Annotated in this window: 50 protein-coding genes and 1 pseudogene (2 of these 51 only partly in view); 24 read left to right on the top strand and 27 right to left on the bottom strand. The window is 60.6% G+C overall.

Annotated features, from left to right (window positions below):
* Together HU762_RS10390 and HU762_RS10385 are read right to left on the bottom strand one after the other, a co-directional pair.
* Positions 1 to 44, bottom strand: partial view of a PaaI family thioesterase gene (locus HU762_RS10390; protein WP_186636202.1) — the start only. It extends 418 nt beyond the left edge of the window; only the first 44 of its 462 coding nucleotides appear in the window; its start codon is at positions 42 to 44; its stop codon lies off the left edge, out of view.
* The gene (locus HU762_RS10385) at positions 41 to 517 is read right to left on the bottom strand and encodes a PaaI family thioesterase (protein ID WP_186636201.1); all 477 of its coding nucleotides are present in this window, start codon (positions 515 to 517) and stop codon (positions 41 to 43) included. Before HU762_RS10385 ends, HU762_RS10390 begins: the two co-directional genes overlap by 4 nt.
* A gap of 158 nt (positions 518 to 675) precedes the next feature.
* On the opposite strand from HU762_RS10385, the gene HU762_RS10380 reads away from it, so the two are divergent.
* The gene (locus HU762_RS10380; protein ID WP_030138335.1) at positions 676 to 927 is read left to right on the top strand and encodes a hypothetical protein; all 252 of its coding nucleotides are present in this window, start codon (positions 676 to 678) and stop codon (positions 925 to 927) included.
* Between the two features lie 77 nt (positions 928 to 1004).
* Here the strand turns inward: HU762_RS10380 and HU762_RS10375 are convergent, their stop codons facing one another.
* The 11 genes from HU762_RS10375 to sdhC form a co-directional block, all read right to left on the bottom strand.
* Complete coding sequence (locus HU762_RS10375; RefSeq protein WP_186636199.1) at positions 1005 to 1742, bottom strand: DUF599 family protein; 738 nt, start codon at positions 1740 to 1742, stop codon at positions 1005 to 1007.
* A gap of 165 nt (positions 1743 to 1907) precedes the next feature.
* Positions 1908 to 3221, bottom strand: coding sequence for a branched-chain amino acid transport system II carrier protein (brnQ, locus tag HU762_RS10370; protein WP_186636197.1), 1314 nt, complete (start codon positions 3219 to 3221; stop codon positions 1908 to 1910).
* Between the two features lie 341 nt (positions 3222 to 3562).
* Positions 3563 to 4447 carry a succinate--CoA ligase subunit alpha gene (sucD, locus tag HU762_RS10365; RefSeq protein ID WP_003179236.1) on the bottom strand — a complete coding sequence of 295 codons (885 nt, stop codon included), beginning with the start codon at positions 4445 to 4447 and terminating at the stop codon, positions 3563 to 3565.
* Positions 4447 to 5613 carry an ADP-forming succinate--CoA ligase subunit beta gene (sucC, locus tag HU762_RS10360; protein WP_007919879.1) on the bottom strand — a complete coding sequence of 389 codons (1167 nt, stop codon included), beginning with the start codon at positions 5611 to 5613 and terminating at the stop codon, positions 4447 to 4449. Before sucC ends, sucD begins: the two co-directional genes overlap by 1 nt.
* Before the next feature lie 196 nt (positions 5614 to 5809).
* Entirely contained in the window at positions 5810 to 7246 is a 1437-nt protein-coding gene (gene lpdA / locus HU762_RS10355) for a dihydrolipoyl dehydrogenase (protein WP_186636194.1), read from the bottom strand.
* 111 nt (positions 7247 to 7357) lie between these two features.
* Entirely contained in the window at positions 7358 to 8578 is a 1221-nt protein-coding gene (odhB, locus tag HU762_RS10350) for a 2-oxoglutarate dehydrogenase complex dihydrolipoyllysine-residue succinyltransferase (RefSeq protein WP_186636192.1), read from the bottom strand.
* 43 nt (positions 8579 to 8621) lie between these two features.
* The gene (locus HU762_RS10345; RefSeq protein WP_186636189.1) at positions 8622 to 11453 is read right to left on the bottom strand and encodes a 2-oxoglutarate dehydrogenase E1 component; all 2832 of its coding nucleotides are present in this window, start codon (positions 11451 to 11453) and stop codon (positions 8622 to 8624) included.
* 262 nt (positions 11454 to 11715) lie between these two features.
* On the bottom strand, positions 11716 to 12420 hold the full coding sequence (locus HU762_RS10340; RefSeq protein WP_039594133.1) for a succinate dehydrogenase iron-sulfur subunit: 705 nt from the start codon (positions 12418 to 12420) through the stop codon (positions 11716 to 11718).
* 11 nt (positions 12421 to 12431) lie between these two features.
* The gene (gene sdhA, locus HU762_RS10335; protein ID WP_186611588.1) at positions 12432 to 14204 is read right to left on the bottom strand and encodes a succinate dehydrogenase flavoprotein subunit; all 1773 of its coding nucleotides are present in this window, start codon (positions 14202 to 14204) and stop codon (positions 12432 to 12434) included.
* Positions 14205 to 14207: 3 nt separating this feature from the next.
* A complete protein-coding gene (gene sdhD / locus HU762_RS10330; RefSeq protein ID WP_003179222.1) occupies positions 14208 to 14576 on the bottom strand; it encodes a succinate dehydrogenase, hydrophobic membrane anchor protein in 369 nt (122 codons plus the stop codon).
* A complete protein-coding gene (gene sdhC / locus HU762_RS10325) occupies positions 14570 to 14944 on the bottom strand; it encodes a succinate dehydrogenase, cytochrome b556 subunit (protein WP_024780620.1) in 375 nt (124 codons plus the stop codon). The genes sdhD and sdhC overlap by 7 nt, the downstream gene beginning before the upstream one ends.
* Positions 14945 to 15309: 365 nt before the next feature.
* On the opposite strand from sdhC, the gene gltA reads away from it, so the two are divergent.
* The gene (gltA, locus tag HU762_RS10320; RefSeq protein ID WP_186636186.1) at positions 15310 to 16599 is read left to right on the top strand and encodes a citrate synthase; all 1290 of its coding nucleotides are present in this window, start codon (positions 15310 to 15312) and stop codon (positions 16597 to 16599) included.
* A 194-nt stretch (positions 16600 to 16793) separates the two neighbouring features.
* On the opposite strand, the gene HU762_RS10315 is transcribed toward gltA, so the two are convergent.
* The 3 genes from HU762_RS10315 to HU762_RS10305 form a co-directional block, all read right to left on the bottom strand.
* Positions 16794 to 18452 carry a cation acetate symporter gene (locus HU762_RS10315; RefSeq protein WP_186636183.1) on the bottom strand — a complete coding sequence of 553 codons (1659 nt, stop codon included), beginning with the start codon at positions 18450 to 18452 and terminating at the stop codon, positions 16794 to 16796.
* Positions 18449 to 18760 (bottom strand): DUF485 domain-containing protein, encoded by a 312-nt coding sequence (locus HU762_RS10310; RefSeq protein WP_186636180.1) that lies wholly within the window; start codon positions 18758 to 18760, stop codon positions 18449 to 18451. The genes HU762_RS10315 and HU762_RS10310 overlap by 4 nt, the downstream gene beginning before the upstream one ends.
* Positions 18761 to 18954: 194 nt before the next feature.
* On the bottom strand, positions 18955 to 19809 hold the full coding sequence (locus HU762_RS10305; protein WP_186611592.1) for a glycine betaine ABC transporter substrate-binding protein: 855 nt from the start codon (positions 19807 to 19809) through the stop codon (positions 18955 to 18957).
* 427 nt (positions 19810 to 20236) lie between these two features.
* On the opposite strand from HU762_RS10305, the gene HU762_RS10300 reads away from it, so the two are divergent.
* Both HU762_RS10300 and HU762_RS10295 read left to right on the top strand, forming a co-directional pair.
* A complete protein-coding gene (locus tag HU762_RS10300; protein WP_186636179.1) occupies positions 20237 to 21535 on the top strand; it encodes a serine/threonine protein kinase in 1299 nt (432 codons plus the stop codon).
* Positions 21528 to 22316 carry a VacJ family lipoprotein gene (locus HU762_RS10295; protein ID WP_186636176.1) on the top strand — a complete coding sequence of 263 codons (789 nt, stop codon included), beginning with the start codon at positions 21528 to 21530 and terminating at the stop codon, positions 22314 to 22316. The genes HU762_RS10300 and HU762_RS10295 overlap by 8 nt, the downstream gene beginning before the upstream one ends.
* A gap of 63 nt (positions 22317 to 22379) precedes the next feature.
* On the opposite strand, the gene HU762_RS10290 is transcribed toward HU762_RS10295, so the two are convergent.
* Positions 22380 to 23294, bottom strand: a complete 915-nt coding sequence (locus HU762_RS10290) for a DUF808 domain-containing protein (protein ID WP_186636173.1) — start codon at positions 23292 to 23294, stop codon at positions 22380 to 22382.
* A gap of 131 nt (positions 23295 to 23425) precedes the next feature.
* On the opposite strand from HU762_RS10290, the gene HU762_RS10285 reads away from it, so the two are divergent.
* From HU762_RS10285 to HU762_RS10275, 3 genes are all read left to right on the top strand, one after another.
* Complete coding sequence (locus HU762_RS10285; RefSeq protein ID WP_186636170.1) at positions 23426 to 24031, top strand: TetR/AcrR family transcriptional regulator; 606 nt, start codon at positions 23426 to 23428, stop codon at positions 24029 to 24031.
* Positions 24032 to 24198: 167 nt separating this feature from the next.
* Positions 24199 to 24786 (top strand): YecA family protein, encoded by a 588-nt coding sequence (locus HU762_RS10280; protein ID WP_186611597.1) that lies wholly within the window; start codon positions 24199 to 24201, stop codon positions 24784 to 24786.
* A gap of 8 nt (positions 24787 to 24794) precedes the next feature.
* Positions 24795 to 25190 (top strand): YbaN family protein, encoded by a 396-nt coding sequence (locus HU762_RS10275; RefSeq protein ID WP_186636166.1) that lies wholly within the window; start codon positions 24795 to 24797, stop codon positions 25188 to 25190.
* Positions 25191 to 25266: 76 nt separating this feature from the next.
* Here HU762_RS10275 and HU762_RS10270 read toward each other — a convergent pair whose 3' ends face one another.
* Complete coding sequence (locus HU762_RS10270; protein ID WP_186636164.1) at positions 25267 to 31641, bottom strand: retention module-containing protein; 6375 nt, start codon at positions 31639 to 31641, stop codon at positions 25267 to 25269.
* 451 nt (positions 31642 to 32092) lie between these two features.
* Between HU762_RS10270 and HU762_RS10265 the strand changes: the two genes are divergently transcribed.
* The 3 genes from HU762_RS10265 (at position 32093) to HU762_RS10255 (ending at position 37068) form a co-directional block, all read left to right on the top strand.
* The gene (locus HU762_RS10265; RefSeq protein WP_186636161.1) at positions 32093 to 33451 is read left to right on the top strand and encodes a TolC family outer membrane protein; all 1359 of its coding nucleotides are present in this window, start codon (positions 32093 to 32095) and stop codon (positions 33449 to 33451) included.
* 19 nt (positions 33452 to 33470) lie between these two features.
* Positions 33471 to 35630: a type I secretion system permease/ATPase gene (locus tag HU762_RS10260; protein WP_186614012.1), complete on the top strand. Its 2160-nt coding sequence runs from the start codon at positions 33471 to 33473 to the stop codon at positions 35628 to 35630.
* A 73-nt stretch (positions 35631 to 35703) separates the two neighbouring features.
* On the top strand, positions 35704 to 37068 hold the full coding sequence (locus HU762_RS10255; RefSeq protein WP_186636158.1) for an HlyD family type I secretion periplasmic adaptor subunit: 1365 nt from the start codon (positions 35704 to 35706) through the stop codon (positions 37066 to 37068).
* 125 nt (positions 37069 to 37193) lie between these two features.
* Here the strand turns inward: HU762_RS10255 and HU762_RS10250 are convergent, their stop codons facing one another.
* Positions 37194 to 37790, bottom strand: a complete 597-nt coding sequence (locus tag HU762_RS10250) for a DTW domain-containing protein (protein ID WP_186636155.1) — start codon at positions 37788 to 37790, stop codon at positions 37194 to 37196.
* A gap of 2 nt (positions 37791 to 37792) precedes the next feature.
* Positions 37793 to 38686, bottom strand: a complete 894-nt coding sequence (locus tag HU762_RS10245; protein WP_186636153.1) for a LysR family transcriptional regulator — start codon at positions 38684 to 38686, stop codon at positions 37793 to 37795.
* A gap of 189 nt (positions 38687 to 38875) precedes the next feature.
* Here HU762_RS10245 and speB point away from each other — a divergent pair, with 189 nt between their 5' ends.
* The 4 genes from speB (at position 38876) to HU762_RS10225 (ending at position 43380) form a co-directional block, all read left to right on the top strand.
* Complete coding sequence (speB, locus tag HU762_RS10240; RefSeq protein ID WP_058545244.1) at positions 38876 to 39826, top strand: agmatinase; 951 nt, start codon at positions 38876 to 38878, stop codon at positions 39824 to 39826.
* A 9-nt stretch (positions 39827 to 39835) separates the two neighbouring features.
* Positions 39836 to 40243, top strand: a complete 408-nt coding sequence (locus HU762_RS10235) for a nuclear transport factor 2 family protein (protein ID WP_186636150.1) — start codon at positions 39836 to 39838, stop codon at positions 40241 to 40243.
* A 51-nt stretch (positions 40244 to 40294) separates the two neighbouring features.
* Complete coding sequence (locus HU762_RS10230; protein WP_186636285.1) at positions 40295 to 41809, top strand: cytosine permease; 1515 nt, start codon at positions 40295 to 40297, stop codon at positions 41807 to 41809.
* 182 nt (positions 41810 to 41991) lie between these two features.
* Positions 41992 to 43380, top strand: coding sequence for a sodium:solute symporter (locus HU762_RS10225; RefSeq protein ID WP_186614022.1), 1389 nt, complete (start codon positions 41992 to 41994; stop codon positions 43378 to 43380).
* A gap of 156 nt (positions 43381 to 43536) precedes the next feature.
* On the opposite strand, the gene HU762_RS26900 is transcribed toward HU762_RS10225, so the two are convergent.
* Both HU762_RS26900 and HU762_RS10220 read right to left on the bottom strand, forming a co-directional pair.
* A complete protein-coding gene (locus HU762_RS26900; protein WP_256222727.1) occupies positions 43537 to 43665 on the bottom strand; it encodes a PA1414 family protein in 129 nt (42 codons plus the stop codon).
* 139 nt (positions 43666 to 43804) lie between these two features.
* Positions 43805 to 44698 carry a LysR substrate-binding domain-containing protein gene (locus HU762_RS10220; protein ID WP_186636147.1) on the bottom strand — a complete coding sequence of 298 codons (894 nt, stop codon included), beginning with the start codon at positions 44696 to 44698 and terminating at the stop codon, positions 43805 to 43807.
* Positions 44699 to 44801: 103 nt separating this feature from the next.
* Between HU762_RS10220 and HU762_RS10215 the strand changes: the two genes are divergently transcribed.
* Positions 44802 to 45974, top strand: a complete 1173-nt coding sequence (locus tag HU762_RS10215; protein ID WP_186636144.1) for an MFS transporter — start codon at positions 44802 to 44804, stop codon at positions 45972 to 45974.
* Here the strand turns inward: HU762_RS10215 and HU762_RS10210 are convergent, their stop codons facing one another.
* Both HU762_RS10210 and HU762_RS10205 read right to left on the bottom strand, forming a co-directional pair.
* Positions 45975 to 47429, bottom strand: a complete 1455-nt coding sequence (locus HU762_RS10210; RefSeq protein WP_186636141.1) for an NCS1 family nucleobase:cation symporter-1 — start codon at positions 47427 to 47429, stop codon at positions 45975 to 45977.
* A gap of 279 nt (positions 47430 to 47708) precedes the next feature.
* Positions 47709 to 48545 (bottom strand): S1-like domain-containing RNA-binding protein, encoded by an 837-nt coding sequence (locus HU762_RS10205; protein WP_186636138.1) that lies wholly within the window; start codon positions 48543 to 48545, stop codon positions 47709 to 47711.
* A gap of 328 nt (positions 48546 to 48873) precedes the next feature.
* On the opposite strand from HU762_RS10205, the gene HU762_RS10200 reads away from it, so the two are divergent.
* The 3 genes from HU762_RS10200 to HU762_RS10190 all read left to right on the top strand — a co-directional run bounded on the left by HU762_RS10200 (position 48874) and on the right by HU762_RS10190 (position 50917).
* On the top strand, positions 48874 to 49062 hold the full coding sequence (locus HU762_RS10200; RefSeq protein ID WP_172436054.1) for a hypothetical protein: 189 nt from the start codon (positions 48874 to 48876) through the stop codon (positions 49060 to 49062).
* A 196-nt stretch (positions 49063 to 49258) separates the two neighbouring features.
* Positions 49259 to 49969 (top strand): TorF family putative porin, encoded by a 711-nt coding sequence (locus tag HU762_RS10195; RefSeq protein WP_186636135.1) that lies wholly within the window; start codon positions 49259 to 49261, stop codon positions 49967 to 49969.
* 81 nt (positions 49970 to 50050) lie between these two features.
* The gene (locus HU762_RS10190; protein WP_186636132.1) at positions 50051 to 50917 is read left to right on the top strand and encodes a DUF6279 family lipoprotein; all 867 of its coding nucleotides are present in this window, start codon (positions 50051 to 50053) and stop codon (positions 50915 to 50917) included.
* A 56-nt stretch (positions 50918 to 50973) separates the two neighbouring features.
* Here the strand turns inward: HU762_RS10190 and HU762_RS10185 are convergent, their stop codons facing one another.
* Entirely contained in the window at positions 50974 to 51366 is a 393-nt protein-coding gene (locus tag HU762_RS10185; RefSeq protein ID WP_186614036.1) for a transcriptional regulator, read from the bottom strand.
* Positions 51367 to 51547: 181 nt separating this feature from the next.
* Here HU762_RS10185 and HU762_RS10180 point away from each other — a divergent pair, with 181 nt between their 5' ends.
* The 5 genes and pseudogenes from HU762_RS10180 to HU762_RS10160 all read left to right on the top strand — a co-directional run bounded on the left by HU762_RS10180 (position 51548) and on the right by HU762_RS10160 (position 54088).
* A complete protein-coding gene (locus HU762_RS10180) occupies positions 51548 to 52279 on the top strand; it encodes a thioredoxin family protein (protein ID WP_186636129.1) in 732 nt (243 codons plus the stop codon).
* A gap of 241 nt (positions 52280 to 52520) precedes the next feature.
* Complete coding sequence (locus HU762_RS10175; protein WP_186636126.1) at positions 52521 to 52793, top strand: hypothetical protein; 273 nt, start codon at positions 52521 to 52523, stop codon at positions 52791 to 52793.
* Between the two features lie 115 nt (positions 52794 to 52908).
* A pseudogene (locus HU762_RS10170) lies at positions 52909 to 53209 on the top strand (type II toxin-antitoxin system RelE/ParE family toxin).
* Positions 53202 to 53501, top strand: coding sequence for an addiction module antidote protein (locus HU762_RS10165; protein WP_186636124.1), 300 nt, complete (start codon positions 53202 to 53204; stop codon positions 53499 to 53501). Before HU762_RS10170 ends, HU762_RS10165 begins: the two are co-directional and overlap by 8 nt.
* Before the next feature lie 311 nt (positions 53502 to 53812).
* Positions 53813 to 54088: a hypothetical protein gene (locus HU762_RS10160; protein ID WP_186636121.1), complete on the top strand. Its 276-nt coding sequence runs from the start codon at positions 53813 to 53815 to the stop codon at positions 54086 to 54088.
* 236 nt (positions 54089 to 54324) lie between these two features.
* Here HU762_RS10160 and HU762_RS10155 read toward each other — a convergent pair whose 3' ends face one another.
* Positions 54325 to 55671, bottom strand: a complete 1347-nt coding sequence (locus HU762_RS10155) for a DEAD/DEAH box helicase (protein WP_186636117.1) — start codon at positions 55669 to 55671, stop codon at positions 54325 to 54327.
* 192 nt (positions 55672 to 55863) lie between these two features.
* On the opposite strand from HU762_RS10155, the gene HU762_RS10150 reads away from it, so the two are divergent.
* Entirely contained in the window at positions 55864 to 57162 is a 1299-nt protein-coding gene (locus HU762_RS10150; RefSeq protein ID WP_186636114.1) for a mechanosensitive ion channel family protein, read from the top strand.
* A 13-nt stretch (positions 57163 to 57175) separates the two neighbouring features.
* On the opposite strand, the gene HU762_RS10145 is transcribed toward HU762_RS10150, so the two are convergent.
* Positions 57176 to 57384 carry the end of a carboxylate/amino acid/amine transporter gene (locus tag HU762_RS10145; RefSeq protein WP_186636111.1) on the bottom strand. 658 nt of this gene lie beyond the right edge of the window, so only the last 209 of its 867 coding nucleotides appear in the window; its start codon lies beyond the right edge, outside the window; the stop codon is at positions 57176 to 57178.

The following is a 57384-nucleotide window of genomic DNA, read 5'->3' as shown; positions in this document are numbered from 1 at the left end:
TGTTCGCAGGCGCGGCGCAGTTGTTCCTCGGTGATGTCGGTCATGGCTGCGCCACGGCGGCCATCGGGCCGCCCTTCCCTATTCCCCGGGCATGCTCGCCCAGGCGCATGAACGTGCCCACCACATGAGCGATGGGTTGCTGGGGGTCGTCCTGGTAGGCGAAACCGCGGGAGAAGATCACATCCGGAGTCACCCGGTAGCATTGAGCGAAGCCGTAGACGTCCTTGTGGGGCTCGGCGGCGTGCATATAGTCGATGCGCAGGTCGAGGGTGGGACAGACTTCGAATTGCGGGAGCACGCATAAGGTCGACATGCCGCACGCGGTGTCCATCAATGAGGTCAACGCGCCACCATGGATGATGCCCGTCAACGGGTTGCCAATGATTCGCGGGCTGAACGGCAGGATGACCGTCAGCCCGTCACGACTGGCGCTGTGCAACGTCAAGCCCAGTACCTGGCAATGCCGCAGCGCGGATAAAAAGCGTGTCGCGCGCTCAAAAACGAGATCTTCAGCCATGTTCATCAACGCCCTTGTTTGTTTATAGGTCTGGCAACAGGCGGGTGCGCTAAAGTTCCGCAACCTTGCAAAGTTATATATCTGTCGCAAAAGAGGAACTTAACCTGAGGGGGGTTGCTCAAAAGGCCAGTAGTTATTTCCATAAGGAGAAACACCCCATGCGTAAGACTTTTGCTATTGCCTTGATGTTGGCCGCCTCCCTCGGTCTCGCTGCCTGCGATAAAAAATCCGAGGACAAAGCTCAAGATGCCAACCAACACGCTGAGCAAGCTCAGCAAGACATGAACAAAGCACAGGATAAAGTGAACGACGCGGCGAAAGAAAACGCCGAAGCCGCCAAAGCTCAGTCTGAATCGAACAGCGCCGCCCAGCAGGAACAAGCCCCTGCTACCGCGCCTAAAACCAACTGATACGGTTTTAGCAGTAAAAGAAAACCCGCCTGGAGCGGGTTTTCTTTTGCCTGCAATTTGGGCGGCTCAACGCTGCGTCACGCGGTTTCCTTGCCGGCCTCGGACGTTGGCGCTTCGGTAGGCGTATAGACCATTACATCCAGCACGTCCGAATGAAACTCGCGCTGATACAGCACAAACACCACACCGGCGCTCATCAACATGAATAACAAGGGGCTGACGAACCACGCCAACATGGTCATGCCGAAATAATAGGCGCGCAGGCCGAAGTTGAACTGGTTGGCCGCCATGGAGATGACCCGTGCCGCTCTTGATGCAAAGGCCTTGCGCTCTTGCTCGGACACATGCCGTTCACCGATCATCGGCGCCGAACCCACCAGGACCGCGGCAAAGTTGTACTGGCGCATGCACCAACTGAACGTGAAGAACGCATACACGAACACCAGCGCCAGGCACAGCAGCTTCACCTCCGCCATGCCTTGGGAAGCCTGTTGCACCAGTGGCAGGTCCGCGAGCAACGACACCGCACGGTCAGACGCGCCCAATACCGTGAGGATACCGGCGAGGATAATCAGCGTACTGGAGGCGAAGAACGACGCGTTGCGCTCAAGGTTACCGATCACGCTGGCATCGGCGATGCGGTTATCGCGCAGCAACATGCGACGCATCCAATCTTCTCGGTACAGGTGCATGACGCTGGCCAGGCACGCCGTATCGCGCGCTTTCCAGGAAGCGTAACGGGTGTAGCCAGCCCAGCAAATAATGAACCATACGGCGGCGAGAAGATGAATCAGGTTGGCTTGAATGAATGACATGCAATTCCCTGTATGACAATAACGAACGCCGGAACCGTGTTTGCGGACTCAGGACACCCCATTCGACGCTGGCTCAAGGAAAAAGACACTGCACCCATAAAAAAAATGCCCCGTATCGATTGATACGGGGCATTTCGTTTTCCCAGTGTGCCTGCTCGAAGCCGCTTAAGCCAGTGCTTGGCTGCGCTTGCCCAATAGCCGGTCGCAGACCACCGCGACCACCAGGGTCATGACCGAAGGGATCAGCCAGGCCAGGCCCTGCTCGCTCAGAGGCAGGTGGGCCAATTGTGCCGGCATCCAGTCCGCCAACCCGGCGCCCTTGAGGGCATCGATCAAGCCAAACAGGAAAGAAACCAGCATGACCGGGCCGACGATGCGCCCTTGCTCGTGCCAGAAATCCTTGCAGAAGCTCAGGGCCACCAGAACGATGCAGGGTGGATAGATCGCCGTCAGCACCGGAATCGAGAAGGCGATCAGCTTGGTCAGGCCGAGGTTGGAGACCAGCAGCGAAAACGCCGCCAGGATGATCACCAGCGTCTTGTACGACAGCGGCAGGACGCGGCTGAAGTATTCGGCACAGGCGCAGGTCAGGCCGACCGCAGTCACCAGGCACGCCAGGGAGATCAGTACCGCGAGGAAACCACTGCCCAGGCTGCCGAACGTGTGTTGCACGTAGGCATGCAGCACGGCCGCGCCATTGGTTGCGCCCGCCGCCACTTCGTGGCTGCCGGAGCCCAGGCGGAACAGGCTGACGTAGACCAGCGCCAGGCCCACTCCGGCGATCAGCCCGGCGATGATCGCGTAGCGGGTGATCAAGGCCGGCGACTCGACGCCCCGGGAACGGATCGCGTTGACGATGACGATGCCAAACACCAATGCGCCCAGGGTATCCATGGTCAGGTAACCATTGATGAAGCCTTGGGAAAACGGCGCCGCCACATATTCAGGCGTTGCCACGCCAATATCGCCGGCAGGCAGGGCAAACGCAGCGATGCCCAGCACCGCCAGGGCGATGATCTTCAGTGGCGCCAGGAAGCGCCCGACGGTGTCCAGCAAGCGGCCCGGATAGAGCGAGATGAAGAACACCAGCAGGAAGTACACCGCACTATAAAGAAACAGCGCCAGCGGACTTTCGCCGGTCAGCGGCGCAAGGCCGACTTCGAACGATACGGTGGCGGTTCGCGGCGTGGCGAACAGCGGGCCGACAGCCAGGTAGCACACCGCCGCCAGCAAACCACCGGCGATCTTGCCTATAGGGCTGCTCAAGGCATCCATAGCCCCGCCGACCTTGGCCAGCGCAACGACGGTGATCACCGGCAGCCCGACCGCGGTGATCAAAAAGCCCAGCGCCGCCATCCAGACATGAGGCCCGGACTGCAAACCGACGATAGGCGGGAAGATGATATTACCGGCCCCGACGAACAGGGCAAATGTCATGAAACCAAGCGCCAGGATGTCCTGGCCTTTCAGCACTTTCATTAAGGAAACCACACTACTGAATCGGAATTTAGAGAGGGATTTCCCTGAAGGGTGAGGGAAATGCTGCCGATCCGTATGGGACCGACCCGTTTAGCACGTCGCGGCCTTATGGGCCGCGGGTCGCAAAATTGGCGGCAAGACTAACGAATTTATGCGCGGAACGCACTGTTACGGGGCGCACTATCCGATACACGACATTTCCGTGTCGCGTTTATGTAATAAAAGCGGCTACAAGCTACAAGCTCTCACTCAGCTTGAAGCTCAAAGCTTGCAGCTGCCCTCAAACGACAAAGGCCACCCGAAGGTGGCCTTTGTTGCTGGAACGAAGGGTCAGCCGAAGCTTACTTCTTCATTTCCCAGCCAGTCAGCTCGGCCAGGGCCTTGCCGATGTCTGCCAGCGAACGCACGGTTTTCACGCCTGCGTCTTGCAGTGCAGCGAATTTCTCGTCTGCCGTGCCTTTGCCGCCGGAGATGATTGCGCCAGCATGGCCCATGCGCTTGCCCGGAGGAGCAGTCACACCAGCGATGTAGGAAACAACCGGCTTGGTCACGTTTGCCTTGATGTAGGCAGCGGCTTCTTCTTCAGCGGAACCGCCGATCTCACCGATCATGACGATCGCTTCGGTCTTCGGGTCTTCCTGGAACAGCTTCAGGATGTCGATGAAGTTGGAGCCTGGGATCGGGTCACCGCCGATGCCGACGCAAGTCGACTGACCGAAACCGGCGTCAGTGGTCTGCTTGACGGCTTCGTAGGTCAAGGTGCCGGAACGGGAAACGATACCGACCTTGCCTGGCAAGTGAATGTGACCTGGCATGATGCCGATCTTGCACTCGCCTGGAGTGATCACGCCTGGGCAGTTAGGGCCGATCAGGGTGATACCCAGCTCGTCGCACTTGACCTTGGCTTCCAGCATGTCGATGGTCGGGATGCCTTCGGTGATGCAGACGATCAGCTTGATGCCGCCGAACGCTGCTTCAAGGATGGAGTCCTTGCAGAAAGGAGCCGGAACGTAGATCACGCTGGCGGTAGCGCCAGTGGCTGCAACAGCGTCCTTGACGGTGTTGAAGACAGGCAGGCCCAGGTGCTCGGTGCCGCCCTTGCCCGGCGTTACGCCGCCAACCATCTTGGTGCCGTATTCGATGGCTTGCTGGGTGTGGAAACTACCTTGCGAACCGGTAATACCCTGGCAGATAACCTTGGTGTCTTTATTGATCAGGACGCTCATTATTTGCCCTCCGCAGCTTTAACGACTTGTTGAGCAGCGTCGGTCAGGCTGGTAGCAGCGATGATGTTCAAACCGCTTTCTGCCAGTACTTTAGCGCCCAGCTCAGCGTTGTTGCCTTCAAGGCGAACAACAACCGGGATTTTCACGCCGACTTCTTTCACGGCGCCAATGATGCCTTCGGCAATCATGTCGCAACGAACGATGCCGCCGAAGATGTTGACCAGTACTGCAGCGACGTTGGTGTCGGACAGGATGATCTTGAACGCTTCGGTTACGCGTTCCTTGGTAGCACCGCCGCCCACGTCGAGGAAGTTGGCTGGCTTGCCGCCATGCAGGTTGACGATGTCCATGGTACCCATGGCCAGGCCAGCACCGTTGACCATGCAGCCGATGTTACCTTCCAGGGCTACGTAGTTCAGTTCGAACTTGGCAGCGTGCGCTTCGCGCGGATCGTCTTGCGACGGATCGTGGAAAGTCTTCAGCTTAGGCTGACGGTACATGGCGTTGGCGTCGATATTGATCTTGGCATCGAGGCAGTGCAGGTCGCCGTCGGCCTTGATCACCAGCGGGTTCACTTCCAGCAGCGCCAGGTCGTGGTCCTTGAACAGCTTGGCCAGGCCTACGAAGATCTTGGCGAACTGAGCAACCTGCTTGCCTTCCAGGCCCAGCTGGAATGCCAGCTCGCGACCCTGGAACGGCTGTGCGCCAACCAGTGGATCAATGGTGGCCTTGAGGATTTTCTCAGGGGTGTCGTGAGCGATTTTCTCGATGTCCACGCCACCTTCGGTGGAAGCCATGAACACGATGCGGCGGCTCGAACGGTCAACGACAGCGCCCAGGTACAGCTCTTTAGCGATATCAGTGCACGATTCAACCAGGATCTTGGTGACTGGCTGACCGTTGGCGTCAGTCTGGTAAGTCACCAGACGCTTGCCCAGCCACTGCTGTGCGAAGGCTTTGGCGTCTTCTTTGCTGCGAACCAGCTTGACGCCGCCCGCTTTACCGCGACCACCGGCGTGAACCTGGGCTTTGACAACCCATTCGCTGCCGCCGATTTTGTCGCAAGCTTCTGCTGCCGCTTCCGGGGTGTCTACCGCGTAACCGGTGGATACTGGCAGGCCGTACTCAGCGAACAGCTGCTTACCCTGATACTCGTGAAGATTCATGCTTATTACCGTCTTCGTTAGGTACTGCGCATTCGGTGCTGCACCGTTCTGGTGCCGCACCACCTGTGACTGCTGCTTGCGTAGCTTTCCGGTCAACCGGTGCAGCTACGCAAGGCTGCGTCCAGCGGATATTCCGCGGTGAGTCTTGCTCGCAAGGCTCACGACGGGCCATACCGCCGTGGTTTCTTATTGTCTATTAACGCTTCTTGCGGTTGGCCACGTGGATGGCACCGCCATTTACGGCCAAGGCCGCTTCGTGCAAGGCTTCGGACAGGGTCGGATGGGAGAAGACCATCATGCCCAGATCCTCAGCGCTAGTGCCGAATTCCATACCGATTGCGCCTTGCTGAACCAGCTCTGCAGCGCTCGGGCCGATGACGTGAACGCCCAGTACGCGATCCGTCTTGGCATCGGCGATGACTTTCACGAAACCACCGGTATCGTTGGCTGCCATGGCGCGGCCACTGGCGGCGAACGGGAAGGTGCCGACGTTAACTTCAACGCCTTCGGCTTTCAAGGCCTGCTCGGTTTTGCCTACCCATGCGATTTCCGGGTGAGTGTAGATAACCGATGGGATCAGGTCATAGTTCATCTGGGCCTTGTGGCCCTTGATGCGCTCGACAACCATGATGCCTTCCTCGGAAGCCTTGTGCGCCAGCATCATGCCGCGAACCACGTCACCGATGGCGAAGACGCCCGGTACGGTGGTGGCGCATTGATCGTCCACCTGGATGAAGCCGCGCTCGTCGATTTCCACGCCGCTGTCGGCAGCCAGCAGGTCAGTGGTCACCGGACGACGGCCGACCGCTACAATCAGCTTGTCGAAAGTGATGGTCTGTTCGCCGTTGGCATCGGTGTAGGTCACCACGACTTCTTCGCCGTTGACCTTGGAGCCGGTCACGCGAGCGCCCAGCTTGATGTCCAGGCCTTGCTTGGTCAGGGTCTTGAACGCTTCCTTGGAGACGGCGGCGTCAGCGGCCATCAGGAAGGTGTCGAGGGCTTCGAGCACGGTCACTTCAGCGCCCAGGCGCGACCATACCGAACCCAGCTCGAGGCCGATCACGCCAGCGCCGATCACGCCCAGGCGTTTTGGCACGGTCTGGAATTCCAGGGCGCCGGTGGAATCGACGATCACATTCTGGTCGACTGGAGCCGGTGGAATGTCGATCGGACGCGAGCCTGGCGCCAGGATGACATTTTCAGCTTCGATCACTTCAACCGAGCCGTCCGGCTTGGTCACTTCGACTTTCTTGCCCATCAGCAGCTTGCCGTGGCCCTGGATCGAGGTGACGCCGTTGGCCTTGAACAGGGTGGCGACACCGCTGGTCAGGTTCTTGACGATGCCAGCCTTGCGGCCAACCATCGCAGCAACGTCCATTTTCACTTCACCGGTGGAAATACCGTGAACATTGAAGCTTTCCTTGGCTTCCTTGTACTTCCAGGAGCTGTCCAGCAGCGCCTTGGATGGAATGCAACCGACGTTCAGGCAAGTACCGCCCAAGGCCTGTTTGCCTTCCTTGTCGGTGTATTTCTCGATGCAGGCAGTGGTAAGGCCCAGTTGCGCAGCCTTGATGGCCGCTACGTAGCCGCCAGGGCCCGCACCAATCACTACCACGTCGAATTTCTGAGTCATGAGTCATTCCTTTTCGAATCAAACCGGACGGTCACTTGTGGTGACCGTCGAGGGACGAAACCGGTTGTTTCAACAAGAGGCCGGTCAACAGACCGGCCCTCGCGGCGAAAATCAGATATCCAGCAGCAGACGAGCCGGATCTTCAAGCAGGTTCTTGATGGTCACCAGGAACGTCACGGCTTCTTTGCCGTCGATCAGGCGGTGATCGTAGGACAATGCCAGATACATCATCGGACGAATCACGACCTGGCCATTGATCGCCATCGGACGCTGCAGGATGTTGTGCATGCCCAGGATAGCCGCTTGTGGCGGGTTGACGATCGGGGTCGACATCATCGAACCGAATGTACCACCGTTGGTGATGGTGAACGTACCGCCGGTCATCTCTTCGATGGACAGCTTGCCGTCACGGGCCTTCTTGCCGAAGGTGGCGATGCCGCCTTCGATTTCGGCCAGGCTCATCAGTTCGGCGTTGCGCAGTACCGGAACCACCAGGCCACGGTCGCTGGAGACCGCAACACCGATGTCGGCGTAGCCGTGGTAGACGATGTCGGAACCGTCGATCGACGCGTTGACGGCCGGGAAGCGTTTCAGCGCTTCGGTGGCAGCCTTGACGAAGAACGACATGAAGCCCAGGCGTACGCCGTTGTGAGACTTCTCGAACAGATCCTTGTACTTCGAACGCAGCGCCATGACTTCGGTCATGTCGACTTCGTTGAACGTGGTCAGCATCGCCATGTTCGACTGGGCTTCAACCAGACGCTCGGCAACTTTGGCACGCAGGCGGGTCATCGGAACGCGCTTTTCAACGCGGTCACCGGCAGCGAACACCGGAGCAGCGGCGGCTGGCGCGGCTGGCTTGGCCGGTGCTGCGGCTGGAGCGGCTTTCTTGGCGGCAACGGCGGCTACCACGTCTTCCTTGGTCACACGACCGCCCTTGCCGGTGCCGGCAACGGAAGCGATGTTGATGCCGCTCTCTTCAGCCAGCTTGCGAGCAGCAGGTGCAGCGACTGGATCGTCTTCGCCCGAAGCAGCAGGCGCAGCAGCCTGAGCGGCAGCCGGTGCAGCGGCGGCTGGAGCGGCAGCGGCAGCGCCGCCCTCTTCGATCGAGCCCAGGACCTGGTTCGACAGGACGGTAGCGCCCTCTTCGGCAATGATTGCGCCCAGCACGCCGTCAGCTTCGGCCAATACTTCCAGCACGACCTTGTCGGTCTCGATGTCGACGATCAGGTCGTCACGCTTGACGGCCTCGCCTGGTTTCTTGTGCCAGGTGGCAACGGTGCCATCGGCAACCGATTCCGGGAATGACGGGGCTTTGATTTCGATAGCCATTTCTGTGGGTCCTTAAAATTCGGTTTCAGTCAGCGCGAAGGCGTTAAACAGTGAAGGCATCTTGCAGCAGTTTTTCCTGCTGCTCGGCGTGCATCGACGCATAACCACACGCAGGTGCAGCGGAGGCATCACGACCGGCGTACTCCAGGCCCAGGCCCTTCTTATGGTTGCCGATGCTGCGACGCAGGTGATGCTGGCTGCTGTACCACGCGCCTTGGTTCATCGGTTCTTCCTGACACCACACCGCGTGGGTGAGATTGGTGTAAGGCGCGATGGCCTCCATCAGGTCCTCTTCCGGGAACGGGTAAAGCTGCTCGATACGCACGATGGCGATGTCTTCGCGGCCTTCGGCACGACGTTTTTCCAGCAGGTCGTAGTAGACCTTGCCGCTGCACAGGACCAGGCGAGTCACCTTCGCCGCGTCCAGGGTATCGATTTCCGAGATAACGGTCTGGAACGAGCCTTCGGCCAGGTCTTCGAGCGTGGAAATCGCCAGCTTGTGCCGCAACAGCGACTTGGGGGTCAGCACGATCAGCGGCTTGCGCAGCGGACGGATGACTTGACGACGCAGCAGGTGGTAGATCTGCGCGGGGGTCGTCGGTACGCAAACCTGGACGTTGTGCTCGGCACACAGTTGCAGGTAACGCTCCAGACGTGCCGAAGAGTGCTCCGGCCCCTGCCCTTCATAACCGTGTGGCAACAGCATGGTCAGGCCGCAGAGACGACCCCACTTGTGCTCGCCGCTGGTGATGAACTGGTCGACGACCACCTGGGCACCGTTGGCGAAGTCGCCGAACTGGGCTTCCCAGATCACCAGCGCATTCGGCTCGGTGGTGGAATAGCCATATTCGAACGCCAGGACGGCTTCCTCGGACAGCAGCGAATCGTACAGGTCGAAACGTGGCTGGCCCTTGTACAGGTTTTGCAGCGGGATGTAGGTACCCGCGTCTTTCTGGTTGTGCAAGACAGCGTGACGGTGCGAGAACGTACCGCGACCGATGTCCTGACCGGTCATGCGAATCGGGTGGCCTTCGAACGCCAGGGTCGCGTACGCCATGGTTTCAGCGTAACCCCAGTTGATCGGCAAGCCACCGGCTTGCATCTTCTGCCGGTCTTCGTAGATTTTCGAAACCTGGCGCTGGACCACGAAGCCTTCCGGAATTTCCAGCAGCTTGGCGGACAGCTCTTGCAAGGTCTTGAGGTCGAAACGCGTGTCGTGACGAGCGGTCCAGGCGTGGCCCAGATACGGACGCCAGTCCACGAACAGCTCTTTGTTCGGCTCCTTGACCAGGCTCTTTACCACATGCAGGCCGTTGTCCAAGGCGTTGCGATATTCATCGACTTTTTCCTGGACGCGCGCGGCATCCAGGACGCCGCCTTGGGTCAGGCGCTCGGCGTACAGCTCACGGGTGGTGCGCTGCTTGGCGATCTGCTGGTACATCAGCGGCTGGGTGCCACTTGGCTCGTCGGCCTCGTTGTGGCCGCGACGGCGGTAGCAGACCAGGTCGATTACCACGTCACGCTTGAACTGCATGCGGTAGTCGATGGCCAACTGGGTCACGAACAGCACGGCTTCCGGGTCATCGCCATTCACATGGAGAATCGGCGCCTGGATCATTTTCGCGACGTCGGTAGCGTACTCGGTGGAACGCGAGTCCAGCGGGTTGCTGATGGTGAAACCGACCTGGTTGTTGATCACGATGTGCACGGTACCGCCGGTCTTGAAACCGCGGGTCTGCGACATCTGGAAGGTTTCCATGACCACGCCTTGACCGGCGAAAGCCGCGTCACCGTGGATGGAGATCGGCAACACCTTCTCGCCGGTCGGATCGTTGCGACGATCCTGGCGGGCGCGAACCGAACCCTCGACCACCGGGGAAACGATTTCCAGGTGGGACGGGTTGAACGCCATGGCCAGGTGCACTTCGCCACCTGTGGTCATCACGTTCGACGAGAAGCCCTGGTGGTATTTCACGTCACCGGAGCCCAGCTCGACCTTCTTCTTGCCTTCGAACTCGTCGAACAGCTCGCGCGGGTTCTTGCCGAAGGTGTTGACCAGGACGTTCAGGCGGCCACGGTGGGCCATGCCGATGACGACTTCCTTGGTGCCGTAGGAACCGGAACGCTGGATCAGCTCGTCGAGCATTGGAATCAGGCTTTCACCGCCTTCCAGGCCGAAACGCTTGGTGCCCGGGTACTTGGTGCCCAGGTACTTCTCCAAGCCTTCACCGGCGGTGACGCGCTCGAGCAAGTGACTCTTGATATCCGCGGAGTAAGCCGGACGACCACGAACGCTTTCCAGACGCTGCTGGAACCACTGGCGCTGCTCGGAATCGGTGATGTGCGTAAATTCAGCGCCGATGGTGCGGCAATATGTCTGCTGCAACGCTTCGTGAATTTCGCGTAGGCTCGCTTCCTCTTTGCCGATGAACAGGTCGCCGGCACGGAAGGTCGTATCAAGATCGGCATTGGTCAAGCCGTAATGAGTGATCGACAGGTCTGCAGGTGCAGGACGCTGCCACAGCCCCAGCGGGTCCAGCTGGGCTGCCTGGTGGCCGCGCATCCGGTAGGCCTGGATCAGTCTCAGTACTTCAACTTGCTTCTTTTCATGCTCGGAGCTCACGCTGCCGGCAGACACCGGTTGGGCGCGGCGCTGGTTCTTTGCCAGCAGCACGAAATGATCGCGAATCGTCGAGTGCGAAACATCAGTGGCAGAGTTACCGTCAGCTGGCAACTTCTGAAAGTAGGTGCGCCATTCTTCTGGCACAGCGTTAGGGTCGTGCAGGTAGAGCTCGTAGAGCTCTTCCACATAGGCAGCGTTACCACCGGAGAGGTGGGCACTGTTCCACATGCGCTGCATCACGCTTTCTTGCATGCTTGGTCACCCTCGATTTGGGGAACACCATCGGCGAAAACACCGAGCAAACTTGCAGAAGTCCGAGTGCAGCGACTAAAACAAGCCACTTAGGATCACGCTGATAGTCCGGGTACCAGCCCGGATGCCCCTGCTTGTCTCATTTCTTCAAAATAAGAACTGCCACTTTGTGAGTGGCTGTTCTGGTTATAGCCAGGACGTGGGTTGAAGCCCACGCCCTCGCCTCTACGGGTACAGCGGTTCTACGGGTACAGCAGCTGAATCACACGCCGTTTTGCAGCAGCATGTTACGTACGTGACCGATGGCCTTGGTCGGGTTCAGGCCTTTCGGGCAGACGTTGACGCAGTTCATGATCCCGCGGCAGCGGAATACGCTGAACGGGTCATCCAGTGCGGCCAGACGCTCGGACGTCTTGGTGTCGCGGCTGTCTGCCAGGAAGCGATACGCTTGCAGCAGGGCGGCCGGGCCCAGGAATTTGTCCGGGTTCCACCAGAAGGATGGGCACGAGGTCGAGCAGCAGGCACACAGGATGCACTCGTACAGACCGTCGAGCTTTTCACGCTCTTCCGGAGACTGCAGACGCTCGATGGCCGGAGCCGGCGTGTCGTTCTGCAGGAATGGCTTCACCTTCTCGTATTGCTTGTAGAAGATGCTCATATCGACGACCAGGTCACGGATGACCGGCAGACCTGGCAGCGGGCGAACGATCAGCTTGTTGCCCTTGACCACGGCCGACAGCGGCGTGATGCAGGCCAAGCCGTTCTTGCCGTTGATGTTCATGCCGTCGGAGCCGCAAACGCCCTCGCGGCACGAGCGACGATACGAGAAACCTTCGTCCTGCTCTTTGATCAGGGCCAACACGTCCAGCACCATCAGGTCTTTACCACCGGTATCGACCTGGAAGTCCTGCATGAACGGCGCAGCGTCCTGATCAGGGTTGTAGCGATAAACACTGACTTGCAACATAGCGGTCACCCTTAATAAGTCCGGACTTTTGGTTCGAAAGTCGGAACAGTCTTCGGCGAGAAGTTCACGGCACGCTTGGTCACGCGCTTATCACCCGGGAAGTACAAGGTGTGGCACAGCCAGTTTTCGTCGTCACGGTCTTCATAGTCTTCGCGGGCGTGGGCACCACGGGACTCTTTACGCACTTCAGCCGCGATGGCGGTGGCTTCGGCCACTTCCAGCAGGTTCTGCAATTCCAGCGCTTCGATACGGGCAGTGTTGAACGCCTGCGACTTATCGTTGATCTTCACGTTGGCAATTCGTTCACGCAATTGTGCGAGCTGGGCGATACCCTTCTGCATGTATTCGCCGGTACGGAACACACCGAAGTAGTTCTGCATGCAGCTTTGCAGCTCGCGACGCAGGGTGGCGACGTCTTCGCCTTCGGTACGCTCGTTGAGGCCAGCCAGACGCTTGAGTGCCACATCGATATCGGTGTCGCTGGCGTCGCGGTATTCGATACCGTCGGTCAGGGCTTTTTCCAGGTGCAGGCCGGCAGCACGGCCGAAGACCACCAGGTCGAGCAGTGAGTTGCCGCCCAAGCGGTTGGCACCGTGGACCGATACGCAAGCCACTTCACCCACCGCGAACAGGCCAGGGATGATTTCGTCCACGCCTTCGGCGTTCTGGGTGATCGCCTGGCCATGAATGTTGGTGGCAACGCCGCCCATCATATAGTGGCAGGTTGGAACGACCGGAACAGGCGCAACGACCGGGTCGACGTGAGCGAAGGTCTTGGACAACTCGCAGATACCAGGCAGGCGGCTGTGCAGCACTTCCTCGCCCAGGTGATCGAGCTTGAGCATCACGTGGTCGCCATTCGGGCCACAGCCGTTACCGGCGATGATCTCTTTAACCATCGAACGGGCCACGACGTCACGACCGGCAAGGTCCTTGGCGTTCGGCGCATAACGCTCCATGAAACGCTCGCCGTGCTTGTTGATCAGGTAACCACCTTCACCGCGGCAACCTTCGGTGACCAGCACGCCGGCGCCGGCGATGCCGGTCGGGTGGAACTGCCACATTTCGATGTCTTGCACCGGCACGCCAGCACGCAGTGCCATGCCGACGCCGTCACCGGTGTTGATCAGGGCGTTGGTGGTGGACGCGTAGATACGGCCTGCGCCGCCGGTAGCCAGTACGGTGGCCTTGGCGCGGATGTAGGTGGTTTCGCCGGTTTCGATGCAGATCGCGATCACGCCGACAAAAGCGCCGTCCTGATTCTTCACCAGGTCGACAGCGTAGTACTCGTTCAGGAACACGGTACCGGCTTTCAGGTTACCCTGATAAAGGGTGTGCAGCAGTGCGTGACCGGTACGGTCGGACGCCGCGCAAGTACGTGCGGCCTGGCCGCCCTTGCCGTAGTCCTTGGACTGGCCACCGAAAGGACGCTGGTAGATACGACCCTGTTCGGTACGCGAGAACGGCATGCCCATGTGGTCCAGCTCGTAAACAGCAGCCGGGCCTTCCTGGCACATGTACTCGATAGCGTCCTGGTCACCGATGTAGTCGGAACCCTTGACGGTATCGTACATATGCCAGCGCCAGTCATCGTTCGGGTCGGCCGAAGCGATGGCGCAAGTGATGCCGCCCTGGGCGGAAACGGTGTGCGAACGGGTCGGGAACACCTTGGTGATCACGGCAGTCTTGTGACCACCCTGTGCCAGTTGCAGCGCTGCGCGCATGCCGGCACCGCCACCACCAATGATGATGGCGTCGAAAGAAATCGTTGGAATGTTAGCCATGAATCAGATACCCCAGAGAATCTGCACACCCCAGACGAAGTAAGCGAACATCGCAACGCCGCATACTGCCTGGAAGAGGAAACGTACGGCAGTCGCCGACTTGCCGAACGCCATTTGCGTCAGGTAGTCGGTGGCGATGGTCCACATGCCGACCCAGGCGTGAGCGCCCAGTGCAACAAGTGCCAGCAGACTGAAGATACGCATCCAGTTGTTTGCAAACAGTTCGTGCCATTGGGCGTAGCCCAGGCCGGGGTTGGCTACTACATATCCGATCAGGAAAATGAAATAAGCCGCGAGAACGACCGCAGACACACGCTGGGCCATCCAGTCGTAGAGGCCCGAACGCGAAAGGTTCGTGACGTTGGTTACCATATCCAGACTCCTGCCAGAACGATTACCACCACCGAAACGGCGATAACGATTTTCGAGCCCAGCTTGCCGCCTTCCAGCGTCTCACCGATGCCCATGTCCATGATCAAGTGGCGCACGCCGGCTACCAGGTGATACAGCAAGGCGGACAGGATGCCCCAAATCACTAGCTTGGCTAGCGGACTGGTCAGACACGCTTTCACCTGACCGAAGCCTTCTTCCGAATCGAGCGACTTGTCCAATGCGTAAAGCATGATGGCCAGGCTGACGAAGAGGATGACACCGGAAATACGGTGAAGAATGGACGTGTAAGCAGTGACTGGGAGTTTGATGGTCCTTAGGTCTAGGTTTACAGGTCGTTGGCTTTTCACGGCTTATTTTTCACACTGAAGAGCCCCTAACAATCAGGGCAAAGTTGTTGGGGCGCGCACTGGTCAGGTACTCACCACCCAGGGAGTGACGACCCCCAAGAAAGCAGGCCCAAAAGCCCCTGGCGGTCGGTGGCCGAGTATAGACAGTTAGGCTACTAATGACAACGCGTTCACCTTCCCCTAATAGCGCATTGCACAAGCGCCATAAAAGGCGTAAATGGCAGTCAATTTCGCGGAAAAAGTCCGGTTAAAGCCTTCTGGAGCAAGACTTTAGGCAAATTGACATTCGGATTTATCTCACTATAGTGGTGCGGGCCCTGCGTGGGGGGTCTGTCTGATGATTCCAAGCATTAATAGGAGGCCACATGGCTGACAAAAAAGCGCAGTTGATCATCGAGGGCGCAGCCCCCGTCGAGCTGCCCATTTTAACCGGCACCGTTGGTCCCGATGTAATCGACGTACGGGGCCTGACGGCCACGGGCCGTTTCACCTTTGACCCAGGTTTCATGTCGACCGCTTCGTGCGAGTCGAAAATCACCTATATCGACGGCGACAACGGCATCCTGCTGCACCGCGGCTATCCGATCGAACAACTGGCTGAAAAATCGGACTACCTGGAAACCTGCTACCTGCTGCTCAACGGCGAGCTGCCGACCGCAGAGCAAAAGGCCCAGTTCGTCAGCACCGTGAAGAACCACACCATGGTTCACGAACAGTTGAAGACCTTCTTCAACGGTTTCCGTCGCGATGCCCACCCGATGGCCGTCATGTGCGGCGTTGTCGGCGCCCTCTCGGCCTTCTACCACGACTCCCTGGACATCAATAACCCCCAGCATCGCGAAATCTCCGCGATCCGCCTGGTGGCGAAGATGCCAACCCTGGCAGCCATGGTCTACAAGTACTCCATGGGCCAGCCCATGATGTACCCGCGCAACGACCTGACTTATGCAGAAAACTTCCTGCATATGATGTTCAACACCCCGTGCGAGATCAAACCGATCAGCCCGGTGCTCGCCAAGGCCATGGACCGGATCTTCATCCTCCATGCCGATCACGAGCAGAACGCCTCCACGTCCACCGTGCGCCTGGCCGGTTCGTCGGGTGCCAACCCGTTCGCCTGCATTGCCGCCGGTATCGCCGCACTCTGGGGCCCTGCCCACGGCGGTGCGAACGAAGCGGTATTGACCATGCTCGATGAAATCGGCGATGTCTCGAACATCGACAAGTTCATCGCCAAGGCCAAGGACAAGAACGATCCGTTCAAGCTGATGGGCTTCGGTCACCGGGTCTACAAGAACCGCGACCCACGCGCCACCGTGATGAAGCAGACCTGCGACGAAGTACTCAAGGAACTGGGGATCAAGAACGATCCGCAACTCGAACTGGCCATGCGCCTGGAAGAGATCGCCCTGACCGACCCGTACTTCATCGAGCGCTCGCTGTACCCGAACGTCGACTTCTACTCGGGGATCATCCTCAAGGCGATCGGCATTCCAACCAGCATGTTCACCGTGATCTTCGCCCTGGCGCGGACCGTCGGCTGGATCTCCCACTGGAAGGAAATGCTCTCCAGCCCGTACAAGATCGGCCGCCCTCGCCAGCTGTACACCGGCTACAAGTCGCGCGACATCACCAAGCTGGAAGATCGCAAGTAAGGCCTGCCTTGCAATAGATCCTACGCAGCACTGAAACAGCCCCTGCTTCTTATATAAGAGCAGGGGCTGTTTTGTTTCTACCCTTGTTTATCCCTTCAAAGCGTGGTGATAACCCGCCCAAACAAAAATACCCCGGCCTCTCGACCGGGGTATTTCGTTAGACAAAGGCCCTAATCAGCAGCCTTCAAGTCATCTCAGTGGTTAACCGCCCCACTCGCACCCAGGCCAGTCTGCGAACGCACGAACTGCGGGAAGAACAACGCCCGCTCATTGGCGCCTGCAGCCGACTTGTCGGTGATGGAGAAGAACCAGATGCCGACAAACGCGATGATCATCGAGAACAGCGCAGGGTATTCATACGGGAAGATCGCCTTCTCGTGACCCATGATCTGCACCCAAATGGTCGGACCGAGCACCATCAGGCCCACCGCACTGACCAGGCCCAGCCAGCCGCCAATCATGGCGCCACGGGTGGTCAGCTTCTTCCAGTACATCGAAAGCAGCAGTACCGGGAAGTTGCAGCTCGCCGCGATAGAGAAAGCCAGGCCCACCATGAACGCGATGTTCTGCTTCTCGAACAGGATACCCAGGCCGATCGCCAGCACCGCCAGACAGATGGTGGTGATTTTCGAGACGCGAATCTCATCCTTCTCGTTGGCCTTGCCTTTCTTGATCACGCTGGCATACAGGTCATGGGACACCGCCGAGGCACCCGCCAGGGTCAGGCCCGCTACCACCGCCAGGATGGTCGCGAACGCCACCGCCGAGATGAAGCCCAGGAAGATGCTGCCGCCAACCGCGTTGGACAGGTGCACCGCCGCCATGTTGTTACCACCCAGCAAGGCACCCGCCGCGTCCTTGAAGGCCGGGTTGGTGCTGACCAGCAGGATCGCGCCGAAGCCGATGATGAAGGTCAGGATGTAGAAGTAGCCGATGAAGCCAGTAGCGTACAGCACGCTCTTGCGCGCTTCCTTGGCGTCGCTCACGGTGAAGAAACGCATCAGGATGTGTGGCAGGCCAGCGGTACCGAACATCAGCGCCAGGCCCAGGGAGAAGGCCGAAATCGGATCCTTCACCAAGCCGCCGGGGCTCATGATCGCCTCACCCTTGGCGTGAACCTTTACCGCCTCGGAGAACAGCATGTTGAAGTCGAAGTTGACGTGCTTCATCACCATCAAGGCCATGAACGAAGCACCCGACAGCAACAGCACCGCCTTGATGATCTGTACCCAAGTGGTCGCCAGCATGCCGCCGAACAACACATAGAGGCACATCAGGATGCCGACCAGGATCACCGCGACGTGGTAGTCCAGGCCGAACAGCAGCTGGATCAGCTTGCCGGCACCGACCATTTGCGCGATCAGGTAGAACGCCACCACCACCAGCGAGCCGCAGGCGGACAGACTGCGAATCTGGGTTTGCCCGAGGCGATAGGACGCCACGTCGGCAAAGGTGTATTTACCCAGGTTACGCAGGCGCTCGGCGATCAGGAACAGAATGATCGGCCAGCCCACCAGGAAGCCGATGGAGTAGATCAGGCCGTCATAACCGGACGTGAACACCAACGCGGAAATGCCCAGGAAGGACGCCGCCGACATGTAGTCGCCCGCGATTGCCAGGCCGTTCTGGAAGCCGGTGATCTTGCCGCCGGCCGCATAGTAGTCGGCCGCCGAGTTGTTTTTCTTCGAGGCCCAGTACGTGATGTACAGGGTCGCGCCGACGAAGGCCACGAACATCAGGATAGCCGCGACGTTGAGAGGTTGTTTCTGCACGGCACCCGCCACGGCATCAGCCGCCCAGACACCCGGTGCAAACGCTGCGACACTCAATAGAGCCAGTAGACGCCGGATCATTGCTGAGCCTCCTTGAGAATCGCATTGTTCAGGTCGTCGAATTCGCCGTTGGCGCGTCGTACGTAAATGCCGGTCAGGACAAATGCCGAGAGAATCAGGCCAACACCGATAGGTATTCCCCAGGTGATTGTCGACTCGGGACTGATCTTTGCGCCCAGTATGTGGGGCCCGTAAGCAATCAGGAGAATGAAGCCGGAATACAAGCCAAGCATGATCGCCGAGAGAATCCAGGCGAACTTCTCTCGCTTTCTCACCAGCTCCTTGAAGCGCGGGCTGTTTTGAATCGAGAGGTAAATGCTGTCGTTCATTGTTTTTATCCTCGCAGCACAGATTAAGTTGGAACAACGCTACTCTATGCGGCTCAAGGCCAGGTTCCAGACGACCTTAGTATTAGAACGACATGACGGTTTGCATGAGGACGGAAAATCGAGGAACTGCGGGCGTAAAAAAACCGCATGACCCAAGGCCATGCGGTTTTTGTGGAACAGCTAGACCAGGCCGGTTACTTGCCAGTCCACTCCTTCACGCGGTCCGGGTGCTTGGCGACCCAGTCCTTGGCGGCGGCGTCAGGCTTGGCACCTTCCTGGATCGCCAGCATCACTTCGCCGATTTCATCCTTCGAAGCCCACTGGAACTTCTTCAGGAACGCTACCACTTCCGGCGCCTTGGCTTCCAGGCCTTTGCTACCGATGCTGTTTACAGTCTCAGCCGCGCCATAGACGCCCTTCGGGTCTTCCAGGAAGCGCAGTTTCCACTTGGCGAACATCCAGTGCGGAACCCAACCGGTGACCGCGATGGATTCGTTCTTCTTCTCGGCACGGGTCAGCTCGGCAATCATGCCGGCGCCGGAACTGGCCTTGAGTTGATAACCGGTCAGGTCGTAGTCCTTGATCGCCTGTTCGGTCTTGAGCATCACGCCTGAACCGGCGTCGATGCCAACGATGCGTTTCTTGAAGGAGTCGTCGGTCTTCAGGTCTTCGAGCGACTTGGCCTTGACGTACTCCGGCACGATCAGGCCGATTTTAGCGTCCTTGAAGTTCGGGCCGTAGTCGACCACCTGATCCTTGTTCTTGGTCCAATAGTCGCCGTGGGTCACTGGCAGCCAAGCCGAGAGCATCGCATCGAGCTTGCCGGTGGCCACGCCTTGCCACATGATCCCGGTCGCCACGGCTTGCAGCTTCACGTCATAACCGAGTTTCTGCTTGATCACTTCGGCGGCCACGTGGGTGGTCGCGACGCTGTCGGACCAGCCGTCAACGTAGCCAATGCTCAGGGTTTTGGTTTCGGCGCTGGCCAGGGTGGAGCTGATCGCAAGTACCAGTGCGGCACCTGCGCCCAAGAGTCGTCGCATCTTCATCGTTACTTCCCCGAAAGTGCTGCGCCCGGCGGATGCCGAGCAGCGTCAACGTATTGTTATGGTGCACAGCGCCCCCATCACGCTCGCCTGCAAACCGGTCCGAACGCCAGCGGAGTACTGACCCGTCGATCATCAACCCGTGCCGATCTGGAACCTGCTCTGCCTGCGACGTTGAGGCAACGAGAAACGACATCAGTAGGCCAGCAGGCCATCCCAGGTGCTCCAGCCCGCCAATTTCGATCAAATCTTGCATGCCTGAGCCGAGCACGACGCAAGATCACTAGCCGCCACCACATCGCTACGTGTATCGTCCCGCTACTATTGCGCCCCGTTCGCGCTTGTTTTGCGGCCATCATGGCACTTGGCTTCGCTTCGGTGGTCATAGGCTGCGAACCTCATCCGGCACCTTTCTCTAAGAGATCCAGACATGCTCCGTTCCTTGCGCTTCGCTGCCCTCGCCGGCGGCCTTATCCTGAGTGCGTCCGCGCTGGCGGTGGATGTCGATGCCGCCAGCTATGGCTACCCCTTGACCAACCCGTTCGAGGCGACCATTGCCACCACGCCGCCGGACCTGCGCCCGGAACTGCCGCTGAACGAGGACATCAACCAGTCGGACCACAGTCTCACCCTGCGTCCGGAGCGCGAATTCATCCTGCCGGACAACTTCTGGCCGGTAAAAAGCCTCACTTACCGCATGGCTACCCAGGACAAACCCGCGCCGCTGATCTTCCTGATCGCCGGCACCGGCGCACGCTACGACAGCACGCTCAACGAGTACCTCAAGCGCCTTTACTACAAGGCCGGTTATCACGTGGTGCAGCTGTCATCGCCCACCAGTTTCGACTTCATGAGCGCGGCCTCGCGATTCGCCACCCCGGGTATCACCAAGGAAGATGCCGAAGACATGTACCGGGTGATGCAAGCAGTTCGCGCGCAAAACCCCAAGCTGCCCGTCACCGAGTACTACCTGACCGGCTATAGCCTCGGCGCCCTGGATGCAGCCTTCGTCGCGCACCTGGACGAAACCCGGCGCAGTTTCAATTTCAAGAAAGTCCTGTTGCTGAACCCGCCGGTGAACCTCTACACCTCGATCACCAACCTCGACAAACTGGTCCAGACCGAGGTCAAGGGCATCAACAGCAGCACCACTTTCTATGAATTGGTGCTGAACAAGCTGACCCGCTACTTCCAGCAGAAAGGCTACATCGACCTCAACGATGCCCTGCTCTACGACTTCCAGCAGTCCAAGCAACACCTGACCAACGAACAGATGGCGATGCTGATCGGCACCTCGTTCCGTTTTTCGGCGGCGGACATCGCGTTTACCTCGGACTTGATCAACCGTCGCGGCCTGATCATCCCCCCCAAGTTCCCGATCACTGAAAGCACCAGCCTGACGCCGTTCCTCAAGCGCGCGCTGCAATGCGATTTCGACTGTTACCTTACCGAGCAAGTGATTCCGATGTGGCGCGCGCGCACCGACGGCGGCAGCCTGCTGCAACTGGTCGATCAGGTCAGCCTCTACGCCCTGAAGGATTATCTGCAGGCCAGCCCGAAGATCGCGGTCATGCACAACGCCGACGATGTGATTCTCGGCCCGGGCGACCTGGGTTTCCTGCGCAAGACTTTTGGTGATCGCCTGACGGTTTACCCACTGGGCGGCCATTGCGGCAACCTTAACTATCGCGTCAACAGCGACGCCATGCTGGAGTTCTTCCGTGGCTAAATACCTTCTGCTTATTGCCGCATTAATGAGCGCTGGCATGGTCCACGCCGATAACAGCAAGGCCAACGCGCCCGTGGTGGTGGATTCGGACGGCTTCAAGGAACCACTGTCCAAGCTCAAGTTCAACCCCGGCCTGGACCAGCGTGAGTTCGAACGTTCGACGCTCAACGCCTTGAACGTCTACGACCCGCTGGAATCCTGGAACCGCCGCGTCTACCACTTCAACTACCGCTTCGACCAGTGGGTCTTCCTGCCTGTTGTCGATGGCTACCGCTATGTCACGCCGAGCTTCGTGCGCACCGGGGTCAGCAACTTCTTCAATAACTTGGGAGACGTGCCGAACCTGATGAACAGCCTGCTGCAATTCAAGGGCAAGCGTTCGATGGAAACCACGGCGCGACTGTTGCTCAACACTACCGTCGGCATCGCCGGCCTGTGGGACCCGGCCACGGCCATGGGCCTGCCGCGCCAGAGCGAGGACTTCGGCCAGACCTTGGGCTACTACGGCGTGCCCGGCGGAGCGTACTTCGTGCTGCCGATCTTCGGCCCGTCGAACCTGCGCGACACCTCGGGCTTGCTGGTGGACTACACGGCCGAGTCGGCGATCAACTTCCTGAATGTCGCCGAAGTCAGTTCCAACCACCCGGAACTGCTGCTTTTGCGTGGCGTGGACAAGCGCTACCAGACCAGTTTCCGCTACGGCCAGCTGAACTCGCCTTTCGAGTATGAAAAGGTGCGGTACGTGTATACCGAATCGCGCAAGTTGCAGATCGCCGAGTAACCATCAGCCGACCGACCACCGTGGGAGCAGACTGGCTCCCATGGTGGTTCTCTGGCGCCTGCTCTATTTCTTGAAGGTCTTCCAGACCTTGCCCACCGCCATCACCCCCGCCAGCACCAGCGCACCCGCCACGATCCCGGCCACGGCATTGAGCAGCGTCGGCACGATAAACCCGGCGCCGCCGGCACTGGCCGCCACGCCTTCGATCCAATGATGCACCGCCGGCACGCCATGGGTCAGGATGCCGCCGCCCACCAGGAACATCGCCGCCGTGCCAATCACCGACAGGCTCTTCATCATGTAGGGCGCCGCGCGCAGGATGGCCCCGCCGATGCTCTTGGCGGCCTGGCCCGGTTTCTGGGTCAGCCACAAGCCCAGGTCATCGAGCTTGACGATCCCGGCCACCAGGCCATAGACGCCGACGGTCATGACAATGGCGATGCCTGACAGCACGATGACCTGCTGGGTCAGCGGCGCGTCGGCGACAGTGCCTAGGGTGATGGCGATGATTTCCGCCGAGAGGATGAAGTCGGTACGCACCGCGCCCTTGATCTTGTCCTTTTCGAAGGCCACCAAGTCCACCGCCGGGTCGGCCACCGCCTCGACCAATTGCGCGTGCTCGGCCTGGTCTTCAGCCTTGCTGTGGAGGAATTTGTGGGCGAGCTTTTCGAACCCTTCGAAACACAGGTAGGCGCCGCCGACCATCAGCAACGGCGTCACCAGCCAGGGCACGAAAACACTGATAGCCAGCGCCGAAGGCACCAGGATCAGCTTGTTGATAAACGATCCCTTGGCCACCGCCCAGACCACCGGCAGTTCCCGCTCGGCCCGCACGCCGGACACTTGCTGGGCATTGAGCGCCAAGTCATCACCGAGTACACCAGCGGTTTTCTTGGCCGCCATCTTGGTCATCAGCGCGACATCGTCGAGCACGGCGGCGATGTCGTCGATCAGTACCAGCAAACTGCTTCCAGCCATGAAGGGGCTCCTTGAATAAATAATGCTACGCAGCATAGCGCGAGCGGTGCTTCCATGGGCATTCTTGAGCGCCGCGCGAGCCCGGTGCTACCATGCGCCACCGCCAGAACCGGCAAGGAACCCCAGGGTTTATGAGCACTATCCGCGAGCGCAACAAAGAATTGATCCTGCGTGCCGCCAGCGAAGAGTTTGCCGACAAGGGCTTCGCCGCGACCAAAACCAGCGACATCGCGGCCAAGGCGGGCCTGCCCAAACCCAACGTCTACTACTACTTCAAATCCAAGGAAAACCTTTACCGCGAGGTATTGGAAAGCATCATCGAGCCGATCCTCCAGGCCTCCACGCCCTTCAACGCCGACGGCGAGCCGGGCGAGGTGCTGAGCCACTACATCCGTTCCAAGATCCGTATTTCCCGGGACCTGCCCTTCGCTTCGAAGGTCTTCGCCAGCGAAATCATGCACGGCGCCCCGCACCTGAGCGCCGATCTCGTTGAACAACTGAATGCCCAGGCCCGGCACAACATCGACTGCATCCAGACCTGGATCGACCGCGGCCAAATCGCCCCTATCGACCCCAACCACCTGATGTTCAGCATCTGGGCCGCCACCCAGACCTATGCCGACTTCGACTGGCAGATCAGCGCGGTAACCGGCAAAGCCAAGCTCGATGAAGCCGATTATGAAGCGGCGGCACAGACCATTATTCGGTTGGTGCTCAAGGGCTGCGCACCCGACTGATACATCGTGTTGCGGCATCGCCACCGAACTCGCGCCCACCTGCGACCTGCGGTGAGCTACCGGCGCGTCCAGCCACACCGCCGAGAAGCAAATACGCCACGCGGCTGGCCTGGACGCTCAAGAAGGCCTAGAATTCCCGCATTGTTTATTCCCCAAGGTAGCCCGTAATGTCCTTCGCTGAGCAACTGACCCGCCTGCAAGTCTTCCTCGACGCCGATGAGCTGCACGAAGAAGCGCTGGATTACGTGGCCGCTCACGGCTATCTGACCGCCCTGTCGATCTGCGCAGAATCGGTGCCGGATCGTGAATGGATCGACGCCCTGTTCGCCGAAGAGCCGCACTACGCCGACGAAGCCCAGCGCGCTGAAATCGAAGCCACGCTGGTCGGCCTCAAGGCTCACATTGCCCGTCAACTGGCTTCCGACGAAGAATTCGAGCTGCCGTGCGAACTGGACCTGGGCGACGACCCGGACGATTCGGAGTTGCGCGGCTGGTGCATCGGCTTCATGGAAGGCGTGTTCCTGCGCGAAGCCGCCTGGTTCGAAACCGCCGAGGAAGAAGTCAGCGAAATGCTCCTGCCGATCATGGTCGGTTCCGGCCTGTTCGACGAGCAGCCGGAGTTTTCCGACATCGCCGCCGACGCGAACCTGATGGACGACATGATCGTGCAGATCCCGGAAGCCCTCACCGCGCTGTACCTGCTGTGCAACGCTCCGGACGAGAAACCGGCGATCCTCAAGCCTCGCCACCACTGAGTGACCGGATGCCCGCGCCAGTCGGCAACCGCCCGCTGATCCTGCGTTACGCTCTGCTGGCCATCGGCTGGCTGAGCGTGGTGCTGGGCGTCATCGGCATCTTCGTACCCGTCCTCCCCACCACCCCTTTCCTACTGCTGGCCGCCGCGTGCTTCGCCCGCAGCTCGCCGCGCTTCTACCAATGGCTGGTCGAGCATCCCCGCCTCGGCCCGTGGATCAGCGACTACCTCAGCGGCAACGGCATCCCGCTCAAGGGCAAGGTCTACGCCATCGGACTGATGTGGGTGAGCATCCTCTTTTCCTGCTACTTGGTGCCACTCCCGTGGGCACGGGTGTTCATGCTGTCCAGCGCGGTGCTGGTGACGGCTTATATCCTCAGGCAGAAGACGCTGCGAAGACCCTAAGCTTCCATTGTGGCGAGGAGCTTGTTCCCGCTGGGTGGCGAAGCCACCCTTATGGGACAAACCTACTCAGCTCACCTCAAACCGTATCCACCTTCAACGAATGATCATTGAGCATCCCATTGATGATGGTCGCCGTGTCCGCGCCGCCGATCATTCCTCCCGCGCCCGGCGTGACGCCGTAGAGGCTGGCGAGGTTGACGCCGGCCAGGTCAATGGTCTGGTTCGGGGTGGCACCCGCCATGCTGCTGACGTCGATGCTGGTGATGACCGATGCGCCGGTGCCGGTGACGGTGAAGTGCAGGTAGTCGTCGAGGGACGCGGCGCTGCCGTTTTCACCCAGTAGCAGTTGGGACAGGTCGAGTTTGTCCAGGCCTGGGGTGAAGTCGGTAATGACGTCGTGGCCGCTGTTGCCCGCCTGCCATTGGAAAGTGTCGGCGCCGCTGCCGCCGGTCAGGGTGTTGTTGCCCAGGCCGCCGATCAGGATGTCATCACCGCCGCCGCCATTGAGCATGTCATGGCCGAGCCCGCCGTCGATGCGATTGCTCGCGCCGTTACCCGCGAGGGTGTCGTTGAAGTTCGAGCCGACGAGGCTTTCGATGCCGGCCAGGGTGTCGGTGCCGGCGCCGAGGGTATCTTGTGCGGCCAGCAGACCGAGGTTCACCGTAACTCCCGCGGTGGCGTGAGCGTAGCTGGCGGTGTCGTTGCCGCTGCCGCCGTCGAGCAGGTCGTTGCCGCTGCCGCTGTAGAGCAAGTCGCCGCCCGCCCCGCCATTGAAGGTGTTGTTGCCGGTGCCCGCACTGAGAATGTCATTGCCATCGCCGGCGTTGAGCACGTTGTTGCCATTGCCGGCCAGCAGCACATCGTCCCCGCTTGTGCCGGTGAGCGTATGGCCTGCCTGGTAGCTGATGCCGACTCCGGCACTGTCGCTGCCACCATGGTTGTCGTTGGCGGTGTAAGTGCCGTGGTAATCCGGCGTGTGGTCCTGGGCGCCGGCATAGTTGACGGTCATCGTCAGTTGATAGTTTTCCGAGGCATTGGCGTTGCCATTGCCGGGGTTGGGGATGTTGGTGACGTGGATCTGGTAGTTGCCGTCCGCTGCCGCGGTGAACGAGGCGCCATCGTTGATCGCGATGAACGGCCCGCCGTTCAACGAGTACTCCATGGCGATGCGACCGGCCGTGAGGTTGTGATCCAGCGTCAGGGTTTCGCCCTGCTTGAGCGTGATGTTGAGCCGGTCTTCATCGTTGGCGTTGTTGTTCGACACCGACCCCAGCGCGCCGCTGACCACCAGCACCGCCGTCATGCTCGCAGCGTTGGCGACGAAGGCACTGCGGTTGAGGTTGATCACCTGGGCATTGTTGCCGGTGAAACTGGCGGTGCCGCTGGTGCCGGTGAAGTCCGCGCCCTTGGCGATCCAGCCCGTACTGAAGCCCGTGGGTGAAGCAGTGAGCGGATCGCCATTGGCATCGCTGTCGTTCCCCAGCAAGAGTTCGCTGGGGATGACGATATTGCCCGACAGCACGTTGGTGATGACATTGTCCTCAACGGCCACGGGAGGGCTGTTGGGCACGACTTTGATCACCAGGTTGGAACTGGCCAGGTCGCCGTCGTTGTCGCTGATGGTGTAGCCGATGTGCTCGGTGATCAGAGTGCCGGTGGTGGTCTGCGAGGTGTAGCTGAACGCGCCAGTGTCAAGGTTCACCACCAGGGTGCCGTCGTGGTCGGTGGCGATGCTCAACGTGTTGGTGGCTGTATTGAAGGAGCCGTGGTTGAGCCCGCCGCTGGCAGTCAGTGCACCGTGGCCACCGTTGGCGTCCGGGTTGTAGCTGTACGTCGTGCCGTCCACCACCAGGCTTTTGACAAACCCGCCGTCGGCACCGAACGAGCCGCCTTCGCCCAACAGGTTGCCGGTGACCGGCACGCCTTGCACCGTGCCGGAAAGCACCGAGTTGAGTTGGTTCAGGTCGGTGACCAGCACGGCGTCGGTATCGGTGTGGGTGCTGCCGTCATGGGCCAGCGGATCGAGGTGGACATCCCTGACGCCGCTGCCCAGGCCGATGGCGTAGTTCTTGATGCTGTTGGCATCGAGGAAGGCCTTCCAAGCGGCTTCGTCCGCCGAGCCGATCTCGCCCAAGGTCGGCTTGCCATCCGAGAAGAAATAGCCAACGTTCTGTGCGTCGGGCAGTTTGCCGGAGGTTGCGAACGCAGTCTGAGCCACCGCCACGGCCGCATCGTAATTGGTGTCACCGTGCGCATTCAGCGTCGAGATCAACGTCTTGGCAGTTGCAACGTCTACCCACACGGTGCTCTGGTCGGTGGCGCTGCCGCTGAAGGTCACGAGCTGGACTTTCACGTCGCCCATGTCATCGTACTTATCGAGCAAAGCGTTGATTGCCTGTTTGGCCAAGTCCATTCGCGAGAGCCCCGACACGCCTGAGGGATCTTTCATGCTGCCGGACACATCAAGCACGATCAGCAGGTTCGAATCGATCTCCGTCGCCGTGACCGAACGCTCAGACGCGACCGCCTTGGGCACGTCATCGACGATGCTCACCACCAGGTTGCCGGTAGTGCTGTTGCCCAGGGAATCGGTGGCCTGATAGGTGAAGCTTTCGGTCAGCGCATTCGGGCCGTCGTTGGCATGGGGCGAGGTCGCCGCTGGTGAAGTCAACGTGTAGGTGTAGGAGCCGTTGGGATTGAGCAGCAATTGGCCGTGGGCGCCGGTGGCGTCTCCCACCAGGGTAAACGTTACGGCGCCGGTCGCGCCGGTGACCGAACCGACCAAGGTGCCGGTGGCGGTTTCGCCGGTGGCACCCGGCTCGCTGCCCGTGGCGGTGCCAGGCGCGAGGTCCTGGCCGTCCTGTTTCAGATCCAGGGCTTTTTCATAGACGGTGACGTCGTGGTCGGTTTCGGCGACCAGGCAACTGTTGTGCACGTCGATGGTGATGGTCGTGGTGCTTTCGTCACCGTCGCCATCACGCACGGTGTAGGTAAACACATCGGTGGCGCCCGGTGCGCCGACCGAGTCCGGGTTGCTGTGATAAACCGCGTTGCCGTTGGCGTCCAGCGTCAGGTAGCCGTAGGTGCCGTTGATCTGCGCGTTGAGGCCGCCAGTGACAGGCGTTGAAGTATCGTTGCCGGCACGTACGCCAAGCACCGCGCCACCGTCCGCGCCCAGCACGTCGTTGTCCAGCACATTACCGCTGACCGTCCCGCCTTCCACCACCGCAGCGGTATCGCAATGAGCCTTGGGCACATCGTCGACGATATTGATGACGATGGTGCTGGTGACGGTGTTGCCGAGTGAATCAGTGGCCTGGTAGGTAAAGCTTTCGCTCAGCACGTTCGGCCCATCGTTGGCGGCGGGCGCTGTTGTTGCGGGCGAGGTCAGGGTATAGGTGTAGGAACCGTCCGGGTTGAGCAACAATTGACCATGGGCGCCGGTGGCATTGCCGATCAGCGCGAACGTGACGGCGCCGACCGCACCGGTCACCGCATCCACGAGGCTGCCGCTGGCGGTTTCACTGCTGGCGTTCGGCGTGCTGCCGGTTACGGTGCCGGGGGCCAGGTCCTGGCCATCCTGGTTGAGGTCGAGCGCACGTTCATGGACGCTGATCTCATGATCCGGCGCAGCGACGAGGCAGCTGTTGTGCACGTCGATGGTGATGGTCGTGGTGCTTTCATCGCCATCGGCGTCGCGCACGGTGTAGGTGAACACATCGGTGGCACCCGGTGCGCTGACGACGTTCGGGTTGCTGTGGTAAACGGCGTTGCCGTTGGCATCCAGGGTCAGGTAGCCGTAGGCGCCGTTGATCTGGGTATTGAGGCCGCCGACGGCCGAGGTCGACGTATCGCCGCCCGCCCGTACGCCGATGACCGCACCGCTCGCCGCAGGACCATCGGCACCGCCCTCATCGTTGTTCAGCACATTGCCGCTGACCGTCCCGCCCTCCTCAACCGAGGCTGAATCGGCGTGGGCCTGGGGCAAGTCGTCGACGATGTTCACGTCCAGGTTGCCGTTCGCGGTGGTGCCGTTGTCATCGGTGACCACCACGGCAAATTGCTCGCCCAGGCTGTTGGCGCCATTCGCATTGGGATGCGCTTCGTTGTCGAGCAAGGTGTAGCTGTAGCTGACCACGCCAGTGATCGCGTTGAAGCCGGTGATGGTCAGCGTGTTGCCCAACGCGGTGGTGATCGATTGTGGGAAACCGGCGGCGACGCCACCGCTGACCACGCTGATACCGCCGACGCTCAGGGTTTGCACGCCGTCCAACGCGGTCACGGTGAAGGTGCCGCTTTGGGTCAGCGCCGAAGCGTCGGGGCTGCTGCCGTCGTCGAGGTTTTTCTCTTGCAACGACAGCTCGCCGCCTTCGGTGTCGAGACCGGTGATGATCACCGGGTCGTCGTTGTTATGGACTTGCAGCACCAGGTTGGCGGTACTGGTGTCACCGTCGGCGTCGGTCAGGGTGTAGGTGAAGGTTTCCGTGCCGTTGCCGCCACCGTGCAGCCCTTTGAAATCCGAGTCGGCGGCGTTGAGCGTGTAGGTGTAGGAACCGTCGGCGTTGAGGACCAAGGTCCCGTAAGTACCGGTGAAGGTGCCGGGAGTAATCGGGCCGGACGCCACGTGATCGGCGCCTTCGGTATCGTTGGTCAGCACGCTGCCGGTCAGGGTCAGGTTGCTTTCCGAGGCGGTACCGGCGTTGCTGTCATCCACGGCCTTGGGCAGATCGTCGACGATGTTCACGTCCAGGTTGCCGTTCGCGGTGGTGCCGTTGTCATCGGTGACCACCACGGCAAATTGCTCGCCCAGGCTGTTGGCGCCATTCGCATTGGGATGCGCTTCGTTGTCGAGCAAGGTGTAGCTGTAGCTGACCACGCCAGTGATCGCGTTGAAGCCGGTGATGGTCAGCGTGTTGCCCAACGCGGTGGTGATCGATTGTGGGAAACCGGCGGCGACGCCACCGCTGACCACGCTGATACCGCCGACGCTCAGGGTTTGCACGCCGTCCAACGCGGTCACGGTGAAGGTGCCGCTTTGGGTCAGCGCCGAAGCGTCGGGGCTGCTGCCGTCGTCGAGGTTTTTCTCTTGCAACGACAGCTCGCCGCCTTCGGTGTCGAGACCGGTGATGATCACCGGGTCGTCGTTGTTATGGACTTGCAGCACCAGGTTCGCGGTGCTGGTGTCACCGTCGGCGTCGGTCAGGGTGTAGGTGAAGGTTTCCGTGCCGTTGCCGCCACCGTGCAACGCGACGAATTGCGGGTCGCTGGTGTTCAGCGTGTAGGTATACGTGCCGTTGGGGTTGAGGACCAACGTCCCGTAGGTGCCGGTGAAGGTGCCGCCGATGATCGGGCCGCTGTCGGAGCCGGTGGGAATGCGATCAGCGCCCTGATGATCATTGGGCAAGACGTTGCCGGTGAGGCTGACGAGGGTTTGCGATGCGGTGCTGGCGTGGCTGTCATCGATTGCCTGGGGCACGTCGTCGGTGATGTTGACGTCCAGGGTGCCGGTGGCCGTATCACCGTCGGTATCGACCGCCACCACGGGAAATTGCTCGCTGATGCTGTTGGCACCGTCGCCCGTCGGATGGGTTTCATTGTCGGTCAGGGTGTAGCTGTAGCTGACCACGCCAGTCGCCGGGTTGTAGCCGGTGATGGTCAGCGTATTGCCCAGCGCCGAGGTGATGGATTGCGGGAAACCCGTGGGCACGCCACCGGCAATCACGCTGATGCCGCCAATGCTCAGGCTGCTCAGGCCGTCGGGGGCCGAAAGGGTGAACGTACCGCTTTGCACCAAGGCGCCTGGGTTGCTCGCCGTGCCGTCGGCGAGGCTGGCCTCGTGGGCGGTCAGTTCGCCGCCGTCCACGGTCAGGCCGTCGAGGGTGACGGGATTATCCGGCGTCTCGGGCGTTACCGGTGGCACGGCAGCGTCATCGCCGTCGCCATCCGGGTCAGCGGCCAACTCCAACTGCGGGAACTCCGGTATCCCATTGAACCCGGCGGTTGGAAAGCCGATGAGCGGATCAACCTCCCCGGCGACTTCTTCCAGCAATACAAAGCTGTGCCCGCCGCCCACCCCGCCCGGGTTGCCGCCCTCGGCGCCCGCTGCCGTGGCCTCGCCCGTCTGGGTCGGGTCGGCACCGGCGGCGATGGCCTGCTGCAGCTTTTGCACGTCGGTCAGTTGCGCATCGGTCGGTGCCGCGCTGTCAGGCGTGTCGACATGAGGCGCCTGGTTGGCGAGCAATTGCGGGGTCAGGCTCAGGTTGCTCTCGCGGCCCAGGGTCAATTCCTGGCCGTTTTGCAAATGCACGGCCACTGCGCCTTCGGCCCCGGTGATCAGATGCTCGCCGGCATACAGCCGATCGCCTTCGACCAGGGGGCGCCGCAGCCCACCGGCAGCCTCCGCGAAAACCTGTCCTACCACCTTGCTGACGGTACCGATGAGCGCTGCCATGTGCATTCCCTCCGCTGCCAACCGCAGTCGGCACCTGTCTGGGTGAAGAATGCGTGCTCAGGTTACCGTCAGAATCTGGAAAATCTGCCAGCTTTCGCGAACGTCCAAAGCGCTAGCCTTTCGCCACAATGACAAAAAACCGTCGCTTAAAACTACCTCTCCGCTCAACCTTTTTGCACGTCTTCACTACGTTTCAAAATTTGTATGGAACTTTTTATTGACGCCTAAAAGTCGTCGGAACCCTTATCTTCCGCGGCTTTCGATTTGAACAATGTGCTGGATTTCTCAGAGCACATAAGTTTTTTTCGGCATAAGCGTTATGAGAAATCCTTCTTAGGTTTTCCTCAGGATGTTCTTAGCTGTGTTGTTACAAGGTTGAAACGGTTTTGATCTTTTAAACGTCAATATTCTGGCGACAACGAAGCACAACAGACCTCAGGAGATGCTCCCCATGCGCGTTCTTACCCCCCTCTACAGCGCGGTTTTACTGGCCATCGCCTGCTCTTCTCAGGTGCAGGCCATGTCGGTGACCGAAGCGATCCAGAGCACCATTGCAACCCACCCCGAACTGGCGCAACGGGTGGACAGCCGTTTGTCGGCCAATGAAGACGTCAAGGTCGCCAGGGGGGGCTTTTTCCCATCGTTGGATTTGAACGCCGGTTATGGCCGCGGCTACAGCGATAACACCAATACCCGGGCATTGGGCAACCACCACACCAACATCCTGACTTACACCCAGTCGGAGCTGCGCCTGCGGCAGATGATTTTTGACGGGTTCAACACCGCCAATGAAGTGGAGCGCACCAAAGGCGTGGTCAATTCCCGAGCCTATTACGCCCAGGGCACCGCCCAGGACCTGGCCCTGCGCACCATCGAGGTGTATCTGGAAGTGCTCAAGCGTCGCGAACTGGTGACCCTAGCCAAGAACAATCTGCAAGCGCACCTGCGGGTCAACGATCAGATCGGTCTGCGCACCGAACGGGGCGTGGGCAGCACCGCCGACTCCGACCAGTCCAATGCCCGTCGCGCCCTGGCGGAAAACAATTACGACACCGCCCAAGTCGACCTCGCCGATGCCGAGGCGAATTTCTACAGCGTGGTCGGGCGCATGCCCGATGAGCTGGAAGCGCCGCCCTCGACCAAAGGCGAGCTTCCCGTCGACCTGCGCGAAGCCCAGCAAAGCATGGTCGACAACAACCCTTACCTGAAATCGGCACAGGCCGACGTGCAGTCCGCCGAGAGCCAGTACGAAGTGGCGAAGTCGCCGTTCTACCCGCGCTTCGATGCCGAAGCGGCCGTGGGCGCCAACAACAACCTCGGCGGCGAAGAAGGCCATGACAACAACTGGCGGCTCGGCGTGGTGATGAACTACAACCTGTTCCGCGGCGGCAGCGACAAGGCGCGGCTGGCCTCGAACGCCCATCAGATCAACCAGGCCATGGACATTCGCAACAACGCCCTGCGCCAGCTCAATGAAGACACGCGCCTGGCCTGGAACGCGATGCTCAACGCCCGCAAGCAGACCCCGACGGCCCGCGAGTACGCCGACACCACCGCTCGCGTGCGCGCCGCCTATCAAGATCAGTTCGGCCTCGGCCAGCGGACCCTGCTCGATCTGCTCGACAGTGAAAACGAGCTGTACAACGCCAACCGTCGCTACACCGAGGTGCGCTACACCGAGGAATACTCGATGTACCGGGTGCTGGCGAACATGGGCCTGCTGCTGCAAAAACAACGGATCGTGCTGCCAGCCGACGCGGTCGCCCAAACCGAGGTCAAGAACCAGGCGCGGTTGCCGGAACTGAAGTAATCCAGTGGGAGTGATCAGCATGACCCGCATGGAACCGGTAATCCCCGGCGCCGACCCGCGCCTGAACTTCGATGATCCCTTGCTGGACGGTCTGTTGATCCTCTGCAAACTCCATGGCGCGACCGTCAGTCGCGCCAGCCTCAGCGCCGGGCTGCCTATGGCGCACCAACGCTTGAGCCTGGACCTGCTGCCTCGCGCAGCGGCCCGGGCCAGTTTGCAGGCGCGACTGTTGCGTCGCGACCTGAACGATATTTCTGCGCTCAACTTGCCGGTCATGCTGATCCTGGCCGGTGGTCGCTGCGCGATACTGCGGCGCTGGGGCGAGGACGGCCAGGCGCTGATCCTGCCCAGCGAAGCCGATGGCGGCGAGCAATGGGTCAGTCGCCAGGAACTGACCGCCGACTACAGTGGCCAGGCGCTGTTCGCCCGGCCACGCCATGAACTCGAAGACCTGCGCGCACCCTTGGTGCCACGGGTCGAGGCATGGTTTCGCGACACATTGAAACTGTCGCGCTGGTTGTACAGCGACGCGATCCTGGCAAGTTTCCTGATCAACCTGCTGGGCCTGATGGTGCCGCTGTTCGTCATGCAGACCTACGACCGCGTGGTACCGAACCAGGCCACGTCGACGCTATGGGTACTGGCCGTGGGGCTGCTGATCGGCACCGGGTTCGAATTGGTGCTGCGAGTGGTGCGCGCCCATCTGCTGGACACCGCCGGCAAGAAAACCGACGTGATTCTCTCCGCTACCCTGTTCGAACGCATCACCGGCATGGCGATGAAAGCCAAGCCCGTGACCATCGGCGGATTCGCCCAAAGCATCCATGACTTCCAGGGCCTGCGCGAATTCCTCACCGCCGTGACCCTCACCAGCCTGATCGACCTGCCCTTCGCCCTGCTGATGCTGGTGGTGATCGGCCTGCTCGGCGGCTGGCTGGTGGTGATTCCAGTGGTGGCGTTTCCAATCACCATTGTCTTCGCCATGATCATCCAGGCCCGCCTGCGCGACACCGTGCAGAAAAGCCTGGCCCTCGGCGCCCAGCGCCAGGCTCTGCTGATCGAAACCCTCGGCGGCCTGGAAACCCTCAAGGCCTGCAGCGCCGAAAGCGAGCGCCAGCATCAATGGGAAAGCACCCACGGGGCCCTCACCCGCCTCGACAGCCATGCGCGCAACCTTTCGGCGCTGGCAACCAATGGCACCCTCTTTCTGCAGCAACTGGCGGGCATGGCGACCATCGTCGCCGGCGTCTACAGCATCATCGCCGGCAACCTCAGCGTCGGCGCGCTGGTGGCGACCTACATGCTCGGCAGCCGCGTGCTGGCGCCGCTGGGCCAGATCGCCGGGCTGATTACCCGCTATCAGCAAGCCCAGCTCACCATGCGCAGCACCGATGCCCTGATGGCGTTGCCCCAGGAGCGCGATGCCAAACAGCGCCCGCTGGACCGCACTCAGTTGCAGGGCGCCCTGGACGTCAGCGGCGTGACCTTCCACTACAACGGCCAGGACACCCCGGCGCTGGCCGACATCAGCTTCAGCCTCAAGGCTGGCGAACGGGTCGGGATCATCGGCCGCAGCGGCTCGGGCAAAAGCACCCTGGCGCGCCTGGTGATGGGTTTCTATGCACCGGAGGAAGGCCAACTGCTGCTCGATGGGCTGGATTTGCGGCAACTGGACGTCGCCGACTTGCGGCAGCAGATCGGCTATGTCGCCCATGACCTGCCGCTGCTGGCCGGCAGCCTGCGCGACAACCTCACCCTCGGCGCCCGCTATATCAGCGACGCGCGCATGCTGGAAGTGGCGGAGCTGACCGGCGTTACCGAACTGGCCCGCCAGCATCCACAAGGTTTCGACCGCCCGGTGGGCGAGCGAGGGCAGTTGCTCTCCGGTGGCCAGCGCCAGGCCGTGCTGCTGGCCCGCGCGCTGCTGCTCGATCCGCCGATCCTGTTGCTGGACGAGCCCACCAGCGCCATGGACAACAGCAGCGAAGATACCTTGCGGCAGAAACTTCACACCCATGTCCAGGGCAAGACCGTGCTGCTGGTCACCCACCGCACCTCAATGCTGAGTCTGGTGGACCGCTTGGTGGTGTTGGATAACGGGCGGATCGTGGCGGATGGGCCCAAGGAAGCGGTGATCGATGCGCTGCGTAAAGGCCGGGTAGGCTCCGCGGCGGTATAGCTGCCTACAACTGCCCTGTGGCCACAAAAAGCAGCACTGAGCACTATTTCATCTAACCAACGGGTACCGTCCCATGCCAGCTCAAACGCCCGATTCAGCCGCCCGCAGCTACTTCGGCAGTTTCAGCAGAAGCGCCGAAAGCGAGTTCATGCCGGAAACCGCCAGCGCCACGCTGCAGGATTCGCCCCGTCGCTCGCGGGTCACCGTGTGGCTGGCCGCCGGGCTGATCGTGACCGGGCTGGTCTGGGCCAAACTGGCGGTGCTGCAAGAAGTCACCACCGGTGAGGGCAAAGCCATTCCATCGAGCAAGATCCAGGTGATCCAGAATCTGGAGGGCGGCATCGTCACCGAGATTTTTGCGCGCGAAGGCCAAATGGTGAACAAGGGCGATACCCTGCTGCGCCTGGACGACACGCGGTTCCTGTCGAACAAGGGCGAGAGCGAGGCCGACCGCTATGCCCTGACGGCCCAGGTCGAACGCTTGTCGGCCGAGGCAGAAGGCCGTCCCTTCAAGCTGTCGGCCGAGGTGATCGCCAAGGCGCCGCAAGTGGCCGAAGACGAGCGCTCGTTGCACGAACAACGCCAGCGACGCCTGGCCAGCGAGCAACGCACCCTGACTGAACAACTGCGGCAGAAGACCCAGGAACTCGCGGAGTTTCGCTCCAAGCAAAGCCAGTTCAGCTCGGCCCTGGGCCTGCTGCAAGAAGAGATGAACATGTCGGCACCGCTGGTGCGCACCGGGGCGGTTTCACCGGTGGAGATCCTGCGGCTCAAGCGCAGCGCGGTGGAAATCCGCGGCTCGCTCAACGCCACGACCTTGGCAATCCCTCGGGCCGAATCGGCGATCAACGAAATCAAGAGCAAGATCGACGAATCGGAACAGTCCTTCCGCTCCGACGCGGCCAAGGAACTCAACGAGAAACGCACCGAGCTGTCGAAAATCACCGCCTCGAGCATCGCCATTGATGACCGTGTGACCCGTACCACCGTGGTCTCGCCCGTGCATGGGGTGATCAAGCAGCTCAAGGTCAACACCATCGGCGGCGTGGTCCAGCCGGGCAGCGACATGATCGAAATCGTGCCCCTGGAAGACAACCTGCTGATCGAAGCCAAGGTCCGTCCCCAGGACGTTGCGTTCCTGCATCCAGGCCAGAAAGCCATGGTCAAGTTCAGCGCCTACGACTACACGATTTATGGCGGCCTGAGCGCCAAGCTCGAACTGATCGGCGCCGACACCATCACCGACGACAAGGGCAACAGCTTCTACCTGATCCAGGTGCGCACCGACAAAAATCATTTGGGCGGCGATGCAAAACCGCTGCTGATCATTCCAGGGATGGTGGCGACGGTGGATATCATCACCGGGGAGAAAAGTGTCTTGGATTACTTGCTCAAACCGGTGTTGAAGGCGCGGACCGAGGCGATGCGCGAGCGCTAGGCTTTGGCTGAGACTGATCGTTCCCACGCTCCGCGTGGGAATGCCGCCCGGGACGCTCTGCGTCCCCTTTGCGGATGTGACGCGGAGCGTCAGTGGATGCATTCCCACGCAGAGCGTGGGAACGATCACCCCCCTCCATGATTTTTCTGATAAGTCTCCTCCCCCATCGCCGCGATCTGCCCTTCGATCAACGCCTCGAACGGCTTCAGCAACAACTCGAAGCTCGCAGGTGCCTCAAGGGTTTGCAGCGCCTGGACAATCGCCTCCACTGTCGACAACGCCCCCGGTCCTGGCGCCTTGCGCAAACGGTAGCGGGACACGCCACCCTCGGCCAGGGTCACCCTGGGCAATGCCGCCAGCAATGGATTCATATGCAGCAGCTTGCGCGCCTTGCGCCAGGTGCCGTCGGGGACGACCAATAGCAGCGAATCACCGCTCGGGCCATAGGCTTGCAGCGGCTGCGCATCGTCGGCAGGAAACAACAACCGCGCCTGATAGCCCGGTTGATTGAGCAACCGGGGCAAATCCGCGAACACTTCGCCCACGATCAACTCGGCATTATTGAGCCCCAACGCCGCCAACCGGGCAGTATTCAAGGCGTGGTTCACCTCGCTGGGGTGCTGCAACAACAAGACCCGGGTGCGGCTGTCGAGGCTCGGGATCAGCGGGCACAGGCAGTGGCTTTGCGGCCGGAGGCAACGCGGGCATTGGATTCTGGACATGGTCAGGCCTGATTCAGTTGCGCTTTGAGCAAGTCGCGGAAGGTCTGGATCAACGGCTCGCGGCTGCGGCCACGGCGCACGATCATCGAAAACGGTGCCTGATAGCCGAACGTCGCCGGCAGCAGCACGCGCAAGTCGCCCTTGTCGACCCAGGCTTGGGCGTAATGTTCGGGCAAATAGCCGACATAGGCGCCGGACAGCACCAGGATCAACTGGGCCTCCATGCTCTCCACCGTCGCCGCGCTGTGCTTGAAGCCATGGCGCGCCAGTTCGGCCTGGCTCCAGTAACCACGCCCGACCATGCGTTGCTGAGTGATGAGTTGTTCAGGGATGCGCCGCTCGTTGAACAACGGGTGGCGGTTGCTGCAATACAGCCAGTGTTGCTCGCGGTACAGCGGCATGTAGACGAGGCCGCTCATGCGCGTGGAGAACGCGCCGATGGCCAAGTCCAGGCGATTGTCCTGAACGCCGAGTTGCAGTTCGTAAGGGCTCATGACGGACAAGTGCAAATGTACCGCCGGATGTTCCTGGCTGTAGGCGCCGATGGCTTCGGCAAACGGCAGGGCCTTGTCGCTGACGGTGGAGTCGATCACGCCGAGGTTCAGCGTACCGCGCAGTTCGCCCTTGAGCGCTGCGGCGTACTGCTCGAACCCTTCGAGTTCGCCCAACAAGCGCAGGGTTTCCTGATGGAACAACTCGCCTTTGCTGGTCAGGCTGAACCCGCCCCGTCCGCGATGGCAGAGCACCAGGCCAAGGGCTGATTCGAGCTGGCTCATGTAGGTGCTGATGGCCGACGTGGAAATATTGAGCTCGTGCTGGGCATTGGCGAACCCCTGGTGCCGGACCACGCTGACAAAAATGCGCAGCAGTTTCAGGTCGGGTAGAGCGTTGGCCATTGGGGGGACTCCAAATACAAACAGGACACTGCAAACCTGTGGCGAAGGCGTTGGTTGGGAGTCTATCGCCCCGCCCGCCATTAGTTTAGAAAAATCTGAACTAAGTATTTGCCGCCAGCGATTCTTCACGGCAAAAGCTTTTCGCAGAATCGGCCCCTGATAAATAAAACAAACGATGAGGCCCTACCCGTGGACAAGATTCTTCACCAACCACTGGGCGGCAACGAAATGCCGCGCTTCGGCGGCATCGCCACCATGATGCGACTCCCCCATTTGCAAACCGCTGCCGGCCTCGACGCTGCGTTCGTCGGCGTACCGCTGGACATCGGCACCTCCCTGCGCGCCGGCACCCGTTTCGGGCCCCGCGAAATCCGCGCCGAATCCGTGATGATCCGCCCCTACAACATGGCCACCGGCGCCGCGCCATTCGACTCGCTGGCGGTGGCGGACATTGGCGACGTGCCGATCAACACCTTCAATCTGCTGGACGCGGTGCGGATCATCGAAGAGTCGTACCACAAGATTCTCGAACACAACGTCATCCCCCTGACCCTGGGCGGCGACCATACCATCACCCTGCCGATCCTGCGGGCGATCCATAAGAAGCACGGCAAGGTCGGCCTGGTGCACATCGACGCCCATGCCGATGTGAACGATCACATGTTCGGCGAGAAAATCGCCCACGGCACCACCTTCCGCCGCGCCGTGGAAGAAGGCCTGCTCGATTGCGACCGCGTTGTGCAGATCGGCCTGCGCGCCCAGGGCTACACCGCCGACGATTTCAACTGGAGCCGCAACCAGGGCTTCCGCGTGGTCCAGGCCGAAGAGTGCTGGCACAAATCCCTGGCACCGCTGATGGCCGAAGTGCGCGAGAAAGTTGGCGGCGGCCCGGTGTACCTGAGTTTCGACATCGACGGCATCGATCCGGCCTGGGCGCCGGGCACCGGCACCCCGGAAATCGGCGGCCTGACCACCATCCAGGCCATCGAAATTGTCCGTGGTTGCCAGGGCCTCGACCTGGTCGGCTGCGATCTGGTAGAAGTCTCGCCGCCGTATGACACCACCGGCAACACCTCGCTGCTGGGCGCCAACCTGCTGTACGAGATGCTCTGCGTACTGCCGGGCGTGGTCCATCGCTGAGGCGCCGCCATGAACGATCACGATCAAGTGCTCAAGGCCGCCGCGCAACTGGTGTCGGCCTTCGCCCGCAATGACCGCGACGCTTACTTCGGCGCGTTCGCGGCCGATGCGAGCTTTGTGTTCTACACCCTCGAACAGCCTTTGTTGTCCCGCGATGCCTACCAGGCCTTGTGGGATCGCTGGCGGTCCGAGGATGGCTTCGAGGTGCTGAACTGCACCTCGAGCAACGCCTTCGTCAGCCTGCAAGGGGACGTGGCGATTTTCATCCATGACGTGGCCACCGAGCTGCGCATGCAAGGGGAGCTTCACTTTAGCCAGGAGCGCGAAACCATTGTGTTTCGCCAAGAACAACAAGGCCTATGGCTGGCCTGTCATGAACATTTGTCCGCAATGCCGGAAGGGCTGCCACCCCCTTAGCCAAGCAGGCAGCGCTCACGTGCGATGAGTGCGCCTCGATGATCGGAGCAGATCATGAATAACAATAACGATAAAAGCCTTACGCAGATTGAAACCAACGGGGTCGAACAGATCCCCGACCATGAACGAACCGCCGGTCCGGGCGATCTGTTTCGCCTGATCTTCGGCGGCGCCAATACCTTTGCCACCGCCGTGCTCGGCAGTTTCCCGGTGCTGTTCGGCCTGTCATTCCAGGCCGGTGCCTGGGCGATTGTGCTTGGGGTGTTGGTGGGTTCGATCATCCTCGCGCCGATGGGCCTGTTTGGCCCGCTCAACGGCACCAACAACGCGGTGTCTTCCGGTGCGCACTTCGGCGTGCACGGGCGAATCGTCGGATCGTTCCTCTCGCTGTTGACCGCCATCGCGTTCTTCTCGCTGTCGGTGTGGAGTTCGGGCGATGCGCTGATCGGCGGCGCCAAGCGCTTGATCGGCGTGCCGGAAACCGACCTCAGCCTGGGCTTGGCCTACGGCTTGTTCGCACTCCTGGTGTTGACCGTGTGCATCTACGGCTTCCGCTTCATGCTGTGGGTCAACCGCATCGCCGTGTGGGCCGCCAGCCTGCTGTTCCTGCTGGGCATATTCGCCTTCGCGCCGAGCTTCGACAGCCAGTTCGCCGGCACGGTCAGCCTCGGCCAGCCGGGCTTCTACGCCGCTTTCATCGGCGCAGCGCTGGTGGCCATGAGCAACCCGATTTCCTTCGGCGCATTCCTGGGCGATTGGTCGCGCTACATCCCGCGAAATACGCCGAAGCCGCGCATCATGCTGGCGGTGATCGCTGCCCAGTTGGCCACGCTGATTCCGTTCCTGTTCGGCCTTGCCACCGCCACCATCGTGGCGATCAAGGCACCGGACTACATCGCGGCCAACAACTACGTGGGCGGCCTGCTGGCGGTTTCGCCGGGATGGTTCTTCCTGCCGGTGTGCCTGATAGCAGTGATCGGCGGCATGTCCACCGGGACCACGTCGCTGTACGGCACCGGGCTGGACATGTCCAGCGTCTTTCCCCGCGTGCTGTCGCGGGTCAAGGCGACGCTGCTGATCGGCGTGCTGTCGATTGCCTTCATCTTTATCGGGCGCTTCGCCGCGAACCTGGTGCAGAGCGTCTCGACCTTCGCCGTGCTGATCATCACCTGCACTACGCCATGGATGGTGATCATGATCATCGGCCTGCTGGTGCGCCGCGGCTTCTACTGCCCGGACGACTTGCAGGTGTTCACCCGCGGCGAAACCGGCGGGCGCTACTGGTTCAGCCACGGCTGGAACTGGCGGGGCCTGGGGGCGTGGATTCCCAGCGCATTGGTGGGGCTGTGCTTCGTCAACCTGCCGGGGCAATTCGTCGGGCCATTGGGCGAACTGGCCGGCGGTATCGACATCAGCCTGCCGGTCACCCTGGGCCTGGCGTCGGTGGTGTACCTGGCGCTGCTGGGACTGTTTCCAGAGCCTGCGGCGGTGTACGGGCCGGGGGATGCGCGGAGCAAGGACGCGTCGGCGCCCCTTGATAAACCAGCCCTCAGGCAAACCGCCTGATCCGAACACACGAGATACCTGTGGCGAGGGAGCTTGCTCCCGCTCGGTTGCGCAGCAACCGCTAAAGCCTGGGACTGCTGCGCAGTCCAGCGGGAGCAAGCTCCCTCGCCACAACACCTCGTTCGCCAGGGACAGCAGCACCTCGTCCTACACATAAAAAAGACAATCGGAGACACGCCATCATGGCTTTGGATTTAATCGTCGTTCTCATCTACGCCGCCGGCATGATCGCCCTGGGCTGGTATGGCATGCGCCGCGCCAAGACGCGTGACGACTATCTGGTCGCCGGGCGCAACCTCGGCCCAGGTTTCTACCTGGGCACCATGGCCGCGACCGTGCTGGGCGGCGCATCGACCATCGGCACCGTGCGCCTGGGCTATGTCCACGGCATTTCGGGCTTCTGGCTGTGCGGCGCGATCGGCCTGGGCATCGTCGGCCTGAGCCTGTTCCTGGCCAAGCCGCTGCTCAAGCTGAAGATCTACACCGTGACCCAAGTGCTGGAGCGCCGCTACAACCCGGCGGCTCGTCACGCCAGCGCGCTGATCATGCTGGTGTATGCGCTGATGATCGGGGCGACCTCGACCATCGCCATCGGCACGGTGATGCAAGTGCTGTTCGGCCTGCCCTTCTGGGCTTCGATCCTGGTGGGCGGCGGTGTCGTCGTGCTGTATTCCACCATCGGTGGCATGTGGTCGCTGACCCTGACCGACATCGTGCAATTCTTGATCATGACCGTTGGCCTGGTGTTCCTGCTGATGCCGATGTCCATCGTCGACGCCGGCGGCTGGGATGCGATGGTAGCGGCGTTGCCGGCGCGTTATTTCGATTTCACCGCGATCGGCTGGGACACGATCCTCACTTACTTCCTGATCTACTTCTTCGGCATCTTCATCGGCCAGGACATCTGGCAACGGGTGTTCACCGCTCGCAGCGAACGCGTGGCGAAAGTCGCCGGCACTGCCGCCGGCCTTTATTGCGTGCTCTACGGCCTGGCCGGTGCGCTGATCGGCATGGCCGCCAAGGTGTTGCTGCCGGACCTGGAAAACGTCAACAACGCCTTCGCCAGCGTGGTGCAGACCAGCCTGCCCAATGGCATTCGCGGGCTGGTAATCGCCGCAGCGCTAGCGGCGCTGATGTCCACCGCCGCGGCGGGGCTGCTGGCAGCGTCCACGACGGTGGTCCAGGACCTGTTGCCGCGTCTGCGCCAGGGCCGAGAAAGCGGCGACGGCGACGTCCACGAAAACCGCATCGCGACCCTGCTGCTGGGTGTGGTGGTGCTGGGCATCGCCCTGGTGGTCAGCGATGTGATCAGTGCCCTGACCCTGGCTTACAACCTGCTGGTGGGCGGCATGCTGATCCCGCTGATCGGCGCGATCTACTGGAAACGCGCGACCACGGCCGGGGCAATCACCAGCATGTCGCTGGGCTTCCTGACCGCGCTGTTCTTCATGTTCAAGGACGGCCTGGACGCGAACACGCCGATCTACTACAGCCTGAGCGTGGCGCTGGTGAGTTTTGTACTGGTGAGCCTGTTGTCGCCACGTTCGAATGTGGTGGCCAAGGCCGCGTGATCAAGCAGTAGGAAAGGTTTTCTTCGAGAGGCATGGCGTCGGTGGCCATGCCCTTTTTTTTCCTGTATCAGCCCGTCAAAACAAAAAAAAGATCGCAGTCTCGGGCTGTTTCAATTGAAACAGCCCGAGACTGCGATCTCTCCAAAATAGGTGGGTTTACCGGCGGCGCGGCTGGCGGCGGCGTTGCTCGTCGTCGGTGCGGATCGGTATCGGCTGCATCGGCGGTTCGATCAGGCCGAGCGCGACACCCAAGTCGTGAAGCCAGTTCTGGATTTTCTCTTTCATCGTGGTGCCCCCTCAGGGTGGTGCGAGCGGCAGATTTCTGTGGCCCCTTCGCACTGATAATAGTCCGAAGTCCTACGCAATGCTCGTGACAGATTGCAATGATCTGTTACTGAATTGATCCAAATCCCAGCCCGGGAGTTCAAGCCGATTGCGCCGTGATCATTGGCGCGCGCGGCCAGGCTTGTTGTTGCAATTCAATCCAGGCGTTCAAGTTGGCTCCGACCATGCCTTTGCGCCACATCAACCAGGTCGTTGCGCTGGCAAACGGCTCGGCCAATGGATGCATCGTCACCCGTTCCCGGCCTGGCAGGCTGGCGAGCATCGACTCGGACATCAACGCCACCCCGGACCCGGCGATCACACAAGCCAGCATCCCCTGGTACGACTCAATCTCCATCGCCCGGCCCATGGTTGCGTGATCATGGGCAAACCAGGCTTCCAGGCGCATCCGGTAGGAACAGCCACGCCGGAAGGTGAACACCGCGCGACCCTGGACATCCAGCGCACTGCGCACCGGCGGATGATCGGCCTCGGTGATCAGCACCAGCCGCTCGTCGCACAACGGCACGCCATCCAGCCCCGCCAGCTCCAGTGGGCCGTCTACCAATGCCGCATCGAGACGATTGGTGAGCAAGCCTTCCAACAATTCTCCGCTCGGCCCCGATTGCACTTGCAGGTTCACTGCCGGGTAAGCCCGGTGATAACCGGCCAGCAGGTCCGGCAAGTGCGTCGCCGCCGTGCTGTACATGGTACCCAACACAAAATCTCCAGCCGGCTGGCCACCCTGCACCGCCGCATGGGCTTCGTCGTGCAGGGCAAACAGCTTGGTCGCATAGTCCAACAGGACTTTTCCCGCAGGCGATAACTGCAAACGCTGACGCTCACGCAGGAAAAGGTCGACGCCCAACTGCTCTTCGAGCTGCTTGAGCCGGGTCGAAAGGTTCGACGGCACCCGGTGCAGGCGTTCTGCCGCTCGGGTGATGGAACCTTCTTCGGCCACCGCTTGGAAAATCCGTAACTGGCTGAACTCCACAACCTTCTCCAAAAAAGAACAAGTTACTCACTATTATTCATTTTTAATGAAAGTCAATCGGTTCTAGCCTGACGGTCATTCGCCTCGACGCTGGAGATCGACCATGTCGCCCTTGATTCGCCTGCTCGCCAGTTTCATTGCCCTGATGATGGCCATGGGCATTGGCCGCTTCGCCCTTACACCGCAATTACCTCATTTAATCGGCGAAGGTCAGGTCGACTTGACCGCCGCCGGTCTGATTGCAGCCGCCAACTACCTGGGTTATCTGCTCGGTGCGCTGGATGCCATGTTCGCCCGTCGTCCACAACAGGTGCAGCGACGTCTATTGGGAGGCCTGTGGCTGTGCGTAGTACTGACGCTGGCGTCGTTCTGGGCCTGGGGGTTCTGGCCGCACCTGGCGCTGCGCTTCGGCACCGGCGTGGCGAGTGCCTGGGTGATGGTGATGATTACCGCGTTGAGCCAACCTTTGGCAGCGGCGGCGGGACGGCCCCGACTCGGCGCACTGGTATTTGCCGGACCAGGCCTGGGGATTTTTCTTACAGGCTTGCTGGCCTTGGGTTCGAACTTGCTGGGCCAGACATCCGACACCCTGTGGCTGGTGTATGCCGGCGCAGCGCTGGTGATGTTGCTGGTGATCCTGCCCGCCCTGCCCAAACCCGTACCGACGGCCACGGTCGCAGCGCCCATCGCCGCGTCCAGCAACAGCGCAATCGCCCGGCTCTGCGTGGTCTACGCCTTGTATGGCGTCGGCTACATCATTCCGGCGACTTTCCTGTCGCAAATGGCTTCGGCGCAATTTCACGGGCAGTGGCAGGCGGATCTGTTCTGGCCCTGCTTTGGCCTGGCGGCCGCCACCGGGGTGCTGCTGGTGAGCCTGCGTCGACCGAACCCGAACACCACCAGCCGCTGGCTGATGGCTACGTTGTGGCTGCAAGCCGCCGGCGTATTCGCCTGCCTGTTGGGCAGTGGCGTGGGCTTGGCCCTGGGCGTGATCCTATGCGGCGCACCGTTCCTGGCCTGCATGCAACTGATGGTGCTGCGTTCAAGGGAACTGGCGCCCCACGCGACCCAGCGCAACATCGGGCTGCTGACCGCCTGCTTTGCCGTAGGCCAGCTCAGCGGTCCATTGCTGGCGGCGCTGAGCAGCCATTTCAGCGGCGGCCTGCAACCGGCGCTGATCGTCGCCGGCAGCGGTTTGGTGTTGGCGGGCGGTCTGTTGCTGCTGCCTGCCAAACGCGGCGCGAGGAACCCTTGCGCCCAGGCCGCCCTACGCTGATCAGGCTTGGCCGGCAGGGCTGTAGGTTTTGTCCAACTGCGGCGTCGGCTCACCTCGCGCCAAGGCGAAATACAACACTGCGCCGAGAAAGCATCCGGTGAACCAGGCAAAGTTGGCCATCGGTTGCAGCAGCGGCGTGAAAGTGATCGCTACGCCCATCAGCGTCGCCGGAACCAACGCCTTGACGGCGGTCCAGTTGATCCCGCCACTGTAGTAATAACGCCCGCTCGGGCCGTCGTCGAACAGCGCGTCGACGTCGATCTGCTGTTTTTTGATCAGGTAATAATCCACCAACAGAATGCCGAACAGCGGCCCAATAAACGCCGCCAGCACGTCCAGGGTGTAGTGAATCACTTCAGGGTTGTTGAACAGGTTCCACGGTGTGATGAAAATCGACGCCACCGCCGCGATCATGCCGCCGGCGCGCCAACTGATCTTGCTCGGCGCGACGTTGGCAAAGTCGAAGGCCGGGGACACAAAGTTGGCGACAATATTAATGCCGATGGTGGCGGTCACGAAGGCAAACGCCCCGAGCAAGACGGCCACATCGTTGTCGATGCGCGCCACGGTAGCGATCGGGTCGTGAAGCATTTCCCCGAATACCGGCAAAGTCCCGGAGACAATCACCACGGTGACCAGGGAGAACGCCAGGAAATTTACCGGCAACCCCCAGAAATTTCCCCGGCGCACGTCAGACATGCTCCGGCAATAACGGCTGAAATCACCGAAGTTCAGGGTTGGGCCGGAAAAGTACGACACCACCAAAGCTGTCGCCACGATGACCTGACCAAACGCTTGCCAGCCGGACAGCGACTTCTCGGCCAAGGTAAAACTGATGTTGCTCCAACCGGCTTTCCAGACGATCCACCCGGCCAGCAGGAACATCACCGCATACACCACCGGCCCGGCCCAGTCGATAAACCGACGGATCGACTCCATGCCCGTCCAGAACACCAGCGCTTGGACAAACCACAAGCCGAGGAAACCAAACCAGCCCAGGTAGGACAAACCTGCAAAATGCTGCGTCGCATAGACTTCCATCGAAGGAAAAAACCGCAGCACCACAATGATCAGCGCACTCGAGGCCAGATAGGTCTGGATGCCATACCAAGCCACGGCGATCAGGCCACGGATCACCGCCGGAATATTCGCCCCGAACACGCCGAACGCCAACCGGCAAATAACCGGATAAGGCACCGCCGCCTGCTGGCTCGGCTTGGCGACAAGGTTGGCGATCAACTGCACAATGCAAATCCCGCCCAACAACGCGATGAGCACCTGCCAACTCGCCAGGCCCAAGGCGAACAGGCTGGCGGCAAATACATAGCCGCCGACGCTGTGCACATCACTCATCCAGAACGCGAAGATGTTGTACCAATTCCATTTCTGCGGCAGCGGGCCCAAGTCTTCGTTATAGAGACGAGGGCTATAGCCGTTGGGCATTTGCTCGGACATCGCGGGGCTCCTTTTGGATACCGCCGAGCCCCCGAGTTGATTGTCCACCACACTGCGCACGGGAGCTGGCATGGTTTGTATACGGGTTCCAAGGCAGAATGCGTGCCATAGGCACCGGATGCGAGACAAACCGTGGTGTTCAGCGGCGAAACAAGTCGAGCAGGCGCGGGCAAACGCCCACGAACGGGGCGCGAATGCATGTTAAGGGTGCAGGATTTTGTATACAGCGAAGGTCAACCGTGGCGAGGGAGCTTGCGCCCTCGCCACGCGGGGATTTGGTCAGGTCAGCTCAATACGATCCGCATGAATGACAATCTGCCCATTCTTGTACAGCGCACCAATGGCCTTCTTGAAGTTGCCCTTGCTCACGCCAAACAGGCTGGTGATCAATACCGGGTCGCTCTTGTCACTGACCGGGAGCGTGCCGTTGTTCTCGCGCAACTTGGCGAGGATCTTGGCGTTCAAACTGGTGGCCGCTTCCTGACCCACCGGCTGCAGGCTCAGGCTGATCTTGCCGTCTGGACGGATTTCCTTGATGAAACCCTTTTCCTCTTTACCGGCACGCATGAACTTGAAGATTTCGTTCTTGTGGATCAAGCCCCAGTGCTTGTTATTGATGATCGCCTTGAAGCCCATGTCAGTGGCTTCGGCCACCAGCAAATCGACTTCCTGCCCAGGCGTATAGTTGGCCGGGGTCTTGTCCAGATAACGGTCCAAGCGCGCCGTAGCGGTGATGCGGCGGGTGTGTTTGTCGAGGTAGACGTGCACCACGCAATATTCGCCGGCGGTCATCTGGCGCTTCTCTTCGGAGTACGGCAGCAGCAGATCCTTGGGCAGCCCCCAGTCCAGGAACACGCCGATGCTGTTGACCTCAACCACTTTCAGGCTGGCAAATTCGCCTACCTGGACTTTCGGCTTTTCAGTGGTGGCGATCAGTTTGTCGTCGCTGTCCAGATAAATAAAAACATTGAGCCAGTCTTCATCTTCGCTGGGAATATCCTTGGGGATATAACGATTGGGCAGCAGGATTTCACCGTCCGCTCCACCGTCCAGATATAAACCGAAGTTGGTATGTTTAACCACTTGCAAACTGTTGTAGCGCCCGACTAAAGCCATTTCCAATACCCTCATTGCGTGGGCGGCATTCTACCCGGTTTTGCGGCGCGATTCGTGGCCGACGACGAGCTTCGCCGCGCGGCCTTTGATTTTCCTGGGTTTTCGTCCAAGGCGTGGCCATTCGTCAGACGGCCGACGGTTCGCGTCGCTTCCCGTCGGCGCTGGGCTTGCTCAGGTGATCTTATTTAAAACAGCGACTTAGGGTCATAAATACGGATAACCCAGCCGATATTCCGGTTTCAGCGATAATAATTCAGGAGGATATTTGCCAAGCAATTGTCAAGTATTTCCTGTACGATGCCTGGCCCAATTAATTATCTACAGGTTAATGGTCGTCATGCGCGTAAAAGCATCCAACAGCAAATCAAAGCCAGCTCCAGCCGTTGAAACCAGCGAGTCGATCAACGACCAGATCGCTGCGTTCCTCAAGTCCGGCGGTGAAATCCAGCAAATTGCCAAAGGTGTCAGCGGCCAGACATTCGGCCCGTCCAAGCAGATCAGCCTGGGCAAAAAGTAATTCCCGCAGCACCTGGTCCCAAAGCGCTTTGACGCTCGAAGCGCTTGGACTGGAACCCCTCTGCTTACCCCCCTCTCTAAAAAAATCGACGAACGGCCATCGCGGTCGAGCATTCGCCGGTATGCTTGCACCTCTCTAGCTCAAGCGTTTCAGCTTGGTTACGATTCCCTGCTCCTCGCTATTCATGGAGTGAAGCATGCGCATTCACACGGTCGTGCTGTTGACCAGCCTATTGGCCTGCCCTCTCGTCCAGGGACAGGTGTTCCAGCGCGAGCTCGGTGACTTCGACCTTAAACTCGGTACCACGCCCAGCCGCAGCATGGCCCAGGGCCTCGTCACGCCATCGAGCACCGGTTCGTTCCATGGCGGCCTGGACCTGAGCCACGACAGCGGCTGGTACATCGGACAGTGGTCGCCCAGCGCGGGGGTGTCCGCCGACCTTGAAGTCGATTCCTACATGGGTTTCAAACAGCCTTTCGACCAGACCCTCGGCTATGAAGTCGGCCTCATCCATTACAGCTACCCCACCGTCGATACCCTCGACAGCCAGGAATTCTATGGCGGCCTGACCCTGCTCGGCAGTCGCTTCGGCGCCGCCCTGAGCAACGACCCGGACAAACAGAACAGCACCCTGTTTGCCGACCTGGGCGGCAACGTGCCGTTCGGCATTGGCATCAGTGCCAAATACACCACTCATCAGCTCAACTCGCCGGTGTCTGTGGATAATGGCTACATCAGCAGCTTCAGCGACTGGTCGTTGAAAATCTCCCGCCCCTGGAGAGGCATTGACCTGGACCTGATCTACAGCGATTCGAGCCTCAGCGGCAACAGTTGCTCGGCGTATTCGGGTCACAACAGTGAATGCGACGGACTGGTCACACTGAAGATGGCCCACCCTTTTTACTAAGCGTTACGTATTCAATCGGCTGAACTGCCGCGCCCCTGCCATGCTCCAACAAAGCACCTACGCTTTCGCAAGGACTCGCTCATGTCGCGCTGGTTAATTCGCACCGCCATGTTCATCGCCATGCTCTTCGTGCTCACCGCTTGCAGCCGCGTCGGGCTGGCGTACCGCAACCTCGACCTGATCATCCCCTGGACGCTCAACGACTATTTGGAGATCAACGGAGAGCAAAAAGACTGGTTCGACGATCGCCTCAAGGAGCACCTGAGCTGGCATTGCACCACGCAATTGCCCGGCTACCTTGACTGGCTTGATCGCCTGAAGACCATGGTACAAACCAATCAGGTCACCGACGAAGCCCTGCAGCAACGCACCCGCGAGGCCAAGGCCGCCATCGCCGAAACCGCCCGGGAAATCACCCCGTCGACCATCGAACTGCTGCAAGGCCTGAGCGACGACCAAGTGGCCGACATGGACGCCGCGTTCGTCAAGGATCAACGCAAACGCCAGCGGGAATACCTCAAGCCGACGCTGCAGCAGCAGATCAAGGAACGTGCCGAGCGCATGGAAAAACGCCTGAATGACTGGGTCGGCCCGCTCAATATCGCCCAACGCCAACGAGTAGTGGCCTGGTCCACCGCCCTCGGCGACCAGAACCAGCAATGGATCGCCAACCGCGCCCACTGGCAGAACCAATTCAGCCAAGCCGTGGCCCAGCGCCACAGCCCCGACTTCCCAAAACGCATCGAACAATTGCTGGTGAACCGTGAGAGCCTGTGGACCCCCGCCTACCGCGAGGCCTACAACAAGACCGAAGCCCAGGCCCGCAGCCTGCTGGCAGACCTTATGGCCGACAGCACCCCGGCGCAGCGTGAACGGTTGTTGCAAAAAATCGACGGAGTGAAAAAGGACTTCAGTGATTTGAAATGCTTGAAGGCAGCGCAACGGTAGGACAGGCCATCACCTGGAAGCGTGCGAGCCCGCTCCCAGGTGATATAGGACTGGATCTAGGCAATCTGCGCCTTCGAAGCCAAATCATCGAACGTAAACTCATCCAGCGCATCTTCCTGTTCATCCAGCACCTGACGCGGATGATCGTTACCCGGAATGCTGCTGTCGATCAGGCTCAACAACCGCGAGCCACGCGGCGTCAGCACAAAATTCTCGCCATTGCCGCCTTCTTCCTCCGGACGAGGTTCAATATAGCCGCGCTCCAGCAGTAACTTCTCGTACTCCCCGGCGACCGCTTTCAGATGATCGAGGTTCTCGATTTCTTCGCCCTCAGCTGCTTTCGCCGCCGCGTGCTGCTCCGCATAGGGCCGAGGGGTAAAACTGTGGCCGGCGCCGTTCTGCACTTCGTGAAGCAACCGTTCGATCAAGTCCCAGTTATAAGTCGTCATCCTGGTCCATCCTCTAAAGAGTGAGATGCCTACTTGTTTTGTGACCGAGGCGGCGCCGCGCCGTTCAGCCGGGTTCACGACCGGTCCTCTCCCCGAGCCGACCAACGGCATGTCGAATCCGACGCCAACCAAACGACTAGGCAGAGCAACCGTCGATAAACGAATCTCTGAGGAGCAGCCCATGAACATCGAACACCATCCAGTCGTGTCGCGGGAAGAATGGCTCGCCGCCCGCACCCAACACCTGGCTCACGAAAAAGCCTTCACCCGCGAACGGGACAAACTCAGCGCCGAACGCCGCGCCCTGCCCTGGGTAAAAATCGACAAGCCCTACCGCTTCCAAGGCCCGCACGGCGAACTGAGCCTGGCCGACCTGTTCGGCGGTCGCAGCCAACTGATCATCTACCACTTCATGTTCGGCCCCGCCTGGACCGAAGGCTGCCAAGGCTGCTCGTTCCTGTCCGACCACATCGACGGCGCCAACCAACACCTGGCCCACCACGACGTCGCCGTTGTCGCCGTCTCCCGCGCGCCCCTGGCCGAATTCCAGCCCTTCAAACGCCGCATGGGCTGGGCCTTCGACTGGGTCTCGTCAGAAGGCTGCGACTTCAACTACGACTTCGGCGTCAGCTTCAAGACCGAAGACACCGCCGCCGGAAAAGCCACCTACAACTACGAAAAAACCGACACCACCGAAGGCGAACTCCCCGGCCTGAGCGTCTTCTATCGCAACGAAACCGGCGACATCTTCCACACCTACTCCACCTACGCCCGCGGCCTGGACATCCTGGTCGGCACCTACAACTACCTCGACCTCACGCCGAAGGGCCGCAACGAAGAGGAGATCATGGACTGGGTGCGGTATCACGATAAATACGAAGAGGCCAAGCCCCATAGTTGCTGCCACAGCTGATACGCCAACCCGCCCAGTCGAGCGCGAGCCCTGTGGTGAGGGAGCTTGCTCCCGCTCGACTGCGCAGCAGTCGCTTGCTTTAAGCCTACAAATACCAGGCCAAACGTCCTACATGAAGCTCGGAAAGCGGTGTCTTGTGGCAGTGGAGCAGGCCAGCCTATAGTCCCTCGTCGCCCAAAAGACGACCGGGTTTGGCGACCCGAATCAACAGAGAGGCTCATCAACTTCCGAGGCTCTTGCTATGACCAGATACATGCCCATCACTGGCGTCGATTGCACACCCGCCACCCTGCTCATCGACACCGAGGCCCCACTCGACGTCCTGTTCGAAACCGCCGACTACCGAATCCGCACCGTGACCCAGCTGCTGGAAAACATCGCGTTCCGCTCGGATATCAGCTCCGATACGGTGGTGCTTTCTGATTTTTGCAAATTGCTGACGATAGCGTTGCGCGACGGGTGTGATGTGATGGATGTGATTGGGAGACGGTTGCGGGCGCAAGCTGCTGAGTAACGCAAATGGGCGACCTTTGGCCGCCCGTTTCACTTTCGAATTATGGAATAACCAGGCACACGCTTGACCCTGAATATGCAGCCTTGCTTTTTCTGTATTTTATAGACTACATTTTATGAAGAAGATCGAATCCAGCAAATTCCGATCCTGGCTGAAAAAGCTCGGATGACACCGGCAGAGCTCGTATCACCTCACGGATCAATCGACTGACAGAGGGGTTACCTGGCGATGTCGCTCCAGTCGGCCATGGTATCAGTGAGCTACGAATTCATTACGGGCTTGGCTACAGGGTGTACTTCCACCAGCAGGGCGACGTGCTGGTGATTCTACTCTGTGGCGGCGATAAGGGCAGTCAGAGCCGCGACATTGAAACCGCCCACCAGATAATGCAGGCGTGGAGAGCACAGAATGACTGAGACTTTTACAGAATTCGACCCCGCAGAATACCTCAGCACTCCCGAGGCCATCGCGGAGTTTATGAGCGATGCCCTGGAAACCGGCGATGCAAGCTATATCGCCAAAGCGATGGGGGTAGTCGCACGAGTCAAGGGGATGGCGGAATTGGCCAGGGAAACTGGCCTGTCGCGCGAACAGCTATACCGCTCGTTCAGCGAGCATGGTAATCCCACTCTGAAAACACTCCTGGCGGTCATGAAAGCACTTGGCGTCGACATGACGGCTCGGCCCCACACCCACACTACGTCGTAGCCATAACGGAAGCAGCGCAGGAAACGAGGACAGATTTATTTTGCTGTCTGCCCCTTGGCCGCCGCTGCCCTCGTTGTTCTACTCGTATGCCAACAATCCGCTCTACCTCGTCAACGAAGCGCCCTGTCCCGGTCAACTGATCGCGCTGCAGCGCATCTTGCATCAAACGGACCTGATCTGTAGGTACAAAAAGATCCTGCGCCGCGGTAGGACTCCCTCGATCAGCAGCCCACCTTGCAATCACTGAACTTTCTCCCCGCCATCAGCCTCAACCGTTTATCTGCCCAACAAAGGAATACGAGGCCCGAGCCATGAAAACCCTGATCACACTCACCCTCGCCGCCACCCTCACCTGCGCCCTGCCCGCCTGGGCCGCTTGCACACCCGAAGAAGCCACCATCAAGCGCGAGCAACTGGCGGATAAGGTCGCCAAGCTCACCGAGCAGGATCCGTCCAAAGCCAAGGAAATGAATGCCGAACTGCAGGCCATGAACATCGAGACATCCAGCAAGGAGGTGCCGGACAAATGCGAGTTGATTGATAAGCGACTGCGGGAACTGGAGGAGGCGCAGAAGAAGGCGGAGTGAGCGCCACAGAACCGAACACAGCTGGTTTGTGGCGAGGGGATTTATCCCCGCTGGGCTGCGAAGCAGACCTGAAGCTTGCGACTCGGTACATCAGGGTAAATAGGTTGCTTCTATTGGACTGCTTCGCAGCCCAGCGGGGATAAATCCCCTCGCCACAGGTTTTGCGCAAGATTCAGCCGCTCATAAAAAAACCGGACCCAAGGTCCGGTTTTTTTCATCAAGCGCTAACGCCGATTTTACTCAGCCGCCGGCGCCTCTGGCTTGCGGCGCTTGAGCGGGGCCATGCCGTCCTTGCTGACCAGCGACAAGGCGTCGGTCTTCGGGCGGTTGGCGATCTTGCGCTTGGTCGGGGCCTTGGCGCCGGTTTTTTTCTTGTCGCCCTTTGCGTCGACTTTTTTCTTCTTCACACCAACGGCCTTGCCCGAGGCCTTGACCTTTTTCGGTCCGCCGTAGGTGCCTTTGACTTCCTTGATGGTGCGACGCTCGAAGCTCTGCTTGAGGTAGCGCTCGACGCTCGACATCAGGTTCCAGTCGCCATGGCAGATCAGCGAGATCGCCAGGCCATCGTTGCCGGCGCGACCAGTGCGGCCGATACGGTGCACGTATTCGTCGCCGCTGCGGGGCATGTCGAAGTTGATGACCATGTCCAGCCCATCCACGTCCAGGCCACGGGCCGCGACGTCGGTGGCGACGAGGATTTTCACGCCGCCCTGCTTGAGGCGGTCGATGGCCAGCTTGCGGTCTTTCTGGTCTTTCTCGCCGTGCAGCACGAAGGCTTTGTATTCCTGGGCAACGAGACGGCCGTAGATACGGTCGGCCATGGCCCGGGTGTTGGTGAATACGATGGCCTTTTCATAGGTTTCGTTGGCCAGCAGCCAGTTGACGATCTGCTCTTTGTGCTGGTTGTGGTCGGCGGTGATGATTTGCTGGCGCGTGGTGGCGTTCAGCTGGCTGACCGCGTTGAGCTGCAAGTGCTCAGGGTTGTTCAGGACCTTGGCGATCATCTCACGCAGGCCAGAACCGCCCGTGGTGGCGGAGAACAGCATGGTCTGCTGGCGGTTGGTGCACTCTTCCACCAGGCGCTGCACGTCTTCGGCAAAGCCCATGTCCAGCATGCGGTCGGCTTCATCCAGCACCAGCACTTCGACTTCCTTGAGGTCGAGGTTGCCGGCGTTCAGTTGCTCGATCATCCGCCCCGGCGTGCCGATCAGGATGTCCGGCACCTTGCGCAGCATGGCGGCCTGGACCTTGAAGTCTTCGCCGCCGGTGATCAGGCCGGACTTGATGAAGGTGAACTGCGAGAAACGCTCCACTTCCTTCAAGGTCTGCTGGGCCAGCTCACGGGTCGGCAGCAGGATCAGGGTCTTGATGCTGACGCGGACCTTGGCCGGACCGATCAGGCGGTTAAGGATCGGCAACACGAACGCGGCGGTCTTGCCGCTGCCGGTTTGCGCCGTCACCCGCAGGTCACGCCCCTGGAGCGCGAGCGGAATAGCCGCTGCCTGCACCGGCGTTGGCTCGACAAATTTAAGCTCGGCCACGGCTTTGAGCAGGCGTTCGTGCAGGGCGAATTGGGAAAACACGGGTGCTACCTCGAAGAAATGCAAAAAAACAGCTGCATAGGGTAACGGTTTCGAGCGCGAAGGCCGAGTTTCTTTATACAAACGGCGCCAAATCAGCGTGTTTTTATTAACGGATTTGTCATCAACGGTCACTTTATCGGGCTTAAATGCTCTAATTCGCCCCATCGCGCCTATAGAAGAACCGTCTCGTCCATGGATATCAAACAGCTCTGGCTCAACCTACAAGATTTCTGGGGCGCCCTGGATCAGCATCCGCTCCTGCATTCCAGCCTCGCCCTGGCGCTGCTGCTGACGATTGCGCTGGTGCTCGGGCGCGTGGCGCGCTACCTGATCTTGCACGGCGCCAAGCTACTTGGCCGCCAACCGGCCCTGCACTGGGTCAACGACCTGCGCCAGAACAAGGTCTTTCATCGACTGGCGCAGACGACGCCGTCGCTGATCATCCAGTTCGGCCTGCACCTGGTGCCGGGGCTCGGCAAGACCAGCACGGTGTTCCTGGGCAATGTCGCGCTGGCCTTCACCATTCTGTTCATGGTGCTCGCCATCAGTGCCCTGCTCAGCGCCCTGCTGGATGTGTACGCCCGCACCGAGCATGCCCGCACTCGCTCGATCAAAGGCTACGTGCAACTGACGAAAATGGTGCTGTATGTGTTCGGCGCGATCATCATCGTCGCCACGCTGATCGACCGTTCGCCGCTGTTGCTGCTGTCGGGCCTGGGTGCGATGTCGGCCGTGATCCTGTTGGTCTACAAGGACACGCTGTTGTCGTTCGTCGCCAGCGTGCAGTTGACCAGTAACGACATGCTGCGGGTCGGTGACTGGATCGAGATGCCCCAGGTCGGCGCCGACGGTGACGTGGTGGACATCACCCTGCACACGGTCAAGGTGCAGAACTTCGACAAGACCATCGTCTCGATCCCGACCTGGCGCCTGATGTCCGAGTCGTTCAAGAACTGGCGCGGCATGCAGCAATCCGGCGGGCGGCGGATCAAGCGCAGCCTGTTCATCGACGCCAGCGGCGTGCGCTTCCTCCACGACGAGGAGGAACAGCGCCTGACCCAGGTGCGCCTGCTGACCGACTACATCGGCCGCAAGCAGGCCGAGCTCAAGGCCTGGAACGAAGCCCAGGGCAACGTCGCGGCGATGTCGGCCAACCGCCGGCGGATGACCAACCTGGGCACCTTTCGCGCCTATGCCCTGGCCTATCTGAAAAGCCACCCCGAGATCCAGCCGAACATGACCTGCATGGTCCGGCAGCTGCAAACTACCGCCCAAGGCATCCCGCTGGAAATCTACTGCTTCACTGGCACCACCGTGTGGGCCGACTACGAACGCATCCAGGGGGATATTTTCGATTACCTGCTGGCGGTGATGCCGGAGTTTGGATTGAACCTGTACCAGCAGCCAAGCGGCACGGATCTGCGCTCGGGACTGCTGCCGGCAGTGCTGGGGGCGAGCCACCTGCCGGAGACGGAGAAGCAGGTGGTCTGAACCACCACGATATTCAGGGCGAAGGCTGAGGTCGGCGAACCCCCAACCGACTGATCCACACTGCCGCCAGTATCACCGACCCACCCAGCAACAACCGCCCCAACGCCTCGTGCTGGTTCCAGATCAACAGGTTCACCAGCAGCCCTACCGGCACGTGCAGGTTGTTCATCACTGCCAGCGTGCCGCCGTTGACCAGGCAAGCGCCTTTGTTCCACCAGTACA

Source organism: Pseudomonas sp. SWRI92 (genome assembly GCF_014268685.1).
Lineage (GTDB): Bacteria > Pseudomonadota > Gammaproteobacteria > Pseudomonadales > Pseudomonadaceae > Aquipseudomonas > Aquipseudomonas marvdashtae.
Note: the sequence above shows the minus strand (reverse complement) of the source record. Positions and strands in the feature narration are given on the sequence as shown.

Excerpts from the sequence above, each read along its gene's own strand:
- HU762_RS10210 (WP_186636141.1), bottom strand. The coding sequence starts at position 47,429 with ATGTCCGAGCAAATGCCCAACGGCTATAGCCCTCGTCTCTATAACGAA.
- HU762_RS10245 (WP_186636153.1), bottom strand. The coding sequence starts at position 38,686 with ATGGCCAACGCTCTACCCGACCTGAAACTGCTGCGCATTTTTGTCAGC.
- sdhA (WP_186611588.1), bottom strand. The coding sequence starts at position 14,204 with ATGGCTAACATTCCAACGATTTCTTTCGACGCCATCATCATTGGTGGT.
- gltA (WP_186636186.1), top strand. The coding sequence starts at position 15,310 with ATGGCTGACAAAAAAGCGCAGTTGATCATCGAGGGCGCAGCCCCCGTC.
- HU762_RS10300 (WP_186636179.1), top strand. The coding sequence starts at position 20,237 with ATGCTCCGTTCCTTGCGCTTCGCTGCCCTCGCCGGCGGCCTTATCCTG.
- HU762_RS10195 (WP_186636135.1), top strand. The coding sequence starts at position 49,259 with ATGCGCATTCACACGGTCGTGCTGTTGACCAGCCTATTGGCCTGCCCT.
- sucC (WP_007919879.1), bottom strand. The coding sequence starts at position 5,613 with ATGAATCTTCACGAGTATCAGGGTAAGCAGCTGTTCGCTGAGTACGGC.
- HU762_RS10375 (WP_186636199.1), bottom strand. The coding sequence starts at position 1,742 with ATGTCATTCATTCAAGCCAACCTGATTCATCTTCTCGCCGCCGTATGG.
- HU762_RS10275 (WP_186636166.1), top strand. The coding sequence starts at position 24,795 with ATGCCCGCGCCAGTCGGCAACCGCCCGCTGATCCTGCGTTACGCTCTG.
- HU762_RS10160 (WP_186636121.1), top strand. The coding sequence starts at position 53,813 with ATGAAAACCCTGATCACACTCACCCTCGCCGCCACCCTCACCTGCGCC.
- sdhD (WP_003179222.1), bottom strand. The coding sequence starts at position 14,576 with ATGGTAACCAACGTCACGAACCTTTCGCGTTCGGGCCTCTACGACTGG.
- HU762_RS10385 (WP_186636201.1), bottom strand. The coding sequence starts at position 517 with ATGGCTGAAGATCTCGTTTTTGAGCGCGCGACACGCTTTTTATCCGCG.
- HU762_RS10190 (WP_186636132.1), top strand. The coding sequence starts at position 50,051 with ATGTCGCGCTGGTTAATTCGCACCGCCATGTTCATCGCCATGCTCTTC.
- sucD (WP_003179236.1), bottom strand. The coding sequence starts at position 4,447 with ATGAGCGTCCTGATCAATAAAGACACCAAGGTTATCTGCCAGGGTATT.
- HU762_RS10205 (WP_186636138.1), bottom strand. The coding sequence starts at position 48,545 with ATGGCTTTAGTCGGGCGCTACAACAGTTTGCAAGTGGTTAAACATACC.
- HU762_RS10310 (WP_186636180.1), bottom strand. The coding sequence starts at position 18,760 with ATGAACGACAGCATTTACCTCTCGATTCAAAACAGCCCGCGCTTCAAG.
- HU762_RS10250 (WP_186636155.1), bottom strand. The coding sequence starts at position 37,790 with ATGTCCAGAATCCAATGCCCGCGTTGCCTCCGGCCGCAAAGCCACTGC.
- HU762_RS10235 (WP_186636150.1), top strand. The coding sequence starts at position 39,836 with ATGAACGATCACGATCAAGTGCTCAAGGCCGCCGCGCAACTGGTGTCG.
- HU762_RS10285 (WP_186636170.1), top strand. The coding sequence starts at position 23,426 with ATGAGCACTATCCGCGAGCGCAACAAAGAATTGATCCTGCGTGCCGCC.
- HU762_RS10290 (WP_186636173.1), bottom strand. The coding sequence starts at position 23,294 with ATGGCTGGAAGCAGTTTGCTGGTACTGATCGACGACATCGCCGCCGTG.
- HU762_RS26900 (WP_256222727.1), bottom strand. The coding sequence starts at position 43,665 with ATGAAAGAGAAAATCCAGAACTGGCTTCACGACTTGGGTGTCGCGCTC.
- HU762_RS10340 (WP_039594133.1), bottom strand. The coding sequence starts at position 12,420 with ATGTTGCAAGTCAGTGTTTATCGCTACAACCCTGATCAGGACGCTGCG.
- HU762_RS10255 (WP_186636158.1), top strand. The coding sequence starts at position 35,704 with ATGCCAGCTCAAACGCCCGATTCAGCCGCCCGCAGCTACTTCGGCAGT.
- lpdA (WP_186636194.1), bottom strand. The coding sequence starts at position 7,246 with ATGACTCAGAAATTCGACGTGGTAGTGATTGGTGCGGGCCCTGGCGGC.
- odhB (WP_186636192.1), bottom strand. The coding sequence starts at position 8,578 with ATGGCTATCGAAATCAAAGCCCCGTCATTCCCGGAATCGGTTGCCGAT.
- HU762_RS10265 (WP_186636161.1), top strand. The coding sequence starts at position 32,093 with ATGCGCGTTCTTACCCCCCTCTACAGCGCGGTTTTACTGGCCATCGCC.
- HU762_RS10280 (WP_186611597.1), top strand. The coding sequence starts at position 24,199 with ATGTCCTTCGCTGAGCAACTGACCCGCCTGCAAGTCTTCCTCGACGCC.
- HU762_RS10150 (WP_186636114.1), top strand. The coding sequence starts at position 55,864 with ATGGATATCAAACAGCTCTGGCTCAACCTACAAGATTTCTGGGGCGCC.
- HU762_RS10185 (WP_186614036.1), bottom strand. The coding sequence starts at position 51,366 with ATGACGACTTATAACTGGGACTTGATCGAACGGTTGCTTCACGAAGTG.
- HU762_RS10165 (WP_186636124.1), top strand. The coding sequence starts at position 53,202 with ATGACTGAGACTTTTACAGAATTCGACCCCGCAGAATACCTCAGCACT.
- HU762_RS10260 (WP_186614012.1), top strand. The coding sequence starts at position 33,471 with ATGACCCGCATGGAACCGGTAATCCCCGGCGCCGACCCGCGCCTGAAC.
- HU762_RS10380 (WP_030138335.1), top strand. The coding sequence starts at position 676 with ATGCGTAAGACTTTTGCTATTGCCTTGATGTTGGCCGCCTCCCTCGGT.
- HU762_RS10180 (WP_186636129.1), top strand. The coding sequence starts at position 51,548 with ATGAACATCGAACACCATCCAGTCGTGTCGCGGGAAGAATGGCTCGCC.
- HU762_RS10175 (WP_186636126.1), top strand. The coding sequence starts at position 52,521 with ATGACCAGATACATGCCCATCACTGGCGTCGATTGCACACCCGCCACC.
- HU762_RS10270 (WP_186636164.1), bottom strand. The coding sequence starts at position 31,641 with ATGGCAGCGCTCATCGGTACCGTCAGCAAGGTGGTAGGACAGGTTTTC.
- HU762_RS10215 (WP_186636144.1), top strand. The coding sequence starts at position 44,802 with ATGTCGCCCTTGATTCGCCTGCTCGCCAGTTTCATTGCCCTGATGATG.
- brnQ (WP_186636197.1), bottom strand. The coding sequence starts at position 3,221 with ATGAAAGTGCTGAAAGGCCAGGACATCCTGGCGCTTGGTTTCATGACA.
- HU762_RS10345 (WP_186636189.1), bottom strand. The coding sequence starts at position 11,453 with ATGCAAGAAAGCGTGATGCAGCGCATGTGGAACAGTGCCCACCTCTCC.
- HU762_RS10225 (WP_186614022.1), top strand. The coding sequence starts at position 41,992 with ATGGCTTTGGATTTAATCGTCGTTCTCATCTACGCCGCCGGCATGATC.
- HU762_RS10305 (WP_186611592.1), bottom strand. The coding sequence starts at position 19,809 with ATGAAGATGCGACGACTCTTGGGCGCAGGTGCCGCACTGGTACTTGCG.
- HU762_RS10200 (WP_172436054.1), top strand. The coding sequence starts at position 48,874 with ATGGTCGTCATGCGCGTAAAAGCATCCAACAGCAAATCAAAGCCAGCT.
- HU762_RS10315 (WP_186636183.1), bottom strand. The coding sequence starts at position 18,452 with ATGATCCGGCGTCTACTGGCTCTATTGAGTGTCGCAGCGTTTGCACCG.